A 57671-nucleotide genomic window follows, 5' to 3' on the forward strand; every position below is an offset into this window, starting at 1 on the left:
CATCACCGACGGGGCCGGTCGCCGGGAGCTGTGGGTGACCCAGGACGAGGCGCGCATCCCCGTGCGTCTCGAGATCTTCGACCGCCGCACGGCCGAGCGGCGCGTCACGGACTACGTGAACTGGCAGAGCGAGCTACCGATCCCCGACCGCTTCTTCGAGCCCGACCCGAAGGCGAAGCTCGAAGAGATGGACCACCTCGAGTACCTGCGCCGCAGCGTCGACCGCGGCACGGTGGGCCCCGTGCCGGTGCTCTACACGCCGCTGCTCTTCAAGCGCGAGTAGGAGCAGAACGGGACCGGGTTCGCGGCCGGGGTCGCGCGCCTAGGACACCCAGGTAATGTTCGCGTCGGCGATCGCCGGGGTCGACTCGGAGAGCATTGCGAGCTTGCGCGCGATGTCTCCCGACAGCTCGGTGAACACCTTCGCCGTCGGCGAGTCCGGTGCATCGACCACGATCGGGCGGCCGCGGTCGCCGCCTTCGACCACCCGGGGATCGATCGGCACCTCACCGAGGAAGTCGACCCCGAGCTCGGTCGCGGTGCGATCACCACCCCCCTGACCGAACAGGTAGTACTTGCGGTCGGGCAGGTCCGGCGGCGTGAAGTACGACATGTTCTCGACGATGCCGAGCACGGGTACGTTCACCTTCTCGAACATCTTGAGTCCCTTGCGGGCGTCGATGAGCGACAGGTCGTTCGCGGTCGTGACGATCACGGCGCCGGAGAGCGGCGCCATCTGGGTGAGCGTGAGCGCTGCGTCGCCCGTGCCGGGCGGCATGTCGACCACCAGGTAGTCGAGCTCGCCCCAGACGACGTCGGTCAGGAACTGGCGGATCAGGCCGTGCACCATCGGACCGCGCCAGATCACCGGCGAGTTGTCGTCCACGAAGAACCCCATCGACATCAGCTTCATGCCGTGCGCTTCGTGGGGGAAGATCTGCTTGTTCTCGGCGCGCGGCCGACCGTGCACTCCGGTCAGCAGGGGCAGCGACGGGCCGTAGACATCGGCGTCGAGCACGCCCACCGACGCTCCCGACTTCGCCAAGGACAGCGCCAGATTGATCGCCACCGTGCTCTTGCCGACGCCGCCCTTTCCCGAAGCGACGGCCAGGGTGTTTCGCACGCCGGGGAGCACTTCGCCGGAGGGCTCGGGCGTGCGTCCGCGGGTGTCCGCGGTCATCGTCACCTCGACATCGCTCACCCCGTCGAGAGCCGACACCCGCTCCTTCGCCGCGCGCTGAAACTCTTCCTTCACCGGGCAGGCCGGCGTGGTGAGCTCGATGTCGAAAGCAACGCGCGAGCCGTCGATCGCGAGGTTCTTGATGAACCCGAGTTCGACGATGCTCTTGCCGAAGTCGGGGTCGATGATGGGGCGCAGCGCATCGAGCACCGCGTCCTCACTCGGGGACGTGGAGGCCATGGGGATCCTTGGAGGTGGGGGTCGTCGGGGGTAGCTAGCTCGGATCGGGCGCCGGCGTGTCCGGGCCGCTCTCGGGAAGCGTCGGCATCGCGATCAGCGTCGCATCCGGTTTGCCGGTCAGGGTCTTCAGGAACTCGCGGATGGATCGCACCTGAGCGTCGTCCAGCTCCTTGCCGAGCTGAATCGCCGCCATGATGCGGATCGCTTCGTCGAGAGTGGCCACCGAGCCGTCGTGGAAGTAGGGACCGGTCTCGGCGATGTTGCGCAGCGACGGCACCTTGAAGAAGTGCTTCTCGCTGTCGTTTCCGGTGACGGCCGCGCGACCCGGGTCCTCGGTCTCGTAGGCCCGTACCAGGCCGAGCTTCTGATAGAGATTTCCGCCGATCCCGACACCCGAGTGGCAGGTGGTACAGCCGGTGTCGAGGAAGGTCTCGAGACCCACGAGCTCTTCTTCGCTCAGGGCATCGGTGTTGCCGGCGAGGAAGTCGTCGAAGCGCGACGGCGTCATCAGTCGCCGCTCGAAGGCACCGATCGCGTTGGCCATGTTGTCGTAGGTGAGGGCCGTCTCGTCGTCGGGGAAAGCGGCATCGAACATCGGACCGTAGTCGGGGATCGAGCCGAGCACGGCCACCACGACTTCCTCGGACGGCATGGCCATCTCGATCGGGTTGAGCACCGGACCCTTCGCCTGGGCCTCGACATCCGCAGCACGCCCGTCCCAGAACTGCGCGAGGTGGAGCGCGGCGTTGTAGACCGTCGGCGAGTTGCGGTCGCCGCGCTGGCCCTTGTGCCCGGGCGAGGTGGGCTCTCCATCCACGCCGAACCGATCGAGCTGGTGGCAGCTGTTGCAGGAGATGTCGTGGTTCTTCGAGAGGCGCGCGTCGTAGTAGAGCGCCCGCCCGAGCTCGACCTTCGCGTCGGTGATCGGGTTCTCGGAGTTCGGGACCTCGCCCGGAAGCGTTCCGAAGATGCCCGAGGCGCGCGATTGGAGCGCTGCGGCGTCCGGGCCGGTAGGCGCCGGCGGCGGCTCCTCGGCGGGCGGCGGGGCGGGCTCTGGGGCCTCGCTGGAGCAGGCCGTGGCGATGCCGAGCAACCACGCAAGAGCGAGGGCGAGCCCCAGGCGGCCGCGCCTGGCTCCGCTGCCCTCGATGTCCACCGCTTGCTCCCGGTCCGATCGCACGCCTTTTCCCACGATTCCCTCCTGGCTGCTCGACCGACCCCGAGGCCGGTTAAGTGGCTTTCCCCCGAATCAAGACTCGGCCGCGAGTATAGGGCGATGGCCGGGATCGGCCGGGGGCGGAGCGCGCGAACAGCCCTACCCCACCCCGCACCGGACCCGTCCTATCCCACGCCGAACCAGACCGGGTGGAGGAAGCGGAGGCCGACCGTCGCCGCGATCCCGATGCCCACCTCGAGCGGCTGCTCGCGCACGGCGGCCACGACCGCGGCCGGGGTCGGGAGCGGCAAGAAAGGCGTGGCGGCGTGGAAGCGGCCGAAATCGGCGTCGCCCTCGGCCAGCTTGCGCTGGTCCTGGTGCCAGCAGCCGAGTGCCACGAAGAGCGGGAAGCCGCCGAAGAAGGCCAGCTCCGCCGTGTTGACGGCCACCACGGCCAGGTGCAACAACCCGAACAGCCCGAGGCCCATCAGCAGGGGGTGGCGTGTCACGCGCAGCACGCCGCGTGCCTCGGCCGGGCCAGGCAGGAAGGACGTGGGCGCGGGCGAGCGGAGCCCCCCGACCATCAGAGTGAGCGCCAGGCCCATCCCCACGTACATCACCGGGCGCATGCCGGGCAGTCCCGCCAGGGAGCCCAGGTAGGCCCCGCTGTGCCGGTCTCCCAGATAGATCGAGACGAGGGGGACGAAGATCACCAGAGAGACGAGCGAGTAGAGTCCGCGAAAGGGTCCCTCTCCCAGGGCCGCGACCAGGCGGGGTCGCCAACGCAAGCTCGACATTCCGACGTGGGTGATGGCGAAGAGGAGCCAGAGCAACGCGATGAGGGCGGGTGTCGACACGGGACCCCTCTCGCGGGCGCCCGGCCAGTCTACGCGATCGGCGCCCTGCTGCGTACACTGGCGCCCATGCCCCCCAGCACTGCCGAAGTCCACGCCGCCTCGCTCACCAACCCCCACGCATTCTGGGCCCGTGCGGCCCAGGACGTCGAATGGGTGCGCCGACCCCGGTCGGTGTTGAACGACAGCGACCCGCAGCGTCCGTCCTGGTTCCCCGGCGGCATGCTGAACACCTGCTACAACGCCGTCGACCTCCACGTGGTGGCCGGCCGCGGCGCGCAGCCGGCCCTGATCTACGACAGCCCGGTCACCGACCAGAAGCGCGTGATCACCTACGCCGAGCTACAGGACGAGGTCGCACGCCTGGCGGGCGTCCTGACAGAGCTCGGTGTCGAGAAGGGGGATCGCGTCCTGATCTACATGCCGATGGTGCCCGAGGCCGTCTTCGGCATGCTCGCGACGGCCCGCATCGGGGCGATCCACTCGGTCGTCTTCGGTGGCTTCGCCGCCAACGAACTCGCCCAGCGCATCCAGCATGCCACTCCGAAGGTGGTGCTCACCGCATCGTGCGGCATCGAGCCTGGACGCGTGGTGGCCTACAAGCCGCTCCTCGACGCCGCCATCGACGCCTCGAGCGAGAAACCGGCTCGTTGTCTGGTCCTGCAGCGGCCCGAGGAGCGGGCGTCGCTCGTGGAGGGCCGCGACCTCGACTGGGCGACCGAGGTGAAGGACGCGACTCCCGTCGGTGTCACTGCGGTCCAATCGAAGGACCCGCTCTACGTTCTCTACACCTCGGGGACCACCGGTGCGCCGAAGGGCGTCGTCCGCGACAACGGCGGCCACGCCGTCGCCCTCAAGTGGAGCTTGCGCAACGTCTACGGCATGTCGCCCGGCGATGTCTTCTGGGCGGCATCCGACATCGGCTGGGTCGTCGGCCACTCCTACATCGTCTACGCCCCGCTCTTCCTGGGGTGCACCAGCATCCTCTACGAGGGGAAACCGGTCGGCACCCCCGACGCCGGCGCGTTCTTCCGGGTGATCGAGGAGCACGGCGTCAACGCGCTCTTCACCGCGCCGACGGCGCTGCGCGCCGTGAAGCGGGAGGATCCCGAGGCCAACCTGCCCGGCCGCTACGACCTCGGATCGCTGCGCACCCTCTTCCTCGCAGGAGAACGCGCCGACCCTGACACCGTCGGCTGGTGCGAACGCGCCCTCGATGTTCCCGTGATCGACCACTGGTGGCAGACCGAAACCGGCTGGCCCGTCGCCGCGAACTGCATGGGACTGGAACCGTTGCCGGTAAAGCGCGGTTCTCCGACCCAACCCGTACCGGGCTACGACGTGCGGGTCCTCGACGAGGAAGGCGCCGAAGTGCCTCCGGGTACGACGGGACACATCGTGATTCGTCTGCCGCTGCCGCCGGGCTGCCTGCGCACGCTCTGGGAGAACGACGCGGGCTATCAGGCCGGCTATCTCGAGCGCTTCCCCGGCTACTACCAGACCGCCGACGCCGGGCACATCGACGAGGACGGCTACCTCTGGATCATGTCCCGCACCGACGACGTCATCAACGTCGCCGGACACCGCCTCGCGACCGGCGTGATGGAAGAGGTGATCGCCGGCCATCCCGACGTCGCCGAGTGCGCGGTCACCGGCGTCGCCGACCCGCTCAAGGGCCAGGTGCCACTCGGTTTCGTCGTGCTCAATGCCGGGGTCGAGCGTCCGGCCGCGGAGATCGAAGCCGAGCTGATCGCGCGCGTGCGGGAAGAAGTGGGGCCCGTCGCCGCCTTCAAGCGGGCGCTCGTCGTGCCGCGACTCCCGAAGACCCGCTCGGGGAAGGTGCTGCGAGGCACGATGCGGGCGATTGCCGACTCCCAGAGCTATCGCACCCCGGCGACGATCGACGACCCGAAGATCCTCGACGAGATCCGCGCCGCGCTGCGCGAGGCCGGCTACGCCGGCTGAAGTGCCGCCTCGAAGCGATCGAGGAAACGCTCGAGGGTGAACTCGGCCTCGTAACGCACGCGTCCGGCCCGGCCGAGAGCGTCGCAGCGTTCGGGGTCGCGCCAGAGCTCCAGCAGCACGCGCGCGATGTCCGCCGGGTCGAGCGGGTCGAAACACAATCCGGTGACACCCTCTTCGACGGTCTCGCCGGGACCGCCCAGACGCGACGCGGCGACCGCCCGCGAGCGCGCCATCGCCTCGATCGGAACCAGACCGAAGGGCTCGTCGATGCTCGGGTAGATCAGGAAGCGCCCCGCCGCGATGTGGTCGGCGTAGGCCGCGTCGTCCAGGCGTTCTAGCACCGTCACATGGCCGCCGAGGCCGAGCTGTTCCACGCGTTCGCGCAGTGATGCGTCGAAGCCGACCACCCGCACCTGGAGATCCGGCGCCTCCACCGCGGCAAGACGAATCGCTTCGAGAGTGCCCAGAGGGTTCTTCGCCAGTCTCGGATTCGTGACCCAGGCGACGTACGGGGGATCGGCGGGCGGCGCCGGCGCGGACTCGGCAACGGCGACGCCGCACCACAGGGGCTGCGCCGCACACCCGTAGACCCGCTCGACGGCGTCCGCGATGAAATGGCTGTTGCCATAGATGGCATCGTAGCGGGGCACCGCCGCCTGGTCGAGGCGCCGGTCGAGGACCGTTTCCTTCGGACGCCGCGCGGCGACGTAGTTCCGGCGCTCCACGAAGGCCCCGTCTGCCCAGGGATGGGCCTCGGCACCAGCCGCACCTGCCGCCATCAGCGTCGGCAGGGTCTCGGCCGCGTAGAGACGCTCGGGTGGCTCCTCGCAGTACCAGACGCGCCGGGGGCCCGCTCCCGGCGGCCAGGCCCCGGCCACCCACAGCGTCGCGGGGAAGTTGTGGGCCACCACGACGTCGGCATCCCGCGCCAGGCTCGCCAAGCGTCGCGCGCGGAAACGCGGCCGTACCGCGCGGGGCACCAGGCGATCGCTGCGCTTCTCGATCCGATGGACGGGAAGCCCGTCCCACGCACCGTCCGGCCAGGCCGACGCCGAGAAGCGCGCGGTCGCGATCGAGACGGCGTAGCCGCGGGCGCGCAGCCCGCGCGAGATGTCGAGCACGACGTTCTCCGCGCCCCCTCGGCGGTCGAGGCGCGGGTGAACCATCCACACCTGGCGGACGGGCTGCGTGCGGGCGGGCTCGGGACCGGACTCCACCAAGGGTGGTGTCACGCCTGGCGCCCGGTCGCGCGCAACAGCGTCGCTTCGAGGGCATCGGTGCCGCGCTCCCAGTCGAAACGCGCACAGCGTTCCCGGCCTACCTCACCCATCGCGCGGGCCCGCTCGGGGTCGGCGAGTACGCGGCGCAGTGCGCCCGCGAGCGCCGAGACATCGTGGGGGTCGACGAGGTAACCGGTGTGCTCGTCGACCACGATCTCGGTGCCACCGCCGCTCGCGCTCGCGATCACCGGGAGTCCAGAGCTACCGGCCTCGACGTACGAGATGCCGAAACCCTCGCCGGCCTTCCCTGGCGCCGTGCGACCCGAGGGCATCACGTAGCAGTCCGCGGCGCGGTAGTACTCACGGGTGTCGGGGACGCCGCCCTCGAAACGCACCGCAGACCCCAGACCGAGGGCGGCGGCGCGCGCCTCGAGCGCCGCCTGCTCACCCCCCGTCCCGACGATCAGATAGAGCAGATCCGGGAAGGCGTCGCGCAGCTGAGCCATCGCCTCGATGACGCGGACGTGCCCCTTGTTCGCGGCGATCCGGGAAACGGTCAGCAGCACGGGTCGCTCGCCGAGCCCCAGCTTCTCGCGCGCCGCGGCGCGGGCCGACGGGTCGGGGGTGAAGGCCGCGGTATCGACGCCGGGGTGGACGACCTCGATCGGGGCGTTCGGCCGCAGGGTCGCGACGCGGTCGGCGGTGTTCTGGCTGTTGACGACGATCCGGGTCGCGCCGTGCAGGCCGTAGCGACGCCGCACCCGCCAGCGACCGATCGGTCCGCGACGCGTGTGCTTGCCGCCGAGCTCGTGCACCGAGACCACGACCGGCGCGAACGGGTAGGCCACGGGAACCACGCGCTCGAGGAGCCGCGAGGCGCGCGACACGAACACCACGTCCGGTGCGACCTCGCGCAGCCAGACCTCGAGACCCGACGACGAGAAGCCGGCGCCCACCCGCAAGAGCGGCACCCGCTGGATCGGGAAGTCGAAGGCGGCGTCCGCCGTGCGCTCGGCGGGACGGCCCTCGCTCCAGGTGAACAGGCGCAGGTCGTGCCCACGCGCCGCAAGTTGCCGCGCGTACTCGGCGTTGTAGAGCTCGGTGCCGCCCACATCCGGCGGGAATCCGAGCGCCACGAAGGCGATGCGCAGAGCCGTCACGCCGCGGAAGCTAGCAAGCCCGCGTCGGGTTCCGACCCCGCGAAGGCCACCCGGGCCGACACGGACCGGCTAGGACGACGCCGCGTCTCCGGCGCCGGCTCTCGCGGTACCCGCGGCACTCCAGTGCGCTTCGCGTGCGGTCAGGATCCGCTGGAAGCGCGTCAGCTCGCCGTCCGCGGGCCACGCCTGCTGGTGCAGGAGTCGCCCGTTCGGCGTGACCAGAGCCAGCCACGGAAGGCCTTCGGCTTCGTTCAAGTAGGCCTCGGTGCCGCCCCGGGTGTGCCGCTGCAGGAGCCAGGGCATCGTCCAGCCGAGTTCGAAGAGCACGTCGAAGATCTCCTGGTCGGTGATCTCCCCCTGAAAGAGCATGACGACGCGCACGCGGTCCGTCGCGTCGAGGGCCGAGAGCGGCTCCTGCATCTGCGCCAAGAGCGCCCGGTCCAAGGGCATCCCGACGAGCAGCAGGTCGCGGTGAGCGGCGTCGGTGCGCCGGTAGGCGCGCCAGGGCTCCCAGCGCGGGTCGCCCAGCGCTCTCCCGATCATGCGCGTCGCGTTGTCGATCTTGCCGTCGTTTCCTTCCGCCCGAAGCGCCTTCGTCTGCTCCAGGACATCCGTCATCCCGACCGGGACCGAGTGCATGCCGTAGCGCCCGAAGTCGACGCGCAGATGTTCGGCGTCCTCGACGCGCATCAGGAGGCCACGCTGCTGGGCGATCGGCTGCTCGCCTTCCGGCGCCCAGGGTTCATCGAGATGGACGCGGTAGGGCCAGTAGTCGTCGAGGATGGGCAGCGTCTGCGCCGTGACCGGCGCGCCGGCCGGCGCGGTCGCGACGAGGATGGGGGATTCTGCAGGGCTGCAGGAAGCGAGGAGCGCTCCCAGCCAGCCGAGGAAGAAGATCGTGAGCGGTCGCTTCGTTCGAGAGGTCATGAAGATCCAGCTGTCCTGCCGCGAGGGGGAGAGGGAAGCGAGCGAAGGGCCGCCACCCTCGCGGGTGACGGCCCTCGCTACTCCTCGGACTTGCGTGAGCTACGAGCGGTTCCGCCGGCGCAGCAGGCCCAGCACCAGCAGGGCACCCGCGGCGAGCGAGGGGGCAGCCCCCGGCTCGGGCAGGATCCCGCCGACGCTCATGGCCGACCAGCCGTCGGAGAAGACCCCGCCGGTCCCCACCGCACCGCGGTAGGTCGCGGTGGCGTCCGGGCAGCCCACGAGGGTCGGGTCCACACCGTCGGTAGCGAGGCTGATCGGCGTCGGGTTGAGCGCCGTGGCGAGGGTGCCCATCAGCTTGCCGCGACCGTTCGAGACCGTGCCCTTGGGATCCCAGAAGGGACCCTCGTTCACGAGCTGCTCGGCCGAGGTCTCGATGTTCGGACCGACACCGACGCGGGCATCCCCCGTGGCGAAGGCCTCGAGGCCACAGGAATTCACGGCCGGCGAGTCCGACACGGTGAGGGCCACGATCTCGATGCCCTCGTCGCCACCCACGACACCGCAGGCCGCGCCGCAGACGCGGTCGCCCGGCGTCGGCACGCCCGAGCAGGGCGGGATCGCGCCACCGCCGGTGACGTTCACCGCGTCCGCGCCACCCAGCGAGTTCGTGGTGTTCACGATGATCGAGTTCGCCACCGTGCCCCCGAAGCCGTTGCGCATGGTGAAGCCGCGGTTGCCGGCCTCGTCGACCACGGCGGGGTTCGTACCGCCGTCGACGTCGCCGTTCCCGAAGATCGTCAGGTTGCAGATCGACACGTCCGGGACCGGGCTGGCCACGACGTTCGGGCTGTCGTCGCCGTCGAGCTCACCGCCGCGGTCGCCCGAGGCCGCACCGTAGTCGTCGCTGTCGTCCTCTTCGAAGAAGGGCGAGAGCACGATCGCGTTCTGGATGGCGCCGGTGTAGCCCTGGTCGGTGTCGAGCGAGTCGTCGCCGATGTAGGCGAGCAGCACGTTGGTGCAGTCGTTGGTGCCACCGAACCACTCGATGCCGTCGTCCTGGTTGGCGTAGATCTCGATGTGGTCGCAGGTCGTGCCCGAACCGACGCCCGCGAAGGTGATGCCGTTCAGCTCGTTGCCCGCACCGATCTCGTCACCCGCGTGGCGCAGCGAGATGTAGGCGAGGTCGCCCGAGTCGTCCCCAGGCGTGGAACCGCCGTAGAGCTGACCGGCGGTGCCTTCCACCCGGCCGATGCCCGTGCCGAAGCCCAGGTCGTTGGCGAGGTTGGTCGGAGCGAAGCCGGCAACCGTGATGCCACCCCAGAGGCGCACGTTCGCGTCGCCCGCCGTGTTCAAGGGAGCGAGCGGGTTGGTGGCCGGGGTGTCGTCGAGGAAGTTGCCCTCGCCGTCCGCCAGCACCCACTTCCGCGGCAGGCTCGGCGAGCCGCCGGTCATCTCCGGCACGCCGTCGTCGTCGGTATCGACCGCAGCGGTGGTGAAGATGATCGGGCTGCTCGGCGTTCCCACGGCGGTCAGCGTGCCGCCCCGGAAGATCTGCAGCGATCCCGGGGCGCCCGGGTCCGGCGTGTTGAACGGGATGTCTCGGGGCTGGCCACGGACGATGCAGCCCGCCTCGATGGTGAGGCTGCCGGTCACCACGACCGGGCCCTGAAGCAGCATGGTGTCTTCGTCGTCGCACCAGGTCTCGGAGCCGGCGATCGTCCCGGCCGGGACCTCGGTGAGAACGGCGGAAGCGGCCGTCGAGAAGCCGAGGCTGGCGAGTAACACGCCGAGCATCACGGGCGTCTTCTGTCGCATGATGTCTTTCTCTCTTTGGGTATCGATGGGTTTGCTGTGGTTGCGCTCTGCAACAACGTGTCTGCTTGGGTCGGTGCTGCGTGAGGGAAGGACCGCAGGGCGCACTCGGTCTCAGTCGTCTGCCCCCGCTCAGCGGCTCGGAATATGGGCAAGGCCCGAGGCGAATCCGGCTCGTCGGCATGGCGGCCCGATCGCACTTCCATGACGATTCCGTGAGTACCGGGGGTGCCGCGGCGGTCCTGCTCGGGCAGGAACCCGCGCAGCGCTCGACCCGGCGGCCACTCCAAGAGCGCCGCTACTCGACGCCGCCCAGCTCGATCTCGTAGGAGAGCGCGAAGGAGTAGTCGCGGCCCACCTTGAAGCGACGCTCCTCGATATCGACGACGGTCTGCTCGCGGTCGTAGAGGATGGCGCGTCGCGAGTCGGTGAGGTTCTTGGCGCTGCCCTTCACCGTGAAGATGCCGGGGATGTAGGGCACCGCGAATCCCTGGCTCACGACCAGATCGAGCTGGTAGAAGCTGTCCGTGTAGCGGTCGAGCTGGAAGGAGTCGAGCGCACCCGAGCTGTTGAAGTCGGTCGCGGCCGTCGAATCCAGCACGTCGCTGATCGCGAAGATCGACAGCGTCACCTTCGTCAGCCAGTCCGGGTGGTCGAAGCTGACGTCGGCGTTGGCGATCCACTCGGGCTGGTTCGTGAGGCGCCGCGTGCGCTCGTACTCGAAGAACTGCACCTGACCCGCCTCCTGGGGGCGCGCCTGGAAGAAGGGAACCAGCGCGCGGCGCAGCTCCGGCGGCTGCTCCACTTCGGCGTCGATGTAGGTGTAGTTGCCGCCGACCGAGAGCGCGTCGAGCACGCTGGTCACGACGTCGTTGCCGCGGTGCAGGGGCTCGAGGAGATCCGAGAAGACCCCTAGGGTGAGCCGCCCTTCCAGCTCGACGCCCAGCAGGTCGGCGTCCGAGGGGTTGTTGCGGAAGGTCCGGTACGTGTCGATCCCGATCCCGAACGGGTCGCGGACCGTCACGGTCTCGATCGGGTTCTCGATGTCCTTGATGAAGCCGCTGACCGCGAAGAGGTCGCCGTAGTCGTTCCAGGAGTACTCGAAGCGGAGGTCGTAGCTGGTCACTTCCGAAGGCTGGAGCTGGGGGTTGCCGAGCAGGATCTGGTCTTCGCCCGAGCGCAGCGAGGCGTAGTAGCCGAGTTCGCGGAAGGACGGCCGGGCCACGGTCTCCGAGTACCCCCCGCGCAGGACGAGCCCCTCGAGGAAGCCCGTCCAGCCAGCCGCCTGGCTCAGGGTGTCGAAGCGGTAGGTGAAGCCCAGGCTCGGCAGCGTGTAGAACTCGTCGATCTCGCCGTTCACCACCTCGTTGATGCGAGCGGCGTCGCGGTAGTCGACGAAGCCGGTCGCGGGATCGGGCGTCACGGTGATCCCCACGAGCTCGTCGTTGTTCACCAGCCCCGGAACCCCAGCAAAGGCCATCTCGTCCGTGATGCTCGGGTTGTCCAGTCGGTCGAAGAGCACGTACACGCTCGGGAAGATGATCGGCGCCTCGCCAGGCGCACACTGGTTGTCCGGGGTCGGTCTCAAATCGGTACACAACCCCGTGAACGGGTCGTTGTTCGACTCGATCCGCAGCTGCTCGAGGCGCACGCCGCCGAGCAGGTCCAGATCTTCGAAGAAGGTGAACTTGCCGCCGAAGTGACCGGCGAGGATCTCGCGCTCGCCTTCGCTGGTGCGAACGTCGAGGGGCGAGTCCAGCCCGACACCCCGAAAGACGCGTGAGCCCATCTCCTCGATCGTACGGCCCTGGATCGCGAAGATCGTTCCAGCGCCGAGCACTCCAGGCCTTCCCGGGACCGCCGAGAGGGTGTTGCTGAAGCGCGATTCGACGTCGCGCTCGGCGAACTCGTACCAGACGCCCGCATTCAGATTCACCACGAGGTCGGCGAGAGGCTCGAACGCGTACTCGAGATCGGCGCGCCCGAAGATCTGGTCCTCGTCGATCTCGTTGATGCCGAAGACGATGTCGGGCCGCGTCGAGAACTGGCCGGGCGTGAGCTGGTCGACCCGCAAGGGCAGCGACCCGGGCGGCAGAAACTCGATGAACTCGGCGTCGTCGGGCTCGAAGAAGGAGCGGACGTTGAACTGGGTCTCTTCCTGACGCGTGGTGGCGTAGTTGGCGGCCCAGTCCAGGCTCAGCCCCTCCAGGAACGGAATCTCGCCGAGGTCGTGCTCGCCGTTCAGCTGGTAGAGATCGAGCTCGCGCTCGCGGTCGAAGGTGCGCCCCTCGAAGACCGGCGCGTACCAGAGCTGGCCGCGGCCCACCGGGGTCGACGCATCCTCGCGTGCCTGTCCCACCCACTCCGAGAAGGCCACGCGGCCGATCAGCTCCTGGCTGACTGCCTCGTTAGCCGACCGTCCCCTCAACGGCGCGTAGATATCCGCGGGGAAGCGCCCGTTCTCGCGGCGCTCCACGCTCTCGTCGGCGCTCCGTGTCAGGAAGATCGTCGCGTCGACCTTGTGGAGCCCGTCCGTGTCGAGGTCGAGGCCGCCCGCGAAGAACCAGCTGGTGCGCTCCTGGCGCGTGCTCTGGGTGAGGTCCCAGAGCGCGCCGGGGAGGTTCAACTGGCCGAGCGCCAGATCGCCGCTGCGCGCCAGGCTCGGCGGAAAGTCGCGGAAGCGCGCGGGCTCGAAGTCCTGCTGCTGGCCGACCGTGGTCGAAAAGTCGAGCTCCTCGGAGTAGCTCGCCACGAGCCGGACCTCGCGGCCGAGCAGCTGCTGGCGCCCGCCGAGGAACGCGGACACGTCGTACTCGTTGGTGTCCGCGTCGTCGATCGAGCGTCCGATCGGTGACGGTCCGCCACCGCCGCCGTTCTCCTGGTACTCGAGGAACTCGCGCCGCGCGCGATCGTGGTAGCCACCGCCCCCCGACACCTTCATGGTCCAGGTGTCCGGGTAGCCCGACGTCGCGATGTCGACCGAGCCGCCCGACGAGTTGCTCGGCGACTCGGGCGCGAAGGTCTTCGCGATCTCCAGGCTCGAGACGATGTCCGACGGGAACAGGTCGAGCTGCACCGACTGGCGGTCCGGGTCGGGGCTTGGCACCGGCGCCCCGTTGAAGAGGGTGCTGCTGTAGCGCTCCTCGAGGCCGCGGATGATCGCGAACTGGCCCTCGACGATGTTCACGCCGGCCACGCGCTTGAGGGCGTCGGCGACGTCGCTGGCCGCGAACTTCGAGAGGTCCTCGGCGGAGAGGATGTTCAGCAGCTGGTCCGACTCGAGGCGCAGCTCGAGGGCCGCCATGATCTCGCCGACCGTCGACGCCTCGACGACGAAGGCCTCGAGATCGAGCACCTCCCCGCCCCCGGCGGCGTCGGTCGGAACCGGCGGCATCGGGAAGTCGGCGGTGTTGTCGACGCCCGCGACGACCTCGAACCCCTGCATCTTGGACGCCCGATAGCCCGACTTGATGAAGTCGAGGTCGTAGGTACCGGCGGGCAGCGCTCCGAACTCGTAGAAGCCGCCATCGTCGGACACGACGACGTCCTGACGGCGCTCGCTGCCGTCGCCGGTCGCCGGCCAGAGCACGATGATCGTGACGCCGCCGAGGGGGAGACCACTCGCGCCATCGAAGATCTGGCCCGAGATCGTCCCCTCGCCCGCCCCCGGCTCCGCAGAATCGTCCACGCGATCCTGGCCGATTCCGCCGAGCACGTCCTCGAGGTCGGCGTCCTGCGCGTAGCTGGTCGAGGCGCCTCCGATGGCCATCCCGAATGCCACCGCGAGGGCCAGAACGGCGATGCGCAGCGCGCGGCCGAAGGGCGCAACGGAGGGGAGATGCATCGCGGCGCACGCTACCGAGACGAATCAGCGCAGGATCGACGATTGCGTGAATGGCACGAGGCGATCGAGTGACGAAATGTGGGGGATCCGCCGGTCGATGGCGCCGCCGGGGAGCTCTGGCGGCTGTGATACGCTGCGTCGCCCGATGCGCATCGCGTTGTTCGCAAAGAGCAAACGCCGCACCCAGACCACGGGAGCCATTGCCCGCGGCCTGGTGAGTGAGGGCCACTCCCTTCGTGTCATTCATGAAGGAAAGCGGCGCCGCTGGGTCGGGAAGACGTGGGCGCGCCGCTGGACCCTCGCCTCCGTGAAGCGGTTTCGACCCGACTTCGTCTTCATCCACGCCCAGGACGTCGCCGACGCGACCTTCGAGGAGCTCGCCGCGGCGCACCCGACGGTGATGTTTACCCCGGACTGCTGGAAATCTCCGGTGGAGCCTCGGAATCTCGGGATCGCCGACCGCGTCGACCTGCTCTGCACGGTGGCCCGCGGTCAGGTGCCCGAGTTCGAGAAGGCCGGGGTGCCACGCTGCGCCTATCTGGCCGAGGCCCACGATCCGGACATCCACTTCCCCGTCGACGCCGCGAGCGTTCCCGAGACGTTCCGCTCGGAGGTCGCCTACATCGGAAAGTACTCCGCGGACTCGCCGCTCCACCGAACGCGCGGCGAGCTGCTCGGGCCGGTCGCGAAGCGTTTCCAGACCCACGTCTACGGCGTCGGGTGGGAGGCGCTCGGCCTGGAAGCGACCCGACGCGAAGTGTTCCCCGAGCAGTACCGGCAGATCTGTGCGGGCGCCCAGATCGTGCTGGGCTGCGACTGGCGCCACGACGTCGCCTGGTACTTCTCGAACCGCACCTGGTTCACGCTGGGCTGCCGCGGCTTCCTGATCACGAACTACGCGCCTGGCCTCGAGGATCTCTTCGAGAACCACGGCCAACTCGTCTGGTACCGCTCGGTCGAAGAAGCCCTGGAGCTGATCGAGCACTATCGCGCGCGACCCGAGGAGCGCCGGCGCATCGCGGAGGCCGGTCTCGCCTACGTCCGCGAACACCGCACCTACCAGCACTTCGCGCGCGACCTCGTCGACCTCTTCGAAGGCCGGGATCCCGCCTTTCCGCCGCCGCCACGACCCGTCCACCCCGACGGTTCGCCATACTCCCCCCGTGAAGATTCGTGAACGATTCGCGGCGCTGGCCGAGGCGCCCGACGCCCGCCTCGACCTCGAAGAAGGCGCCATTCTGATCGCCGCCGAGGAGTATCCCGAGCTCGACGAGGCCGGGGTGCGCGCCGAGCTCGACCGGCTCGGCACCGAGGCGGCCACACGAATCGCGTCCCAGAGTGATCCCGACGCGCGTGTCGAGGCACTCCACGCCTACCTCTTCGACGAGGAGGGCTTCGCCGGGGCCGAGGCCTACTACGATCCGCGCAACAGCTATCTGAACGACGTGCTCACGCGCCGCATCGGGATCCCGATCACACTGGCGCTCGTGTACATGAGCGTGGGGCGACGGGCGCGACTCGACCTGCGCGGCATCTCCTTCCCGGGGCACTTCCTGGTCCGAGCCGCCGTCGGCGAAGACCGCTACCTCGACGCCTTTCACGGACGCACCCTGGAGATGGGTGAGATCGAGACACGGCTCGCCGCCACCCTCGGCGCAAACGTCGCCCTGCGGCCCGAGATCCATCTGCGCGACGCCACCTCGCGCGAGATCCTGGTGCGGATGCTCACGAACCTCCAGCAGATCTTCGCCCAGACCGGCGACGTCGATCGCCTGCTCTCCTGCTGCGACCGGATTCTCCTGCTCACGCCGCACAACCCGGTCGCCCTGCGTGATCGGGCGCTCGTGTATCAGAGCCTCGGCTGGTTCGCGGCGGCGGTGTCCGATCTCGAGAGCGCCCTCGAGTGGGCACCCGAGGGAGAACTCTCCCTGAGTCTCAGCACGCGTCGCGATGCCCTGCGCTCGCGCATGGGACCGGTGCACTGACCGGTGGGCGCGCGTCTCCGGCAATGGGCGGCCGTTCTCCTGCTCGGCATTGCGCCCCTCGCGCTCGTCGAGGGGGGGCTGCGGCTCTTCGGCTGGCCGACCGAGCGCGTGCGCACCCTCGGCAAACTGCTCAACTTCGACGCGGACAGCTGGAACGGCGCCATCGGCGTGTTCCGCCCGGGCGCGCGCAGCACCGTGATGTGGCCGCCGGAGCTGGCCTACGAAGTGCACATCAACGGCCTGGGTCTGCGTGGCCCCGAGATCGCGCCCACGCCACCCGCCGGACGCCAACGCATCCTCGCCCTCGGCGACTCGATGACCTTCGGGTACTACCTCGAAGAAGACGAGACCTGGCCGGCCCAGCTCGAGGCGCGCCTGCGCGCGACGGGGCAGGACGTCGAGGTGGTCAACGGCGGCAGCGGCGGTTGGTCGATCGAGTCCCACGCGAAGTTCCTCGAAGAACGCGCCCTCTCCCTCGCCCCCGACCATGTGGTGATCGGCTTCTGCGCCAACGACATCGCCGATCTCTCGCGTGGCGGCGCGGTGTTCGAGGGCCAGAAACGTGCGGTCGGCGGTGGCCGCGGCGCATTGACCGAAGCGGTCTACACGAGCGCCACCTACGAGCTGTATCTGCGCGCGAAGGTCTGGTGGAAGCACTTTCGGGAATCGCGCTCGGGCGAGCTCGACCACGCGCTCACGTCGGTAGACGTTCCCCCGGACCAGAGAGACGCGCTCTGGGAGCGCTACGCCGAATGGCTCGACCGACTCCACGCGACGCTCACCGAGGCCGGGATCCCGCTCACGCTCGTCTACATCCCGGACGCCTACAAGCTCGAGAACGACCTGCCGGCCACCGACGCCGAGCGACTCCGTCAGCTGGCCCGTGACCGGGGCATCGGGTTCGCGTCGCCACTCGCACGCTTCGAGGCCAATCCGGACGCGAAGCTCTTCCACCTGCCCCTCGATCCCCATCTGGCCGTAGACGGGGCCGCACTCGTCGCGTCGGCGGTGGAACAGGCGCTGGCCGACGCCGACGACATGCCCGCGCCGCTTCCGCCCGAGGGAGTCGACGGCGAAGACGCGTCCTAGGGCAGCGCGCCCACGCCGCTCGCCTCGACGGCGTCGAGCACGAGGGCGGCATCGAGCCGGTCGCTCGCCGCGGCGTCCGCGAAGTCACGGGCCACCGCCCGTCGGATCTCGTGGGTCGCCGGGTCGTCGAGGCCCAGCAGCGAGATCTGCGTCAGCACGGTGGCGAGTTCTTCGAGGCTCTGGCGAGCCGGGTAGTAGCGGCCATCACTCGCGAGCGTGGCGTAGAGCGCCGCGCCGTCGGCCGGAGGCGCGGGCTCGAGCCCGAGCGGCGCGAACGCTTTTGCGAGTTCGCGGCGTCCCACCGGGCTCGCGATCAGATCGTGATAGCGCCGGACGATCTCGCGAGCGCGCTCGGTGTCGAGCGCGCTGCCCGAGGAATCGCTCGGCCCGCCGATCGCATCCGCGTCGCAGGGGAACCCTTCGGGTGTCAGGCAGCGCACGTAGTTGAGCACCTGCCGCTGGTCCAACACCGGCGCCGGCACCGGCGCGGTGTCGCTGAAGCGCGCCTGGAGCGTCGGCTGCACGTTGCGCTCGGGACGCGGAACGTCCTGGGACGCGTCGGAGATGACGGGACCGCCCGTACCGACCAGATCGGCGAGGCGCCCGCTCCCGAAGTTCTCGAGATCGATCGCGGCCCCGTCCGCCGTGAAGCGCACGGTCTCGAAGGGCAACGGTCCGCCCGGGAACCGCACGCCGCCGCTGCCGAGCGCGAAGACCGGGGCGGCTCCCGCGCCATCCCAGACCGGTCGACTCGAAGTGACGATGTCGTTCGCCACCCAGTCGACGCCGCGATCGGCCACGCGCGTGCCGCTCGGAAGCGCCACGTTTCCGGGCGCGCGCCCCTGGATCACGATCGTCGGTGCATCGATGTCGATGGAGGTCGCAGAGAGATCTCCGACGCTCACGGTGCCGGCGGCTGCGATTCCCAGCGCGCCCGCCGAGGACAGCTTCTCCTGGGCTCCGACGCTCACGTTGCCGCCGCTGCGAATGACGAAGCCGCCGCCGGTGTCCGCGATCGTCGCGGTCTCGGGCACCGTGGCGACCGGCGTCGCCATGTTGAGGGCCACGTCACCCACCGAGGTGATGCCGCTCGACGCGGCGCCGAAGGTGAGGAAGTCGGCATCCGCGTCGAAGGAGGCCAGCGCCTGACCGGCACCCACGTCACCGTGGAAGCGCAGCTCCGAGTCGGTCCCGAGACCGCGGAGGGTCAGCGCACCGGGCCCGCCGATCGCCCCGCGGAAGTCGGCCTGGGCCACCGTCACGCTGTGGGGGCCGGCACCGAAGGACACCGTGTCGACGCCGAGGGTGTCGATCGTCGCGGTCCCACCCGAGTCGCTGCCGATGTCGCCGGCGAAGCCCACGCCGGCCGCTGCGACATCGAGGGAGCTGGCGCCATCGCTAGCGAAGACGCCCGCGTCGGTATCGACGTCGCCCTCGAAGGTCACACCGCCGCCCGCCTGGAGTCGCACCTCGTTCGCGGTGCGGGTCTCCATCGTGACGTTGCCCATGTCGTCCACGACGCTGATCTCGTAGCTGCGCGGGTTGGCCAGGGTCACGTCACCCGCGAAGCGCTGGTTGCCACCGCTGGTCACGTGGGCATTGGTCACCGCAGGACCCGACACGGCGAACGCGGCGAGGCCGTAGCGCAGGTCGCCGAAGCCCGCGCGCAGCTCGGTGCCCTCCTCGGTGCCCCGAATGACGAAGGCCGGGTTCTCGATGAGCTGGAACGAGGTCTCGTCGGGCTGGATCGCACCGAGCACGATCTCGCGTCCCCCGTTATCGAGGACGACATCGCCGGTCGCTCCCACGCCGGCGTAGGAGACCGTCTCCTGCTCGCCGCGGTTCGCCACGAGCAGATCGATGGGCACCAACTGCAGCACGCCGTTGTCGTTCACCAACTGGAAATCGCCCGATCCACCGCTCCCGGCCACCGCCAACGTGGCGCCTCCGTTCGTGCGCAGGGGGTTCGCCTCGCTGCCGACACCTGCCCCTCCCACGGCCAGGAGGGCGCCCACGTTCGCGACATGGGTGCCCGTGCCCTCGGCAAGGACCGCGCCGATGCCGTCCCGATCCGTGTCGGCGATCAGCGCCAGCTGGTTGCCGCCGGCGTCGATCGCGGAACCGGCGCCATCCTCGAGCTGCACGCTGCCGCGGCTCGCGAACCCGCCGTCGGCGCCCAGCTGTACTGCCCCGTTCGCGATCACCACGGTCGGTTCGTCGGCGGGGCCGCTGCCCGCCGAGTCGTCATCGAGGTGGAAGTAGAAGGCGGTCCCGCTCGTCGTCGTGTTCGCCGCCGTGACCCGGGTCGTCTCGGTGCGGCTCTGACCATCGTCGACCACCGTGCCGTCGATCGTGACGACGTCCCCGCCCCCGAGCCCGATGTTGACGTCGGCACCGGCCACCCGCTGGGTCACGTCGAGGATCGCGGCGTTCGTCACGCTGGCGTCGACGCTGCCCGCCACCCCGAGCTCCACACTGGCTCCGGTACCGTTCACCGAGAGAGGCGTGGCGGTGCTTCCGATGCGGGTTCCGAAGAGCTGGAGATTTCCCGCCGTCGTCACGTGGGGCCCCGCGCCCTGGGCTTCGATGGCGCCGATCAGGCGTTCGCCCTCGGACTCGGTGGCCACCGCGCGTGCGTGGGCCAACGTGCCGCCGTTGTCTCCGAGATTCACCGCGCCGTTCGCCACCACCAGGGTCTGGGTCTCGATGGCATCGATCGGCGTTCCGCCATCTCCGTCGCCGACGTCGGTTCGCAGGCGATAGGTGAGATGGGCGTCGCCGTTCTGGGTCACCATCGACTGGAGCGTGTGCTGGGTCGCGGACGTACCGTCCGCGTCGACCACGACGGTGGTGCCGTCGCTGCGGAACGCGTCGAAGTTGCGATCGGCCCGGTCCTGGATCAGCTCGACCCGGTCGAAGGCATTGGCGTCGTCGAGCAGGACCCGGGCGTTCCCCGCGGCCTCGACGGTCGCCTGGTCGACGAAGTCCGCCGGACCAGTGTTGCCCGTCGACGAGAGCAGGAGGTCGTTCCCGGCGGCGAAGACGTCGCTGCCCGTCACCACGACGGTCCCGGCCTGGATCTGGGCGTTGCTGCCGGCGCTCTCCACGTCCTGGACCGACGTGATCCGGACGAGCCCCCCGACCCCGTGGTTCTCGTTGGGATCGGTCGCCGGTGGATCCTGGGTGGGGATGCCGGTTCCGCCGAGGCTGGTGATCGTGCCGCCCAGGAGCACGTCGCCACCGCCCGTCGCGGAGGACCCGGTGCCCGCGCGCGTCGTGACCTGGACGTTGCCGCCGTTTCCGCCAGCCAGCGGCTCCAGCATCAGGCCCGGCACCACGACGAAGTTCGCGTTGCCGCCGGAGACGTCGACGTCGGCCAGCGTGGCGGCGCCATCCTGGGTGTCGAGAAGCACCTGGCCCCCCGCTCCCGCGGCACCGTAGTTGCCATCGCCACCGCGTGCCGAGAGCGCGCCGAGCACCTCGACCTGCCCGCCGTCACCGTTCGCCTCGAAGACGAGGTTGCCGCCGCCACCGCCCTGGCCCGCGAGGATCAGCGTGTCCGGATCCGGCATCACGAGGCTGGACTCGAAGCGGCCTTCCGCGCCGTTCGCCGTGACCGTGCTGGCGGCGTCCACCCGGACATCGCCGGCGTCGGAGAGCATGCTGACCTCCCCGCCGCCGCCGGCCAGACCACCCGGACCCGACACGCTCGCGAGCTGCGTGTCGAAGCCGGACCGGCCGCCGTTCGCGACGATGTCGGTGTCGGTCAGGACGACATCATCGTGGGCTTCGACGCGGACCGACCCGACCGCGGCGCCGGAGAAGGGCGAGATCCCCCCGCCGGTCGCGTTGCCGCCCGCCGACGTCCCGGCCCCGCCGGACGCGTCGACCACCACGGGCCCGGCGCCGCCGACGGTGACCGTTCCCTCGTCCGCCACCAGGCCGGCGCCCAGGAAGATTTGTCCGCCCGCGCCGCCGGACGCACCGAAGTCGCGGTTGGTCGGAGGTCCGCCATCCGGGTCTGGAACGTCCGCGTTGCGGGTGCCGAGACCGTCGCCGCCGCGCGCGAGCAGGTTTCCGGTGACGGTCACCGAGCGCGCCCCGGCGGCGGCCGGCTCGGCGCTGGTGGGATCCGCGTCGGCGATCAGGCTGATGCCGCCGCCGAACCCACCACTCGCGTTCTCCGACGGTCCGCTCCCCGTATCGAGAAGCTGGGCCACGCCGTCGCCACCCGAGACGTCGATGGTGTCCACCGTCACCGCGCCGAGGAACGACGCGACGCTGACGATGCCACCATCGCCGCCGTCGCCGCCATCCGTGAGCGTCGGATCGCTGCTGGTGAGGTTCGTTGCGTTGCCGCCGACGGCCTCGATGGTCCCGACGGTGACGTCGCCCGCGTCGGTCAGGACGGTCACGTTGCCGGCGTCGATCCGGTTCACGACGACGCCGTCCACCACGTCGGTGGGACTGCCCATGGGATCGCTGCCCGACGTGCGCAGCGTGCCGATCTCGATGTCACCGCTTCCCTGCGCGTCGATCTCGATGGCGTTCGCGGCGCCGTCGCGCACGCCCTGGGTCTCGAGGGTGCCGACGCGAATCACCGACGCGCGCGTTCCGTCGGTCTCGGTCCGCAGCGAGGCCGCGCCGCCATCGCTGAGCTGCCAGGTCAGGTCGCCGGTGTCCGACGTGCGGATGTCGATACCGACGATGTCGCCCGGCAGCACCGGGTCACCGGTATCGACGACGAGCAGGTCGAGATCGCGGCCGGGCTGCAGTCGGACGACGCCCACGCCTTCGCCCGCGCCGCTGTCGTTGTTGAAGGTGCCGGTCGTCGTGATGCTCTGGCCGGCCTGCAGGACCAGGTTGGCCTGCGTGCCCTCGATCTCGCTCTCGTAGATCTCGAAGGGAACGACGACGCCTGGCGTGGTGTTCGTGCCGTTGTCGGTCGAGGCCACGAAGCCCGCCAGTCCGGCGTCCCCCTGCAAGAGATTCGCGTCGACGTTCGGAGCGTCGGTGCCGTCGGCGGTCCCGCCGCGGATCACGATCTGGAGCGGGTCGTAGAGCAGGGTGCCGAACTCGCCGTTGTCGGCCCCGAGATCGACGTCGCCGCGCGACACGAGCGAACGCTTCCCCGAGATCTCGGCGAAGCCGCCGTCGCCGGACTCCGCACCCCCGCGTCCGCTCACGGTTCCGTAGAACGCGGTGGTGTCGTCGGCCCAGACGATGATGCGGCCGCCGTTGCCCTCGGAGAGGGCGTCGGCCCGCAGCACGCTGTCGGCGTCGACGTAGGTACGCTCGGCGGTGGGCGTGTCGCCCTGCCCCTGCTGTTCACCGCCCACCAGGATCTCGCCACCGCCGGCGTCGCCGGATGCATCCAGGGTCGCGTCGACCAGTCCGATCGTGTCACCGAGCACGGCGATGCGGCCGCCCTGTTCGCCCTCACCCTCGCGCGACGCGTCGAGACGCCCCGCGATGCGCACCACGCCACCATCGCCGCCCTCGGCATGGATCTCGCCGGCCCGGGTGATCCCGGTGTGGTTCATCGCGAGGGAATACGCATCGCCGGCGGTCAGGTGCACGCTGCCCGTGCTGCCCGCATCGAGGTGACCCGCCTGCACGACGCCGAAGCGATCGGGGTCGGGTGCCGTCGCCCGGTCGGCGGTGATCGACACGCGGCCGTCCACCCGCGCCAGACGCACGGCATCGCCCGCCACCAGCGCGATCATCCCGCCAGGCGCCTCGATGTGTCCGTAGTTGGCGACGTAGCGACCGGCCAGAAGCACCTGCTCGGCGGCGCGAATCTGCGCTCCCGCGGCGACGCCCACCTCGCCCTGGAGTTCGCTGATGCGATCGACGCCAGCGAGGAAGTCCTCGTGGTCGACGTGGCCGGCCGCGGCAACCAGGCTGCCCACGTCGATGATCGCGCGATCGCCGACGAACACGCCCACCGGGTTCACGATCCAGACCTGACCGTTCGAGACGAGCTGCCCGTCGAGGAAGGTCGGGTCCGTCGAAAGCACGTTGTTCAGAATGCGTGCGTGGGCGCCCGGCTGGTCGATCCGCACCGTCTCGTGCACGCCGATGTCGAACCCCGTGTAGTTCACGATGGTCTCGGGCGTGTGGGTCGTGATGTGCGTGAGGTTGCCCTCGCGATGGAAGTCCGCGCTTCCCGAGACGACCTGCTCCCCCTCCGGGCCGGCGAACGCGATGCCCGGCGGAAACACCTGCAGGCACGCGAGCAGCAGCCAGGCCGTAGACCGACGCCATCGGTCCTTCGGGCGGTGGGGCTGGGCGCTCGGGAGCAGCGGGTTCGTGTTCATCGGAGGCTTCCTGGGCCCAGGGTGCGAGGGTTGGGATCGCTCTGGGCCAATCAATGATCGTCCGGGGTCAATAAAGAATGGTGGCCGCGACGTGGCCTCGGGTTTCACCGTCCTCACCGCCGCGAGACGAGAGGTCGTGGAGCACGTGTCCAGCGTCGGCGCGCAGCGTCAGGTTGCGGAGGATCTGCAGCTCGATCCCAGCGCCGATCGACACGAGGGTCTCCTCGGGTTCGCTGGCGAGCGCGTTACTCGACTCGACGTAGGCCGCGTCGCCGAAGAAGCGCAGGATCAGGTCCCAGTCGGGCACGCCCCAGACGTGGGGGGCGCGCACATGGAACGCCCCGAGCCCAGGCAGCTTCGGCGGGTTCGCCGTGTCCGACGGGGCGAAGAGGCGCGGGATGTGGAGCCGGTACTCCGCCGTCCCGCCGAGGAGGTTGTCGCCCACCACCGCCGACTGGCGGTAGCCACGCACCGTGGCGAACCCACCCGCGACCTGTTGGAACTGGGGCACCAGGCGATTGCCGAGGGCCCACTGACCGCGCGCCAGCAACGCGATCTCGTGGGCGAGGGTCGAACTGCCCGGCGTGCTCGGGTCTTCCCAGGCGGCGCGGTTGAGCAGCGGTTCCAGGTAGAAGGCGAGGCTCGCGTCGAAGTTCGCGAGCACGAAGTCGTCGTCGGCAAGCGGCGTGCCGAGCAGATCGAGCTCGGCGGGGCCGGCCACGAAGCGCCCCGTCGCGGGGTCGATGGTATCCCCGGTCGTGTCGCCAGCGTCGGTGTCGCTCCAACCGCCCATCAAGCCGGCGCGCGCGCGCAGCGTCGACGTCGCCGTCTCGCGTTCGACGCGGAGATCCGCGTGGGGCACCACGTAGTTCACGTCGGCCTCGAAGCCGCGCAGCGCGAGCTGTCGACTCTCGACCGAGAGCAGCTGCCAGCGGGCCCCGATCGCCGCGTCGACGAAGAAATCGCCCGACTGGTAGAGCTGACGGCTGATCTCGCCGCCCAGGCTGGCTTCGGACCCATCGACGTCGGTGTTGGTGAAGCCGGTCTCCTCGGCGTCGAACTGGCTGTACCAGCCCGACAGGCCGAAGCGCCATTCCGGTGCTTCCAAGCTGAACGGCGCGACATAGGATCCGACGACCGCGTGCACCCGGTCGAAGTCGCCGGTCGTGTAGTCGAGTCGCAGGATGTCGTCGCGCCCGGTGAGCTGATGGTGCGCGAACCCGAGCCGCTGGCGGTTGCGGGTCGTCGTCGAGGTGCCGGTGTTCGTGTACTGGGCGTAGGCGTACCAGGGCTTGGTCTCGGCAACGCGCAGGTTGACCGCGGTCGTTCCGGTGCGATCGCCCGGGGTCAACTCGGCCTCCACGCGACGTCCGGGGTGACGCGAGAGCTGGGCCGCATAGTCCTCGAGAGACTCGATGCCGAGCAGGCCTCGCGGGCCACCGGGACGCACCGGCGAGCGGTCGCGGATCCAGGCGTGGGCAGCGTGGTTGGTGCGCTCGTTCACCGACAGGCCGCCGAAACGATCGCCATCCGCGACGCTCGTCACGCGACTCACGCGGCCCGTCCAGACCCGGATACGCAGGACCGTGTCGCCGGGAGCGCGCAGGTCGCGGCCGGTCCCTTCCTCGATGTCGGGGACGGAGACGAGAACGCCGTTGTAACCGGCGCGGTTGAAGGTCGCGACGATGTGCTGGTTGATGTGCAGCAGCGCGGACGCTCCGAAGGAAGCCCGCCGCGGCAGCGACGAGAGCCGAATGCGGACGGTGCGGTCGACGGGCCGGGGCGCGATGTAGCCCGCTTCGTCGGCGTGCAGCCCGACCTCGAGGTCGAGCAGATCCTCGATCGGGATATGGCGCGGGTGGTCGAGGGCGTACTCGATCTCGATGGCGCTCACCGGGTACACGGTCTCGTAGGTGATCGCGCGCGCCGGTGACGCCGCGCCGAGGGCGAAGGCGAGACACACGACGAGGGCCGCGCCAGCGCGACGTGCACGCGTCATGGCGACGAGCGGACGCGCGCGGAGACCACACCGCGGGGCAATACGGGAAGATCGGACGGAGATCGGACGGGTCCTCAGGGGGTGGGTCCGCGGGGGTGCCAGAGAGTAGCTGGCCCGTCGCCGTGTGGGGGAATCCCCGGTCGGGTCGGGCTCGAGGCGCCTCGCGGCATGCGAGGACGGGGTCTAGAGCAGCACACCCGCCACGCAGGCCGTGAGGAGGCTGGCCAGGGTGCCCGCCACGATGCTTCGGAGCCCGAGCGCGGCCACCTCGCCGCGCCGGGACGGCGCCAGGCCGCCGAGCCCGCCTAGAAGGATGGCGAGGGATCCGAAGTTCGCGAAGCCGCAGAGGGCGTAGGAGGCGATCACGGCGGCCCGCGGCGACAGGGAGCCCGCCTGGATCTCACCGGCCAGAGACTGGTAGGCCAGGAACTCGTTCAGGATCGTCTTCACTCCGAGGAGCGAACCCACCCGAGCGGCGTCGCTCCAGGGCACGCCGAGCAACCACGCGACCGGCGCCAGGGCCCAACCCAGGAGGCCCTCCAGCGTCCAGTCGGGCTGCCCGAACCAGGCGCCGACGCCGCCGATCCCCGCGTTCGCCAGCGCGATCAACGCCACGAAGGCGAGGACCAGAGCGCCGACGTAGCCGGCCAGCCGCAGCCCCGCGATCGCGCCCTGGGCCGCCGCATCGACGACGTTCACCGAGTCGCTCGGCGGGAGCCCACCGTCGGAAGCCCAGGTCTTCGGGACCTCGGTCTCGGGCACCATCAGCTTCGCGACGAGCACGCCCGCCGGTGCGGAGATCAGACTCGCGGTGGCGAGATGCCCGGCGTACTCGCCGCCGCCGAGCATGCCGACGTAGGCCAGCATCACCGAGCCCGCGACGGTGGCCATGCCCAGGCTCATCAGCGTGAAGAGCTCGGAGCGGGTCATGCCTTCGAGGTAGGGGCGCACGATCAACGCCGACTCGGTCATCCCCACGAAGAGGTTGGCGACCGCCGCGAGGCTCTCCGCCCCCGACAGGCGCAGGGTGCGCGACAGCCCGGCGGCCAACACCCGCACCACTCGCTGCAGCACGCCGACGTGATAGAGCACGGCGAAGCCGCTGCCCATGAAGACGATGATCGGGAGCACGTGAAGCGCAAAGGAGAAGCCCGTGTCGTAGAGCGGACCGAAGACGAAGCGTGCACCGGCTTCGGTGTAGGCCGTCAGCGCTGCCACAATCGCATTCATCACGGCGAAGAAGCCGGCGCCGACGGGCGTCTTCAAGAGGATCAGCCCCAGCACCCACTGCAACCCGATCGCCCATACCACCGTGCGCCAGGCCACTTCGCGTCGGTGGGACGAGAGCGCCCAGGCCACGCCGACGAAGCAGGCGAAACCGAACAGAGAAACCGCGCGCAGCGAGAGATCCGTCACGCAGGAGACTCCCAGGCCGAGACCAGGGCTCGGGTTGCGGCGCTCGGGTCGGGGGCGCCAGCGACCGCTGAGATCACCGCAAAGCCCGCGGCGCCGGCCGCTCGCACGTCGGGAGCCCGTGCTGCGTCGATGCCGCCGATCGCGACCAGCGGGCGCGGCGCGACGGCCTCCACCGCCCAGGCCAGGGCATCCAGGCCGCGCGCGTCGAAGGCATGCTCCTTCGACGTCGTTCCGAACAGCGGACCGAACGCGACGTAGTCGACGGGCTCGGAGACGGTCGAAAGCAGCTGCTCCCGGGTGTGGGTAGAGCGGCCGATCGCGAGCCCCGCGCGCGCTGGTTCGGGAACCCGGTCCGGGGGCAGATCCCCTTGGCCCAGATGCACGGCGTCGGCCTCGGCGAGGAGCGCGAGGTCGAAGCGGTCGTTCACGACGAAGGTCACCGCGTGCGCGCGGGTGAGGTCGCGGATCTCGCGCGCCCAGGCAAGCTGCTGGGCGTCGGTCGCGTGCTTCGCACGAAGCTGAACGACCCGGGCACCCCCGGCGACGGCCGCGCGCGCCTGCTCGGTCGGCGACCCGGGCCAACGCGGATCGTCGTCGGCCAGGACGTGCAAGCCGGAGAAGTCCCGGGCGTGGGGCGCCGCGGCGCTCACTCGCGCCCGGGCAGCGGGATCGCCAACTCGACGATCTTCTTGCGGAGCGTGTTCCGGTTGATTCCGAGCAGCGCCGCCGCGCGAATCTGGTTGCCGTCGGTGCGCGCCAGCGCCGCTTCGATCAGCGGACGCTCGACCCGCTCGATGGTGCGGTGGTAGATGTCCTCGGTCTCGGCGTCGAGCGCCTGCTCGGTCTCCCGGCGCACGAGCTCGGCGAGGTCCGCCCCCGTGTCCGGCGCCGGCGGTTGCTCGATGAACGCGAAGTCTTCGGGCGTCAGCACCCCGCCGCTGCCGAGAACCAGGGCGCGCTTCACCGCGTTCTCGAGCTCTCGGACGTTCCCGGGCCAGGGGTGACGCGACAGGGCCTCGAGCGTCTCGTCGGCGAGGGTGCAGGACCCGCCGGCGAGCTCCTGGCTGTACCGGGCCGCGAAGTGCTCGGCCAGCGCGCGCACGTCCTCGCGCCGTTCGCGCAGGGGCGGCAGATGCATGGGCACCACGCGCAGCCGGTACAGCAGATCCTCGCGGAAGCTCCCCTCTCGCACGGCGGTGTCGAGGTCGCGGTGAGTCGCCGCAAGAATGCGGACGTCGACCCGGGACGAGGTGTTGCTGCCGACTGGCGTCACCTGCTGGTCCTGCAGCACCCGCAAGAGCTTCGCCTGCAGGTCGCTCGACATGTCCCCGATCTCGTCGAGGAAGAGGGTTCCGCCCGACGCTTCGCGGAAACGCCCCGCGCGCGCGGCGACCGCCCCCGTGAAAGCGCCGCGCTCATGACCGAAGAGCTCGCTTTCCAGCAGTTCACGCGGGATCGCCGCCGTGTTCACGGCGACGAAGGGCTGTTCGGCCCGCGGGCTCGCGGCGTGGATCGCACGCGCGACCAGCTCCTTCCCCGTCCCGCTCTCGCCGGTGACGAGCACCGGGACATCCCGCGGCGCCACGCGCCCGATCGTCTTGAAGACTTCGAGCATCTCGGGCGACTTGCCGACGAGGCCTTCCCCCGGGCGGGTGCGACGCCCGACCTCCCGGCGCAGCTGCTGGACCTCGCGCTCGAGATCGCGGGTGCGCAGCACCTTTGTCGCCAGAGCGCGCACCTCGTCCATCCCGAAGGGCTTGACCAGGTAGTCGACAGCGCCGCGCTTCATGGCTTCGACCGCGTTCTCGTAAGTGTTCTGCGCCGTGATGATCACGACCGCGGTATCGACCCGCTCCTCCTGCAGATGATCGAGGAGCTCGAGTCCGGTGAGGCCCGGCATGCGAATGTCGAGGAACGCGAGGGCGTGGGCGCCCGTCCGCAGCGACGACAGCGCCGCCTCTCCATCGTCGACCTCGGAGACCTCGCAGCCGAGTTCTTCGAGAATCTCTCGGAGGACGAAGCGAATCGACGGTTCGTCGTCGGCGATCAGGACGCGTGCGCGGGGGTTCATGCGGAACTCCGTTGGGGACCCACGACCGGGAGCAGGACGCGCGCGCGCGTGCCCCGGTTCGGTTCACTCTCGAGGTGGAGCGTCCCGTCGTGGCGGGTCGCCCAGTGTCGGCTCATCGCGAGCCCGAGTCCGGTGCCCCCGGAGCGGGTCGTGAAGAAGGGAGTGCTCAGACGTGCGAGCACCTGCGACGTGATGCCAGGGCCGTCGTCGATCAACGTCACCTGGACGGTGGGAACGCTCTTGCCGCTCTCGCGGGTGAGGCGGTTCTCGAAGGCCATCCGCGTCTCGACGCAGAGCGTGCCGTCGCCATCGAGCGCCTGCAGCGCGTTGCGCCCGAGGTTCAAGAAGATCTGGGTCAGGCGGTCCGGGTCGGCGCGCAGGTCCGGGATCGACGGGTCGAAGCTGCGATCGAGCTTGACTCCGCGCGCCAGCGGATCCATCGACAACAGCTCGAGCACTTCATCGAGCAACCGGTGAATGTTCACGTCCTCGAGGCGCAGCGATTCGCCCTGGTTGAAGACCATCAGCTCGTCGACCAACGTGCGGATCCGATCGACCTCGCGCACGATCATGTTCGCCGCGTCTTGCAGCTTCCCGGCTTCCGTGCGCGCGGCGATGATCTCCGCCGCGCCGCGGATGCCCCCGAGCGGATTCTTGACCTCGTGGGCGATGCCGGCTGCGATCGTGCCGTAGAGCGACAGTCGCTCGCGCTCGACCGCACGCTCTTCGAGAGACCGCTGCAGGGTTCGATCGCGCAGGGCGAGCACCACCCCGCTCGGGGTTCGGTCCTCGGCCCAGAGCGGCGAGGCGGCCACGTCGACCACGACGTCTTCCGCGAAGCGCCGGGTCAGGAGCTGCTCGTCCTGGACCGCAGACCGACCACTCTCGAAGACGCCGCGTGCCAGCGCTTCGAGCCGTCGCTCCCGGCTCACCCTCGAGAGGTGGGCACCGCGCGACGCCTCGCCCGAGGTGCCCAGAAGCCGGCAGGCCTCGGCGTTCAGGAATTCCACCCGGCCCTCGTGGTCGACCACGATCACGCCCTCGAAGACCGCATCGAGCACGTCTTTCAGGTCGTGGTTCATGGAACGCTCTCACGCCCCGCCGGCTCCTCGGCAGCGCGCCTGGCGGCGGAAAACCGAGGGGACCCGGAACGGGGGCCGAAGGAAGGAAAAAAGGCAGGCCGGACGGCCCCGGATGCGGGGCCGGGGCGGACCGGCGTGGTTGCCCAATTCTTGGGCAGAGTAGCGGCCGCGCCGCTGGGCGCCATCGTCCCCTGGCGGTCGGAGGCGCCTCCATAAGGTGCTGAGTTCGGTAGCTTCTTGGCGTTGTGCGTACCGGAATCACGCCGGCCGAGGCGCTCGAGACGATTCTCCAGCGCGCCGAGCCCCTCACCCCCGAGACGGTCTCGCTGCCCGAGGCCCAGGGGCGGATCCTCGCCGAATCGGTGACCTCAGAGCGGGTGATCCCACCCGCCGACAACTCGGCGATGGACGGCTACGCGGTGCGGGCCGCCGACTGCGCCCAGGCCTCGGCCGACGCCCCGGTCGCGCTGCCCGTGTCCTTCGAGGTGCCCGCGGGCGCCGCCGCACCTCCCACCCTCGAGGTCGGACAAGCCGCCCGGATCCTGACGGGTGCCCCGCTCCCGCCCGGCGCAGACAGCGTCGTGCGGCAGGAAGACACGGAGCGCAGCGGCGACCGCGTCGCCGTGCGGGTCGTTCCGAAGCTCGGCGAGCACGTGCGGCGGGCCGGAGAAGACGTCGATGCCGGGGACGCGGTGCTGACGGCCGGCGATCGCGTCGGCGCCGCCCAGATCGGCATGCTCGCCTCGCTCGGCCGCAGCTTCGTCGCGGTTCACCGGGCGCCGCGGGTCGCCATTCTGTCTGGCGGCGACGAGTTGGTCGAGCCGGATGGCGACATCAGCGGCGGTCGCATCGTCTCTTCGAACTCCTATTCGATCGCCGCCCAGTGTCGGGAACTCGGTGCCATCCCGAGCTACCTCGGCATCGCGCGCGACACCCCGGAAGACCTGGAGCGGTGCTTTCGCGGTGGTCTGCGCGCCGACCTGCTCGTGAGTTCGGCCGGCGTGTCCGTCGGCGATCGCGACTTCGTGCGCGACGTGCTCGAGAAGCTGGGCTGCACGCTCGCCTTCTGGGGCGTTCAGATGAAACCCGGCTACCCCCTCGCCTTCGGCGAGATCGGCGCCGAGCGAGGCGCGGGTGCGGGTGGCCCGCTCGTGTTCGGCCTGCCGGGCAACCCGGTCTCGGCGATGATGACCTTCGAACAGTTCGTGCGGCCGGCGATCTTGCAGATGCGCGGCGAGCGCGCCCTGTTCCGCCCGCTCCTCGAGGTCCGGCTGGGCGAGCGCCTGCGCAAGAAGCCCGGCCGGCTGCACTTCGTCCGCGTCACCCTCGAGAAGGAAGGCGACGACTGGGTGGCCCGCAGCGCCGGCAACCAGAGCTCGGGCGCGCTGCGCTCCATGCTCCGCGCGCGTGCCATTCTGATCTTCGACGCCGAGCTCGAACGGCTCGACGTGGGTGATCGCGCGCGCGTCCAGGTCGTCGACCCGACGGTGCTCGCCGGCGCCGACGGAGGATTCTGAGATGGGCGAGATGGCCTCGAACGGAGATCGATTGCGCAACGTGGCGGGCGCTGTGCTCACGGGCGGCGCGTCCTCGCGCATGGGTCGAGACAAGGCGCGCCTCGCCGTCGGGGGCGTACCTGCCGCGACGCGCGTTGCCGAATGCCTCGCCCAGCTCTGCACCGACGTCGTGATCGTGGGGGGCGATCCGCCGTCGGACGCGCCCGGCCGCCGCGTTCCGGATCCGCCGGGCCCGCGCTGCGCCCTGCGCGGGCTGGTCGGTGCCCTCGACGCCTGCGAGGCCGAACGCGTCTTCGTGGTCGCGACCGACGTCCCGTTCGTTCGCCCTTCGCTGCTCCTCGCGCTGTTTGCATGGCCCGAGGCCGACGCGGTAGTGCCTCGCTCCTCGCACGGTTTACAGCCCCTGGTCGCGCTCTACCGGCGCGAGCCCGTCCTCGAGGTGGCGCGTGGACACCTCGAGGAAGAGCGCCTGGCCCTGCGCCACGTCCTCGACGCGGTGGAGACCCGCCTCTTCGAGGGGGAAGACCTCGCGCGGGTCGACGACCACGGGTTCGCCCTCACCAACCTGAACACGCCGGAAGACCTGGCCCAGGCCGAGGCCGCCCTGGCGCGCTAGCGCCCGAGGATGATCCGGCAGATGGCTTCGAGGCGCTCGAAGGCGCCGTCGAAGCGTTCGCGCAGGGACGCATCGGCCCACTCGACGGCCCCCAGACGCGAGAGCACCGCGAGGGTCTGTTCCGCGGCGCCAGACAGGTCATCCGAAGCGCGCTCTCCCAGATCGTCGAGTGCCTCGGTCACGCCGGTGTCGGCCGCAGCTCCGGCTTCGCGGAGTGTTCCTACGAGATCCCCCAGCAGGCGTCGATACTCCCCCCGCACAGACATCTAGTGGCGCTCCTTCCCCACCGGACTCATCGGCTGCGCATCGCTTCGACGATGTGGGTCGTACGCACGCCTGGAATCACGCGCAGACGCTCGACGCGCCCACCCCAACTCTCGACGTCCTCGCGTCCGACGATCTCGTCGAGCTTCCAGTCCCCGCCCTTCGCCAGGACGTCGGGGCGCAGCTTGCGAATCGCCCGCAGAGGCGTGTCCTCGCCGAACAGGACGACCCAATCGACGCAGGAAAGCGACGCCACGATCTCGGCGCGCTGGCGCTCGGGGATCACCGGCCGCGTCGGGCCCTTCAGGCGCCGCACCGACGCGTCGCGATTCAGGGCGACGATCAGGCGGTCGCCGAACCCACGTGCCTCTTCCAGACTGCGCACGTGTCCGACGTGGAGCAGGTCGAAGCAGCCGTTGGTGAAGACGACGGTCTCCCCGCGGCGCTGGGCCGCCGCGACTTCGTGCCGGGCCCGATCGCGAGACAGCACGCGCGCGCGCGCCGGCCGCACCTCGCTCACAGCGTGACCTCGGGCGCCGCGGGAGCCGCCTCGGGGTCCGGCGCCGGCGGCTCGGGTTCGGGCTCCGCGCCCTTCGGAGGGGACTCGCCACCCGGCGACGCCAACCCGAGTTCCTCGATGCCGCGCCGCACGACCGACGGAAGCCCGGTCACCATGCGAATCGGTCCGGCGTTGAGCGAGCGCAGCGGTTGGGGCCGCGCGGTCGGCGCGTCCCACGGACCGCTGAGTTTGAAATGGGCCGCCACCAAGTTGTTCGCCCCCCCGAGCAGCAGGTTCCCCAGGATCGGGATGCTACCGAGCGCACGGTCGACGGGCCGGAACAAGAACACCACGAGCTCCGCGTCGACACCGTGGGGCTCGTGACCGATGTCGATCTGACCCGTGCCGAACACGCGCACGTCGGGGCCGTCGAATTCGAGGCCATCGGTCTTCGCCACACCTTCTTCGAGGTCGAAGGCGACTTCACAGCGCGTGTAGCGAATCTGATCCCGCCCGCCGCTGAGATCGAGGCTCTCGGTCGACAGCGTCAGCGCCAGGAGAGCGGGCATCTCGCGTTTGACGGTGCCGTCGTACGCGTCGACGGTGGCGCGGCCCGACAGACTCGCCAGCGGGAAGACACCGTCGCGGTGCCGCGCTTCGAGATCGGCGCGCACGTCGACCCGCCCGGTGACGAGCTCTTCCCCGAGCCCTGCCTGGGCGAACAGCGCGGCCGCATCGAGATCCTGGGCCACGAAGGCGCCGCGGTAGGGCAGGACGTCGGCCGTCGAGAGGTCCACCGAACCGTCGCCGACCAGATGTCCCTGGGGTCGGATCGCCGCCTGGACGCCGTCGAAATAGACGCTCGCGCCCACACCGCGCACGCGCGCCTGGACCTTCTCGTGGGACCAGAGGTCGGTATCCCAGGGACCGATCTCTAGCGTGCCGCGCGCCCACACGTCCCCTCGGATCGGCGCAGGCGTGCGCTGATTGCGGTCCGGCGCCCTGGCGACCAGGCGGGCCGTCAAACGCATCGGGTCGTCGTCCCAGATCAACGTGCCGCGCAGCGGCACCTCGGCCCAGGTGGCGCGACGGATCTCGGCCACCAGGTCTTCGCCGCGCCCGTCGATCCCGACCTCGACCGAACGCAGCGGCCAGAGCACGAGCGGGTGGGCCAGGTGATCGAGACGCACTTCGAAATGGGGCGGTTCGGCTTCCTCGCCGGGCTCGGGCTCGAACACCGAGATCAACAGAGGCAACCCCGCCAGCAAGACTTCGTCCCGCACGGGAACCCGGTTCGCGAGGTCCGAGTCGAGCAGGTGAGAAACCCCATCGAAGTCGAGATCGAGAATGGGGAGGTCGAACCCATCACGCGAGCCGGTGAGACCGCGTACTTCGAGGCGATCCCCCGCCAGGCTCGCCCGCATCGCAACGCGCTCGAGGGCGTCGTCTTCGTCGAGCGCGATTCGCAGCTCTTCGAGACCCGCCTCGAGCCGGAAGCCCTCGGGCAGGTGACCGGACTCGCCGGTGAAGACCTGCTCCCAGCGCGCGAGGGTCTCCTCGCCCTCGGCGCGCATGTCAACGATGCGGCCTTCGCCGAGCGCACCCAGCAGGTCACGGGCGTCTTCGAAGGCGGCGGCGTTTCCGGTCATGGCGACGAGATCCTCGACGGCGATGTCCGCGAGCTTCGCGCGCAGGGCAAGCGCCGCCTTGGGGTCCACCGGCCGCGAAAGGCTGCCACTCACGTCGACGTCGATCGCGCCACTGCGCAGACGCACTTCCTCGAACTCGAAACGGTCCTCGTCGAATCGAATCGTCGCCTGGCTCGCGATCCGCGGTGCGCCCCAGAGCGGCGTGTCGACCCCGTCTTCGACGAGGGCGAAGTCGCGCATCACCCAGTCCACCTGGGCACGGGCCGGGCGATCCGGAGTCGCGCGCAGATCGATCACTCCGTCCAGGCGACCCGCCGGTCCCATCGTCGCCGCCCCGAACCAGCTCGCGGCCCAGCCCAGATCGAGCCCGTTGGCCGTGACCTGCAGGTCGAGGTCGTCCGGCTCGTCGAGCGTCGCCTCCCACTCCAGGGCGCCGCGCTGGGCCCCCTCCCCCACGACCCGCATCCGGGCGACCAGCGCGGTCTCGGCCCGCAGCTGGCGGTAGTCGAGCTCGGCTTCGAGATCCTCTGCCGAGAAGGTGCGGGTCGCGCCGGTCTCGTCGGCCCAGATCACCTCGATCCGCCCGTCCCGCAGGCGCAGGTGGTCCGCGAGGTGCGGCCCGCGGAGGAGTTCCCGGAGCGCAAATTCCGGAGCCACGTGCTCGGCGTGGTCCTCCTCGCCACCGGTGTGCGGCTGCGGGTCGGCGTTCGGGAGGTGGATGCCCGAGGCATCGCCCCGCAGACGCAGCGTGACGCCTTCCAGCTCCAGCCGGGAGAGCCGCACGTTCCCCATCAGGCTGGCGCCCAGGCTGAGCCGCGCGCTCGCCCGCTCGACCTGTAAGTCCCCGTTCAAGAGGGACATTTTCCCCGCCTCGAGCTCGATGGGCAGGCCCGGACGGACGCGCAGGCTGTCGATGTTGCAGCGCGCGCCCGTGGCCTGGGCCACCTGTCGCTCGACCTCGCGGCGCAGCTGCTCGGGCCCCAGGGTGGACGCGGCATAGAGCCCGGCCACCAGAGAGGCGAGCAGTAGGAGGGCCGCCAGACCCCAGCGCCATGCGCGTCGCCGGCTCACGATCCCTGCAGGGATCTCGAGGCCGCCCGACCCCCCCTAAATGAAGGTTCTTCGATGTGCGTCAACGGCTCGATCCTGGGCCCCTGCCTACGGATTGCGGCGCGGGGCGTACCCCCCAGAGCCGCCCCAAGGCCCCATTCTCCCTAAAGAAATTCGTCGTACCCGTCGAAACGGCTTCCAAGTGGAGAGGAACCCAGTCGGCCTTCGTCCGGCCGACCCGAGGGAGTGTGCGTGGGTATGGAGAATAATCGATCGAAGACGATTCGGAAGAATCGCGTGCGCGAGCTGCGAGAGAACCGCCTGATGACCCAGGCGCAGCTGGCTCGCAAGGCCAAGGTTGCTCTCCGTACGATTCATTCCGTCGAGAAGGGCATGAACTGTCGGATGGACACCAAGCGCAAGATCCTGCTCGCGCTCGGTCTCCGCTTCGAAGACAAGGACCAGGTGTTCCCGCCCGCTCACGTGTTCGCCGACGAGCCGTCGTCCGAACCGTCGACGCCGCAGAACACGCCGTCGTACTAGTCGCCTAGCGCGCACTCGGCGGCACACACCGCCGAGCCGTGCGTTCTCGCGGCACACCACGAACGGGGTCCCGTCCACGGGACCCGACGCCACCGATCTCCCTCGCAGCCCAGCGCGAGCGGGTTTCGGTACCATGGCGTTGGGACGCTCTCCGGGCGCCTGATCCGCGATCGGGCGCGTCTTCCTCGGCGAGCGTGCGTCTTCCCGACCGCACCGCGCGGACCCGAGAGGACGTCGACGAGTCGCATCCCACCCACGCTCGGAGGCCCGCCCGATTCCGGACCGGATCACACTGCTGGCAGACGTCGCCGAGATCGTCGCACGCTCGCACGATCTTCACGAGACGCTCGGCAATGTGGTCGATCTGGTCGGCAAGCGCCTCGATGCGGATGCCTGCTCGATCTATCTGGTCGAAGCCGACGTCACGCAGCTCACTCTCTCGGCGACCAATGGGCTGCACCGCGAGTCGATCGGCCGGGTCCGGCTGCCGGTCGGTCAGGGACTGGTAGGGCTCGCCGCGGCGCAACGCTCTCCGGTGGTGAGCGACGACGCGCAGACGCACCCGAGCTACCGCTACTTCCCCGAGACCGGTGAGGAGCGCTTCACGTCGCTGATGGCGGCTCCGCTGCTCGTCAAGAACGTCACCGTCGGCGTCCTCGTGGTGCAGACGATCGAGCAGCGGCGCTTCGAGCCCTTCGAAGTCGACGTGCTCCAGACCTGCGCGCAGCTGATCTCGCCGGTGGTCATGAACGCGCGCTTCCTTTCGCTGGTCGACCAGTCCGAGGAGGCCCTCGAGCGCGACTCGGAGGAGCTCGCGGCCCACGGGATTCCGATCGTGCGCAGCCCCGCCCCGCGCCCCGACCAGAACGTCGAGTTCAAGGGCCTCGGGACTTCGCGAGGCATCGCGATCGGGCGCATCTACCGGATGGAGAATCCGCTCGATCTGGCCCAGCTCGAGTACGAGCCGAGCGCATCCGCGGACGCCGAGGAGCGCGACCTGATCCAGGCGATCTCGAGCGTCCGCCGCGACCTCGACGACAACCGCGAAGAGCTCGGTGACCGCTTCGGCCCCGAGTTCTCCGCCGTCTTCCACACCCACATCCAGATCCTCGAGGACAAGGGCTTCGTCTCGAAGCTGCGCGACGAAGTCGGCCGCAGCGCCAACGCCCGCGTGGCCCTGCAGAGCGTGCTCGGGGCCTACCGGAAGACCTTCAGCCGCATCGAGGACGCCTACTTCCGCGAGCGGATGAGCGACATCGAGGACATCGGCCGGCGCGTGATGGAGCAGCTCCTGGGCGATCGCGCCCAGCGCCCGCGCATGGAAGACGGCGCCATCGTCTTCGCCGACAACATCCTGCCGGGTCACTTCGCGCGCCTCGACCTCGAACGGGTCGGCGCCATCGTGTCCGAGCACGGTGGCTCGACCTCCCACGGTGCGATCTTCGCCCGCACCCTGGAGATCCCCGCGGTGACGGGCGTCTCCGGCCTGGGGGAGAACCTGCGCCCGGGCGAGCTGGCGATCGTCGATGGTGGCGAGGGGACGATCTTCCTCTCCCCCGACGAGCACCTCATCACCGAGTACGAGCGTGCCCGCGAGCGCTTCGAGATCGCGGCAGAACACCTGGACGCGCTGCGCGAGGTTCCGGCCGAGACCCGCGACGGACGGCGCATCGCACTCACGGCGAACTGCGGGCTGGTCAGCGACCTGCGTCTGGTGGAGCAACACGGTGCCGAAGGGGTCGGGCTCTTCCGCACCGAGATGTTGGCATTCGCCCATCGAGGGTTCCCGGAAGAGGAAGAGCAGGAGCAGCTCTACGAACGGGTGGCCGGCTTCCTCGCGCCCCGCCCGGTCACGTTCCGAACCCTCGACCTCGGCGGCGACAAGGAGGTTCCCAACCTCGCCCTGCCCTACGAAGAGAACCCGCAGCTCGGTTGTCGCTCGATCCGCTTGAGCTTCACCCACGAGGAGTCCTTCCGCGCGCAGCTGCGGGCGATCCTCCGGGCGAGCGCGCGCGGCAACGTGCGCTTGCTGCTGCCGATGATCTCGTCGGTCGGGGAGCTGCGTCAGGCGCGCGAGATCGTGAACGACGTGATGGACCAGATGCGCGCCAAGGGCACCGCCTTCGACGCCGACATCCCGGTCGGCGTGATGATCGAAGTTCCCTCCGCCGCCCTGATCTCCGAGTCGCTGGCGCGCGAATGCGACTTCTTCAGCGTAGGGACGAACGACCTCACCCAATACACCCTCGCCGTCGACCGTGGCAACGAGCGCATCGCCCACCTGTTCGATCCGTTGCACCCGGCGGTCATCAGCCTGGTCGATCACAGCGTGCGCGCGGCGCGCAAGACGGGTATCCCGATCTCGATCTGCGGCGAGATGGCGAGCAACCCGCTCGCGGTCCCCATCCTGGTAGGACAGGGCATCGCCGAGCTGTCCGGACCACCGAGCGCCGTCCCGATCGTGAAGGAGATCGTGCACGCCCTGGACCAGGGCGAGGCCGAAGCCGATGCGCGCCGCGCACGCGATGCGAGCTGCGCCTCGGAAGTGCGCGCCATCGGCGCGAGCAGACTCCGAGAAGCCGGACTCCTCGACCATCCGGATCTCGGCCCGTGGCTGCGCCGCCAGGTCGAGACCGCCCTCCGCTGAGTCGCATTCAGCCGAAGCGAGCGATCAGGGCGATGCCGATCACGGTCAGCACGGCGCCCCACACGCGCGCTCGCCCCGGTCGTTCCCCGAGCCAGACGATCCCGAGGCCGACGGCGAAGAGCACGCTCACCTGGCGCACGGCCACGACGTAGCTGGCGAGCGCGCTCTCGTAGGCCCAGAGGATCAGCGCGTACCCCACGAACGAGATCGCCGCGGCCATCGCGGCCGTCCGCAGTTGGGGTCGGATCTCGGCGCGCAGCCTCGACCAGCCCATTCGTCTCACCACCAACACCGTCAGGAAGGACGCGTCGAAGGCGTGGTAGAGCAGCGAGTACACGATCGCCCACGGGAGCGGCCCCGGGTTCTCCGTCTCCCCGAGCGTGTGCATCGCGTGCTTGTCGAGCAGCGAATACACGACGGTCGCACCCAGGGTCAGATAGGCGAAGCGCGCGGCCTGGCTGCGCAGCGCGCTGCCGCGGGTCTCGGGTCCCAGGTGGACGCACCAGATGCCGAGCACCACGACCGCGATGCCCAGAGCTCCACCGAGACGGATCTCCTCCCCGAGCAGCGGCACCGCCAGGAACGGCAAGAAGGCGGGTGTGGAGCGCGCGATCGGATAGACGAGCGAGAGGTCCCCGCCCTCGTACGCGCGCGCCATCCAATACATGTACGCCGAATGGGCGACTCCCGTCGCGCCCATCGTCACCCAGACCTCGGTCGGGACGGAGGCCCAGGGGATCCAGGGGAGCGCGAGCCAGAGGCCGGTGGTCCCGAGCACGACTTGGAGCCAGTTGAAGGCCAGCGGGTGGCCGCTGCGCTTGATGGTCGCGCTCCAGATCGCGTGAAGCGCCGCGGACGCCAAGACCAGAGCGAAAGCGAGGGGCGACAAGCGGCAAGCCTACCGCGTCCGCGCGAGACGCCTCGAAACGGTGGCGCTGGGCTCCGCGACACCGCCCGCGAGCCGCTCGACCACCCTCAGGCCCCGTGCTACCCCTTCGCCGTCCCAAGGGGCCGTCCCGCCCTCTCACCTCCCGCCCGCGTCCTGCCCCTTCCGAGGGCGCCCCTGGACGCCGTCGGAGCCCACCCAACCATGGCAGAAGCTGCCCTTCCGTCCGTCAGCCAGCGGCTGCGCGGCTACTTGGAATTGACCAAGCCGCGGATCCTGGTGCTCGTGATCTTCACGGGGCTGCCCGCGATGATGATGGCGGCACCGGGCTGGCCGCCGGCGGGGTTCGTCGTCGCGACGCTGCTCGGCATTGCCCTGGCGGCTGGCGCGGCCAACACGCTCAACTGCTACCTGGAGCGCGACCGGGACGCGCTGATGGAGCGCACCCGCACCCGTCCGCTGCCCTCCCAGGACATTTCGCCTCAGTCGGCCCTGGCCTTCGGGCTGGCGCTGTCGGCGATCTCGACCGCGCTGCTGTGGACCATCGCCGGGCCGGTCGCCGCCGGGCTCGGGGTCGCGAGCATCCTCTTCTACGTGTTCGTGTACACGGTCTGGCTGAAGCCGCGCTCCTCCTGGAACGCGGTCGTGGGCGGCGCCGCGGGCGCGGCTGCTCCCCTGATCGCGGACGCGGCCGTCAATGGCCACGTCGGAGCCGCCGGCTGGCTGCTCTTCGCGATCATCTTCTTCTGGCAGCCGCCCCACGTGTGGGCCATCGCGCTGTTCCGGAAAGAAGACTACGCCCGGGCGGGCATCCCGATGCTGCCGAACGTCATCGGCGACGAGCCGACGCGCTGGCGGATGCTGCTCTACACGATCGCTCTGGTGCCCTTCACGCTGGCCCCGACGGCGCTCGGGCTGCTGGGAACCCCGTACCTCGTATGCGCCGTGGCCCTGGACGCATGGTTCCTGTGGCACGTGGTGCGGGTCATTCGTGAGCGCAATGACGAGGCGGCGCGCCGCGCCTTCCACGTCTCGCTCGGTTACCTGTTCGCCCTGTTCCTGGCGATGATCGTCGATCGGGTGATCGCCTAGCGCGATCTACCCGGGCTTCGGCCCGGGCCCTGACTCGCGGACTAGGCGTCCTGCGAGCCCTCGGCGCGCTTGCGGCGCTTGAGGGTGGGAGTCTTGCGACCTCGCGGCGGAGCCGTCCGAGGGGCGTTCCGATCCTTGAGGCGGAACGGCGGGTAGACGGGCACCTGCACCATGACGGTGGTGCCGTCGGGCCGGGTGAGTTCGCGCTCGACCATCTTGATGGGTTCGAGCGCCTCGCCCTCGATGATGCCGTTGCCCACCGAAGTACCGACCTCGGCTTTCGCGGACCCGCCCGCGGATGTCTCGGCGGGCTGCTTCGTCTCAGACTTCGTGCCAGACGTCTTTGCGCCGGCCGTCTCGCGCTTGGCCATCGCTGCACCTCCGCTCTCGGCTCGCCCCCTGTCCGGTGGGTCGAGGTTCCGGGCGGATCGGAATCGGGCTCCTGGCCCCCGGGGAGGTCCGGAGCCGACGCACGCCGCCTTCGCCTTCCGAATCGGCGGATCGAGGGGCGCGCAGGACCCCGAATCCCGAAAACCATGGCCGAACACGAATCTAAAGCGAAAGTACTCGGCAAAAAACAACCCGCTCAAGGCGGGTTTTTGATTTCGTGATGATGTGGAGATAGTAGCACGGGTTCCGGTTTTGTCAAGCCGAAATTCGAGGAACCCGGAGGATTCCTCGAAACACACCTCAGGACGGCGAAAAGAGCCCCGAGAGCGCGCGAAAAGCGGCTTTCAAACGAGGTTTTCTAGCCGACCACGTTGACCAGTCGCCCGGGGACGATGATCACCTTCTTGGGCTCGCGTCCGGCCAGGTGCCGCTGGACGGCCTCTTCCCCGAGCGCCGCGGTGCGGATGGCATCCTCGTCTGCGTCCGCAGGCACCTCGATCTCGCCGCGGCGCTTGCCGTTTACCTGGATCGCCAGGCGTAGGGACTCCTTCACGAGCCGGGACGCATCGGCCTCGGGCCAGTCCGCGAGCGCCACGCTCTGGTCGTGCCCGAGGGCTCGCCAGAGCTCCTCGGCGAGGTGTGGCGCGAAGGGCGACAGCAACCGCACGAACGCATCGGCCGCCTCCTCGGGCAGGGCCCCGTCGCGGGTGATGTCCCGCGCGAACACCATCAGCTTCGAGATCGCCGTGTTGAAGCGCATCTGCTCGACGTCTTCGCTCACCCCCGCGATCGTTTCCGCGGTGAGCCGGGCCTGGGCATCGCTTCCGGGCCCGGGAACGCGCGCGGCCTCGTCCTCCTCGCCGGTCACCAGCCGATGGGCGCGCTGCAAGAACCGGTGCAGGCCCGGGATCGCCTCGTCGGACCAGGGCGCGCCCTTCTCGAGCGGGCCCATGAACATCTCGTAGAGCCGCATCGCGTCCGTGCCGAAGCGAGCCACCACCTCGTCCGGGTTCACCACGTTGCCCCGACTCTTCGACATCTTCTCGGTGACCGTCTCGAGCAAGAGGTCCGCTTCCGGGTGGTACGGATCCTCGCCCTGCCAGCGCACATCCCCCGCATTGAGCCAACGCTCTTTCAGCTCGCGGTCGTCGCTCTGGGCGCGCGCGGTCTCGCCGTCGGTGCGAACCTCACTCGACGCGAAGCGCGTCGGGGCGGCGCCCGGGTCGTCGGCCAGGTTGTCGTCGTAGTACCGGTAGCTGTAGCCGAGCACCATGCCCGGGTTGAGCAGCCGCTGGAAGGGCTCCTTCGTGTGCACGAGGTCGAGGTCGTAGAGCACCTTGTGCCAGAACCGTGCGTAGAGCAGGTGCAAGACCGCGTGCTCGGCGCCGCCCACGTAGAGATCGACCGGCATCCAGTAGCGCTCGGCCTCGGGCGAGAACGCCGCCGCGTCGTTGCGCGGATCGCAGAACCGCAGGTAGTACCAGCAGCTGCCCGCCCACTGGGGCATCGTGTTGGCGTCGCGCACCACCGGGGCGCCGGTCTCCGGGTCGACGGTCTCGAGCCATTCCTTCGAGCGCGCGAGCGGCGGCTCGAATTCGCCGGACGGCTTGAAGTCCTCGAGTTCGGGTAGCAGTACCGGCAGGTCGGACTCGGGCACCAGCGTGGTCGACCCGTCCTCGCGGTGCAGCACGGGGAACGGCTCGCCCCAGTAGCGCTGCCGGCTGAAGAGCCAGTCGCGCAGCTTGTAGCTGACGGCCTTCTCGCCGCGTCCCTCGGCCTCGAGCCACTCGCACATGCGCGTCTTCGCCGCGTGCGTGTCGAGCCCGTCGAGGAAACCCGAGTTCACGGCCTGGCCTTCCCCCACGAAGGCCTCCTCCTCCGCGTTCCCGCCGTCCACGACCTCGACGATCGGCAGCTCGAAGGTCCGCGCGAACTCCCAGTCGCGCGTGTCGTGGCCGGGAACGGCCATGATCGCGCCCGTGCCGTAGCTCGCGAGCACGTAGTCGGCGATCCAGATCGGAATCGGCTCGCCGCTGACCGGATGTACCGCGTGCGAGCCGGTGGCGACCCCGGTCTTCTCGTGGGCATCGGCCATGCGCGCGCGCTCGCTGCGACGCGCGGCCTGCTCGACGTAGTCCTCGACCGCGCTGCGTTGCGCATCGGTCGTGATCTCGGAAACGAGCGGGTGCTCCGGGGCCAACACCATGTAGGTGGCGCCGAAGAGCGTGTCGGGACGCGTGGTGAAGACGTCGATCTTCGCGTCCGAGCCCTCGATCGCGAACGCGATGCGCGCTCCGACGGACCGCCCGACCCAATCGCGCTGCATCTTCTTGATCGGCTCGGGCCAGTCGAGATCGTCGAGGTCCTCGATCAGTCGGTCGGCATAGGCCGTGATCTTGAGCATCCACTGGCGCATCGGGATGCGCACCACCGGGTGGCCGCCCCGCTCGCTCTTGCCATCGATGACCTCTTCGTTCGCCAGCACCGTGCCCAGGGCCGCACACCAGTTGACCGGGACCTCGGCGAGGTAGGCGAGGTCTCGCTCGTAGAGGCGCCGGAAGATCCACTGGGTCCACTTCACGTAGCCCGGGTCGGTGGTGTCGATTTCCCGCGACCAGTCGTAGTCCAGGCCGAGGCTGCGCAGCTGACGCTTGAAGGTCTGGATGTTGCGCTGGGTGGTCTCGCGGGGATGGGTGCCGGTCTCGATCGCGTACTGCTCGGCCGGCAGGCCGAACGCGTCCCAGCCCATGGGATGCAGCACGTTGAAGCCACGCATCCGCTTGTACCGGGAGATGACGTCCGTGGCGATGTAGCCCTTGGGGTGCCCGACGTGCAGTCCCGCGCCCGAGGGATAGGGGAACATGTCGAGCACGTAGTACTTTGGCTTCGACGCATCGAGTTCCGTGCGGAAGGTCTGGTTCTCCTCCCACCAGGCCTGCCATTTCGCCTCGATCGCCGCGTGGTCGTAGGGCATGGTCGCGGGAATCTAGTGGATTGGGCTTTGGCCCGGGAGTCGTCTCGGGAGCCTGCCGGGTGGCCTCGCGGGACTTCTGGCAAGCTTGGGTGGTGAGCGAGTCGTCCCTCCCGGCACCGATCTTCATCGTCTCCGATGGCACCGGCGATACCGGCGCCGCCGTCGCCCAGGCCGCCCTCGCCCAGTTCCAGTCGAAGGGGAAGCTGCGACGCTTCGGCGGAATCCGACAGGCCTCGCTCGCCCGACGCGTCGTGGAGGAGGCCGAACGATCGGGCGCCCTCGTGATCTTCACCCTGGTCGATCGGCGCGTGGCCCAGGGCTTGATCGAAGAGGCGACGGCGCGCGGCGTCCCGACCCTGGACGTCCTGGGCGGAATGATCGCGAAGATCGCGGAGCATCTCGGCGCCGAACCGCGCTCCCAACCCGGACTGCTCCACGGCTTCTCCGACGACTACTTCCGCCGCATCGAGGCGGTGGAGTTCGCCGTTCGGCACGACGACGGAGCCAACCTCCACACGCTGTTTCGGGCCGATCTGGTCCTCACCGGGATCTCCCGCACCTCGAAGACCCCGCTGTCGATGTATCTGGCCCAGCGCGGCTACAAGACCGGCAACGTGCCGATCGTGCCCGGAATCGAGCCGCCTCGGGAGCTCCTCGAGCTCGACCCGCGCAAGGTGTTTGCCCTGAGCGTCGACCCCTCACTGTTGCTCACGATCCGACAGGCCCGCGTGCGCAGCCTCGGTGCCGCCCCGTACAGCACCTACGCCGACCCGGAGAATCTGATCGAAGAGGTCCGGCGCGCCCGGCGCCTCTACCGGGAGCAGGGCTGGCAGGTCGTCGACATCAGCGGCCGCGCCGCCGAGGAGAACGCGTCGCGCATCCTGCGCCTGTTCGAAGCGGACGGCTGAGGTCGCGTCAGCGCAAGGCCGACGCGGAACGCGGGCGCAGGATCGAGTAGAGCGCCGGCACCACCGTCAGCGCGCCGAGCATGTGGAGCCCCATCAATAGCGCGAGCAGAGCGGCCATCTCCGCCTGGAAGCGCAGACTCGCGAACGCCCACACCCCTACGCCGGCCACGATCGTCATCGCGGTCAACCCGATCGCGACTCCGGTGGTCGAGAGCGCGCGGCGGATCGCGGCGTCTTCGTCGAGGCCGGCCGCGACTTCGAGGCGGACCCGATCGACGATGTAGATCGCGTAGTCGACACCGAGCCCCACCCCGATCGCCTGCACCGGGAGGGTATGGAGGTTGAGTCCGACACCGCGTACGGCCATGAACGCCAGGGACGCGAGCGTCACGGTGGCGAGCTGGAAGGCGAGGATCCCGCCGCTCCAGGCGGAGCGATAGGTCAGCGCATGCAGCACGAAGATCACGACGAGGATCAACGAGAGGTTCGCCAGGTGGCTGCGCTCGACTTCCGCGTTGATCGCCGCGAGAGTGCCGAGGCTGCCTCCCGCTAGCACGAACTGGACGCCCCGCGTCCAGGCCTGGGTCGGGCGGAACGCCGGAGCGGGATCGACCGCGCGCGCGTCGGCGACGATCAGCTGGTCGGTGTCGACCACGACCGCCCGGACCCCGAAAGCGGGGTCCGACCACCAGCCGTCCACGTCTTCCGCCCCCCAGTCGCGCAGAGCGACGGGCCAGCGCTCGGGCGCCAGGTTGGCCGCATCGAGTGCCGCCACCCGAAACTCCTCCAACCATTCCGGTTGGGCGTCTCCGGAAGCGGTGGTGCCCACCGTGTCGCTTGCGTCGCTTCCGCGCACCGACACGCGGAGGTCGTGGGCGCGGGTCGGCAGCAGCGGACCGATCGCGTAGTAGAGCCCGTCGAGCAGCCGTTCGCGGTCGAAGAAGCCCGCGTCGGTCGCGCCGCTGCGACGCTCCAAGCGCAGCTGCAACTCACCGGGCGCGCTGGCGGCGATCGCCGCCTCGGCGGCGATGATCGCGCGGTGGATCGTCGCGCCGCGGTGGTCGCGGTAGCGGAAGACGGCCCGGGCGTCGCGGCCATCGTCGGAGAGCACCGAACGCATCGAGCCCGGCGGCGCATTCTGGCGTAGCTGGAAGATCAGGCTGCGCGTCGTGCCCGGATCGTCGGGCACGAACCGCCACTTCGGGTCGCCGTGGTGCTGTCGCTGCCAGAGCTCGGCGATCGCCGGTGCGATCGAGACGCTCCCCGACAGCGCCGAGTCGCGGGCGAGTGCTTCTTCGAGCGCTTCGATCGCGTGCAGCGCGGCCGGGTCCACACTCGCGTGAGGCCGATCGCCGTCGAGGTAGACCTCCAGGCTGTCGACCCCGCCGAACCGTTCGGCCAGAGCGGCCGTCGCCCGGTTGAAATCGTGATCGGGCCACAACAGCGGCGTTCCCGGCGCAGCCTCGCCGATCTGCGAGCCCGTCGCGACGACCCACGCAGAGACCACGCAGACGACGAGGCTGGTACCCGCCACGGCGAAGCGGCCCAGCGGATGCGTCGCGATGCGACCGAAGCGTGCGAGCCCGTAGCCGAGCCATACGGGTGACGTGTACTCGGCGCGTCGCGGCGGCGGCAGGAAGCAGAGCAGGACGGGATGCAGGATCTCGACGGTCACGACGATCGCCGCCACCCAGAAACCGCCCAGCCAGGCCAGGTCCTGCAGCTGGCGGATCGTCGTCAGGCCGATCACGGCGAGTCCGGCGACGTCGGTGAGGACGCCGAGGGTCCCGGGCACCAGGAGATCGGCGAGTGCACGCGTGGCCGCGCGATCGCGCGCCAGACGCGTGTCCTCGGTGCGCGGCCGCTCTTCGGCGTAGACCTCGAAGAAGCGCTCGGCCATCTGCACCGTGTGAGAGACCGCGCGGGCGGTGATCACCATCGGCACCACGAGCCACAGCGGATCGAGGTGGATGCCGCTCCACGCCGCGAAGCCCAACCCCCAGACCGCCGTCGTGCCCGCCGCGACGGCCGGGACGACGACACCGTGCCAGCGTCGGAACGTGAGCCACAGCAAACCGAAGATCACGAGCAGGCTCGCGGCGATCAGCCCCAGGATCTCTTCGACGTGCAACAGCACCCAACCGCGCGCGATCGGCGCACCCGACACGTCGATCTCGAGATCGGGAACCTGCGCTTCCCAGCGCGCCTCGATTCCGCGGACGTGCTCGAAGACAGCGCGCACCGCGGCCTGGTGGTCCATCCGCTCGCTCACGAACCCCGCGGCGACGAGCGCCGCCGATTCGTCCCGCGAGACCCAGCGCCCGACGAGCTGCGCGGCATGGCGCCGCACCCGCTCGCGCAGCGCGGCCAGCTCGGCCTCGGTCCGGGGGGACCCGCGCACCACGGGGTCCACGGCGAGTGTCCCGTCCGCAGCGATCTCGAACACCCGGGTGTTGGGGTGGGTGAGAGAACCGACGCGCTCGTGGTGCACCGGATACGGAGCGTAGGCGCGGTCGAGCTCGCGCCGAATGGTGGTCGGGTCTTCGACCCCTTGCTGGCGGAGCGTCGCCCGTTGCCGCTCGCGCGCCTCGCTCTGGAGATCGAACCCCTCGCCGTCGAGCTCCCGGGTGATCGCAGCCAGCGCGTCGATCACGTCGGGGCGATAGATCGTCCCGTCCGGGACGCGCACCACGAGCGCCACGGTCTCCACACGACCGAAGACCGGTTCGAAGCTCTCCTGAGCGCGCAAATACGGGTGGTCGGGGAAGCGGTCCTGGGCGCGCGAGTCCACCTCGAGCCGCGGACCGGGCCACGCGACACCGAAGAGCGACGCGAGGGTGCCCGCCAGCGGGAACGCGAAGAAGAGCGTGGACACCGCGAGCACGCAGGCGATGGGGCGCCGGTGCCGGGTGATCGCCTCCGCGAAGCGCTGGGTCCTCGAGCGCACACGGAGCGCGGCTGCGCTCGTCCCTTCCCCCATGGGCGACCGCAAGATAGCGCCGGGAAGCGCCGTCAGGCCGCATGGAACCCGTCGCTCCCGGTCAGCTCATGGCAGGGCAGCGCGCCAGGAAGGCCGCCGGCGCCACGACCGCGGCGCCACGGCGCTTCGCCCGCTCGGCGAGGCGGCGATCCGCCGTCACCACGGCCACCTCACCCGCCGGTCGCCCCGAGAGCCGCCGCAACAACCAGTCGTCGGCACTGGGTGCGAATACCGAGCGGACGCGGCGCGGCGCCTCGGCATCGTCGGCCGCCGGGTGTGCGCCGTCGAACACCACCCAGAGCTCCGCCCCGGCCGCCTCGAAGCGGGCGACGCGACCGAGCAGCTCCTCGCGAAAATGCGAACGCCACCAGCCCTCACGCGAGCGCCCGGCGAGGAGCCCCACGTTGAGGACGTTGTAGCCGTCGATCAACCAGACCCGGGGCTCCTCGGCGCCGAGTTCGGGTGCATCGGCCCCTCGGATCGTGTCCATCCCGGGAACGTAGTACGGGCGTTCGCGCGTCTCCGGGGGGGCGGCGGACAAGTGCCCCGCCCACAGGAGCCCGCCCGCCACGAACAGGAGCACCAGGCCGAGCGCCTCGGCGACCTCCTGGAGGAACCGCCGCCCGCGGGCCAAGCGCCTTGCGGGAGGCTGCGGGGCGCCGATAGCGGCGGCCTGAGGGCGGGGAGACGCTTCGCGCCTCGCGCGGAGGGGAGCGGCGGTCGGCAGGGGGGCACGGGTGCGGGACGGGCGAGGGGCCGGGGGCGGTGTCATGCGGTTCTCCGGGTGCGGCTGTTTCGGGGGGGGAACCTCAGCGTGGGGTGCGGCCGTGACGGATCCGGTCACCCGAGGACCGCGGGCGGGGTTGCTGCCTTCAGAGCCGTGGCCTACGCACCCCGGTATGGCGGTACGCGTCGCGCTCGTGCAGATGCAGGTCGACCCCGATCCGCGCGTGAATCTCGATCGCGCCCTGGCCGAACTCGAGCGGGCAGCGCGCGAGGGCGCCCAGCTCGTCTGCCTCCCCGAGCTGTTTCGCTCTCTCTACTTCTGTCAGGAGGAGAACCCGGCCCACTTCGACCTGGCCGAGTCGATCCCGGGCGAGAGCACCGAGGCGCTCGGCAAGGCCGCCGCGGAACACGGCGTGGTCGTGGTCGCACCGCTCTTCGAACGCCGGGCCGCGGGCCTCTACCACAACTCGGCGGTGGTGATCGATGCGGACGGCCGTCCGCTCGGGACCTACCGCAAGATGCACATCCCCGACGACCCGCTCTACTACGAGAAGTTCTACTTCACGCCGGGGGACCTGGGCTTCCAGTCCCACGCGACGCGCCACGGGCAGGTCGGGCCACTCATCTGCTGGGACCAGTGGTTTCCCGAAGCCGCGCGCATGACCGCCCTCGCGGGTGCCGAGTTCCTGGTGTACCCGACCGCGATCGGCTGGCAGTTCGACGAAGGCGACGCGACGGATGCGGCGCAGCGCGACGCGTGGGAAACGATCCAACGCAGTCACGCGATCGCCAACGGCGTCTTCGTGATCGCCGTGAACCGGGTCGGCACCGAGGGCCCGATCCGCTTCTGGGGAAGCTCCTTCGTCGCGGATCCGTTCGGCCGGGTGCTGGCGCGCGCCGGATCCGACGGTCCGGAGACGCTGGTGGTCGATTGCGACCTCGGGGACATCGAGCGGGTGCGACGCGACTGGCCTTTCCTGCGCGACCGGCGCATCGACGCCTACGCGGATCTCGACCGCCGCCTCCGGGACTGACGCGCCATGACCGCGCCGGACGCCGCGCGCCCGCGCTGGCCCGCCGAATGGGAGCCGCACCGGGCCACCTGGCTCGGTTGGCCCCACAACCCGGACACCTGGCCCGGCCACCTGGAAGACGCCCGCGACGAGTACGTCGAGATCCTGCGGGCGCTGCAGGGCCGCGAGGCGATCGAACTCGTCGTGCCCGACGAAGCAACCGCCGATGACGTCCGCCACCGACTGCGCCGGGCGGGCGCGGATCCGGAAAAAGGCATCCGCTTTCACCCGATCCCGACCAATGACGTCTGGTTCCGGGACACGGCGCCCGTGTTCGTCGACCGCGGCGGCGTGCTCCACGCCGTCGACTTCGACTTCAACGCCTGGGGAGGGAAGTACCCACCCTGGGAGCTCGATGCGGCGCTTGCCACGAAAGTCGCGGCGATCACCGGGGCAGCCTCCGAGTCGCCGGGCTTCGTCCTCGAGGGAGGCTCGCTCGAGGGCGACGGCGCCGGCACCCTGCTCACCACGGAGCAGTGCCTGCTCCACCCGAACCGAGAAGCCGGGCGAGATCGCGCGATGATGGAGGCGCGGCTCGGCGAGTGGCTGGGGGCCGAGCGGGTGGTCTGGCTGCCCGGCGGAATCGCCGGCGACGATACCGACGGCCACATCGACGACGTCTGTCGCTTCGTCGCCCCCGGCGTCGTGGTGGCGGCAAGCGCCCAGGCGGGGGCCGACCAGTCGGTGCTCGAACACAATCGCCGCCGCCTCGCGGAAGCGGGGCTCGAGATCCACGATCTGCCGATGCCGCCGTCCCACCGGGTCGACGGTGAAGGCTGCCCCGCCAGCTACGCCAACTTCTACCTGGCGAACGGCGTCGTGCTGGTGCCGACCTTCGGGGCGTCCAGCGACGCGCGTGCGCTGGCCGTCCTGAGCGACTTGTTGCCCGACCGCGAGGTCCTGGGGATCCCGTGCCGCTGGCTGATCCAGGGGCTCGGCGCCATCCATTGTCTGACCCAGCAGGAGCCGGCCCTCTAGCGGGGTCCTGCCCCCCCAGAACGGGCCTCGTCCCGCGCCGAAGGGCGCGAAAGTGCCGATCCGCTTTCCACTTTCCGGGAGATTCGTTACAACGGATCTGGGCCCGCCAGGCTGGAAGATCCCGTCCCCCGTGATCCTCCACCGCGCTGGAAACCATCGGCGGAGCCCCTCGAGATCCAGCGCGAACGCTTCGGCGCAGCCGGCCTTCCCAGCCAGCGCGCCCCACGAACGGAACCCCAGCCGCGCGCCTTCGTCCCGGCGAGGTTCCTCCCAGTCGAGAGGTCCCATCTTGGTGGAAGTCATTCGTCACGACGTCGTCATCGTGGGTGGAGGCGCCGCTGGCCTCCGCGCCGCAGTCTCCGCCGTGGAGGCGAATCCCGACGTCTCGGTCGCGATGGTCTCCAAAGTCTATCCGATGCGGAGTCACACGGTCTCGGCCGAGGGCGGCGCCGCCGCCGTCGCGCGAGACGACGACAGCCTCGAGATGCACGGCTACGACACGGTCAAGGGCTCCGATTTCCTCGGTGACCAGCACGCGATCCAGTACTTCGTCGAGGAAGCGCCGAAGGAGCTCACCCGACTCGAGCACTGGGGCTGCCCCTGGAGCCGCAACGAAGACGGCACCGTAGCGACGCGGGCCTTCGGTGGCATGACGACGAAGCGCACCTGGTTCGCGACCGACAAGGTCGGCTTCCACATGCTGCACTCGCTGTTCCAGCACTCGATGCGGTTCGACCGGATCGTCCGCTACGACGAGCAGTTCGTGACCAAGCTGATCATCGAAGGCGGCGTCGTGCGGGGCGTCGCGTCTCTCGACATCCGCGACGGTACGGTGCGCGCCATCCTCGGGCGCGCCGTCATCCTCGCCACGGGCGGGGCCGGCAAGATCTTCCCGTTCACCACGAACGGCAACATCAAGACCGGCGACGGGATGGCCCTGGCCTACCGCGAAGGCGTCCCGCTCAAGGACATGGAGTTCGTCCAGTACCACCCGACCGGACTCCCGGGCACCGGCATCCTGATCACCGAAGCCACCCGCGGCGAAGGCGGCCACGTCAAGAACTCGGAAGGCGAGCGTTTCCTCGTGACGCGCGACTACGGCGTCGGCACGAAGGCCGAACTCGGGCCCCGCGACATGATCTCGCGCGCGATCGTGCAGGAGATCGAAGCGGGCCGCGGCCTCAAGGGGCCCTACGGCGAGTACGCGCACCTCGACCTCACCCACCTGGGCGAGGAGAAGATCAGCAAGCGCCTCCCGATGGTGCGCGAACTGGCGAAGATCTACGCCGGGGTCGATCCCGTCCACGAGCCGATCCCGATCCGACCGGTCGTGCACTACATGATGGGCGGCGTCGATACGGACATCGACGGCGCGACGCCGCTGCCCGGCCTCTACGCGGCCGGCGAGGTGGCCTGTGTCTCGATCAACGGTGCGAACCGGCTCGGCTCGAACTCGCTGACCGAGTGCCTCGTGTTTGGCGCGCGGTCGGGTCGGGTCGCGGTCGACTATGCGAACGGCACCAACGAGGGTGACGAGGCGGCCTGCGTCCGCATCGTCGAGGAAGAGGCCGCGCGCATCGAGTCCGCGCGCAACATGCAGGGCGGCTCCGAGAAGATCTCGGACATCCGCACCGAACTGAAAGCCACGATGGAGACCGGCTGCGGTGTGTACCGCGAGCAGGCCTCGATGGACGCCACCGTCCGTGACGTCGCCGCGCTCAAGGAGCGCATGGCGAACGTGAAGATCGAGGACAACTCGAAGGTCTTCAACACGGAGCTGATCGCGGCACTCGAGCTCGACAACATGCTCGAGGTGGCCGAGTCGCTCGCCGTGTCCGCCGCGCATCGCAAGGAGTCGCGCGGCGCTCACACCCGGCGCGACGCACCTACCCGCGACGACCAGAACTACCTCTATCACACGCTCTGCTACTACGGAGAGCAGGGACCGCGCCTCGACAAGAAGGACGTGACCCTCGGCACCTGGGTCCCGGAAGAGCGGAAGTACTAACGGCCCACCTCGTCCCGCCGACCCGTAAGCGACTGGAGGTCGCGCGCAACGAGCCGGGGGCAAGCGGGAACTGGAAGGAACATGAGCGAAGAAAAGAAGACGTTCGTCATCACCCGCTTCGATCCGGACCAGGACGAGGCTCCGCGCCAGCAGACCTACGAGGTCCCGGTGCAGCCCGACTGGAAGGTCCTCGACGCCCTCAACTACATCAAGGACGAGATCGACGGCACGCTGTCGCACCGCTGGTCGTGCCGCATGGCCGTCTGCGGAAGCTGCGGGATGATGGTGAACGGCAAGCCGTCGCTCACCTGCAAGGACGCGCTCAGCAAATACGGTGACCGCGTCGAGGTGACGCCCCTCTCGAACTTCCCCATCGTCCGAGACCTCGTGGTCGAGATGGACGGCTTCATGGAGAAGTTCAAGAAGGTCAAGCCGTGGATCATCACGGCGAAGGAGAAGGCGGTCGAGGAAGGCACGAACCGCCAGTCACCCGAGGAGCTCGAACACTTCAAGCAGTTCAGCATGTGCATCAACTGCATGCTCTGCTACTCGGCCTGCCCGGTCGTCGGCAACGAGCCCGAGTTCCTCGGGCCCGCCGCGATCGCCCTCGGACACCGCTACAACATGGACTCGCGTGACGAGGGCGCCGGCGAGCGCAACGAGATCTTCCGCGGCGAGGGCACGGTCTTCTCGTGCTCATACGCCAACGAGTGCAGCGAGGTCTGCCCGAAGAACGTCGATCCGGCCGCCGCCGTGAACCAGTCGAAGATCAACGCTGTGATCGACTGGGCCACCGGCTTCGTCGTGCCGCGAGGAGGAGACAAGTAGGATGGCACGAGCTGCCCACCCGCATGCGATGACGCCGTCGCGGCCGGGCTCGACGCGCACGGCACCGCCGATGATGCCGCCGAAGTTCCCGACGCAGGGCCGCTACTTCAGCTACACGCTCTTCGGAGCCACCGGCATCATCTATCTGGTGGCTGGCTTCGTGGCGCTGCGCGCCATCTGGGCCCTCGGCGAGGGTCCCGGCTCGTGGCAGGGCATGCTGGAGCAGCTGGGACACCCGCTCTACGTGGCCTTCCACGTGCTCGCGCTCGTCGCAGTCCTCTTCGTCGGCGTGCGCTTCTTCAGCCTGTTCCCGAAGGCCCAGCCGGCGAAGATCGGCCCGGCGAAGCCGCCGCCGGAGCCGGTCCTCTTGGCTGGGCTCTACGCCGCATGGATCGCGGTCGCGGGCGGACTGGCTCTGGTTCTCGCCGGGGGGATCTTCTGATGAAGACGTTGCTCTTGAAGCTCGAGCCCATCATCTGGCTGCTCTTCGGCCAGGGCATCATGATCGGAACCATGCTGCTCACCGCGTGGATCGCGGTGGTCGGCGTGGCCATCCCCCTCGGCATCATCTCTCCCGAAGCGCTGGCCTACGACCGCGCGATCGGCCTGGGCGGCAGCCTGATCGGCAAGATCGTCCTGTTCGGCCTGATCGCCCTCCCCCTCTGGAAGGGAGCCCACCACATGCGGCACCTTTCCCTCGACATGGGGGGACACGATCGCGACACCCTGGTCGCGCCGCTGCTCTACGGAGCGGCCGTGGTCGGGAGCGTGCTCGCGGTCGTCGCGGTGATTCGCCTGTAGCGAAATACGAGGCGTTCCCGACTCCCCGAAAGAGGAGAATCCGGATGCGCCCTCGCTCGCTGTTGGTCTGTGCGATCGCCCTGGTCTGGCTGCTACCGGCGGCCGCCGGCGCAGTCGAGGCCCTCGAGAAGCCGGGGATCGCCCGCAAGGCGGCCCGCGGCTTCGGCAACCTGGCCACCTGCTACCTCGAGTGGCCCGGAACCATCTACGAGATGTCGAAGGAGCGTGGGCCGGTCTGGGGCGCCAGCCTCGGTTTCGTCGAAGGCCTCGGCAAGACGATTCCGCGGGCCTTCGTCGGTCTCTACGAGTTCCTCTCATCGCCGGTCGAATACCCGGCAAAGTGGAGGCCGATCCTCGAGCCCGAATTCACCTGGCAGTACTTCGAGGACGTCTACGAGCCCTGGTTCGCGACGACGGAGGGCACCGAGCCCCAACCGATCGCGCGGACCACGACACACGCGCGCTCCTAGTCCGACGCCTCCTCGAGGGCGAACGCGAGCCGGTACAGCGTCGCCTCGTCCCAGTGGCGGCCCACGAGCATGGCGCCGATCGGCAGCCCGTCGTCGTCGCCGCAGGGCACGCTGATGGCCGGGTGATGCGTCGCATCGAAGGGCTGGGTATTCGGACTCGTCTCGGCGGCGCGCGCGAAGGTCTCGAGGATGTTCGCGCCGGGAGCCGGGAGCGGTGAAGCGACCCCAGGACAGGTCGGTAGCAGGAGCGCGTCGAAGCCCTCGAGGCCCGCGTCGTACTCGGCGCGGAGCCGTCGCGCCTGATTCGCCGCAGCCGCGTAGTAGCGGGTCCCGGCTTCGGCTTCGATGTGCGCCCCGGCCAGGGTGAGCAGCTTCGCGAGTGGAGACATCGCGTCGGCGTGGTCACGCCACTGGGACATGCGCCTGCCGAACTCGGGCGGGTAGATGTCGGGCCGACCCGTTCCCATCCCCTCGCCGGCGAGCACGGTTCGGAACATGCCCTGGGCGAGCAACGGCAGTGTCAGGGTGCCGGCTTCCGCGTGGGCGGGAATCGAGCGCTCCTCGACCCGCGCGCCGAGCTGCTCGAGCCGATCGGCTGCGCGTCGCACCGCTTCGACGACCACGGGCTGAGCCCCCGGCGCCTCGAAGCCCTCGCGCAGCAGGGCAATGCGCCGCCCCCGCACCCCCTCCTCGAGCCCGGCGAGATAGTCGGCCGCGGGCGCGCCTGACTGGCGCATGTCGATGCCATCGGGACCCGCCATCACCGCGAGCATCCGCGCGTTGTCCCGGACGTTCGCGGTGATCGGACCCGTGTGGTCGAGTGAGGGTTCGATCGGCGCGATCCCCGTATAGGGAACCAACCCCCAGGTGGGCTTCATCCCCACCACACCGCACAGCGCCGCGGGAATCCGAATCGAGCCCCCCTGGTCGCCACCGATCGCCAGCTCGACATCGCCTGCCGCCACCAGCGCAGCCGAACCCGAGGAGGAGCCTCCCGCCGAGTAGCCGCGCCGGCGCGGGTTGTGCACCGGCCCGGCGAAGTTGGTGAAGCTACCGCCGGAGAGACACAGGTCTTCACAGTGCGCCTTCCCGAGCAAGGTCGCGCCCGCCTCCAGCAGTCGCGCCACGATCGTCGCGTCGATCTCGGCGACATAGCCCTCGAGGATCGCGCTGCCGTTGAGCAGCGGCAGCCCGGCCACCATCACGTTGTCCTTCGCTGCGAAGCGCAGGCCCGCCAACGGTCCGTCCTGGTGGGTCCGGATCTCACAGCGGGCGTACCAGGCTCCGTGCGAATTCTCGGCTTCGCTCGGCTCCCACCAGGAGCGCCCCTCGGGCACCGCAGGGAGCGCACTCGGCGCGTTGTCGATCTCCGCGAAGCTCCCGATCGAGCCGAGCATCAAGGAGCGATACGCCTCGACCTCCTCGTCCGAAAGCGACATGCCCAGGCGCTCGCCCAACGCGCGCAACGCATCCGGGCTCGGGAGTTCCAGGGTTCCGGTCTCGCTCATGTGGTCGCTCCGTCGTCGATCGGTCGCGGCACGTCGACCGTGAGCGATCCGCGATCGCCCTTCCCTTCCCATTCGCCTACGAGCCGCGCCGCACCCTCGCGACGCAACACGGCTCGCCGCGGACGACTCCTCGCCACGAGTTCGTAGCGGCCGTCGTCCTGGCGTTCCCCGGCAAAGACAACGGCTCCGCCGTCGTCCCAATAGGTGAGCAGCAGGGTGCCGCCCTGCAACTCGAGATCCGCGTCGTCGTCGATGTCCGGGGCGCGGCCGTCGTCGAAGCCGGCGACGACGCGACATCCCTCGACACGCATTCGCTCGGGTCCGCTCATCGTCGGGAACGTACGCGGCGTCCAGGGCGGGTGCTACGTTGCCGCGCGTGCCGGGCCGAGTCCTCGAAGGGTTGCGAATTCTCGATCTCACCCGCGTCGTCGCGGGCCCGTTCGCCACCGCGGTCCTCGCCGACCTCGGCGCCGACGTCGTCAAGATCGAGCGGCCGAAGACCGGGGACGACTACCGCTACGGCCCGTCTCCAAAGGGCGAAACATCCCTGTCGTTCCAGAACACGAACCGGGGGAAGCGCGGCATCACCCTCGACCTGCGACGCGAAGAGGGTCGCGCGCTCTTCCTCCGCCTCGTCGAGAGCGCCGATGCCGTAGTCGAGAACTTTCGCGCGGGCTGGCTGTCCCGACAGGGCCTGGGCCCCGACATAATCCAGGCCCGCAATCCCCGCTGCGTCGTGGCATCGCTCTCGGGCTTCGGCCAGACGGGCCCGGCCGCGGGCCGCGCTTCGTACGACATCGTCGCCCAGGCGAGCGGGGGCCTGATGGCGATGACCGGGTTCCCCGACGGTCCTCCGACGCGGGGCGGAGGCGCCCTGGCCGACTACGTCGGTGGGCTCTTCCTCGGGCTCGGGTTGGTCGCGGCCCTGCTGGAGCGCAACCAGA

Annotated in this window: 42 protein-coding genes and 1 pseudogene (1 of these 43 running past the window's edge); 19 read left to right on the plus strand and 24 right to left on the minus strand. The window is 69.9% G+C overall.

The annotated features are described in order from the left end of the window. Positions 1 to 283, plus strand: a 283-nt coding sequence (locus AAF430_20145) for a hypothetical protein (protein MEM7412553.1), incomplete at its 5' end; no start/stop codon positions are given. Positions 284 to 322: 39 nt separating this feature from the next. Here the strand turns inward: AAF430_20145 and AAF430_20150 are convergent. The 3 genes from AAF430_20150 to AAF430_20160 all read right to left on the minus strand — a co-directional run bounded on the left by AAF430_20150 (position 323) and on the right by AAF430_20160 (position 3433). Continuing rightward, positions 323 to 1420, minus strand: a complete 1098-nt coding sequence (locus tag AAF430_20150) for an Mrp/NBP35 family ATP-binding protein (GenBank protein ID MEM7412554.1) — start codon at positions 1418 to 1420, stop codon at positions 323 to 325. 34 nt (positions 1421 to 1454) lie between these two features. Next, on the minus strand, positions 1455 to 2612 hold the full coding sequence (locus AAF430_20155; protein MEM7412555.1) for a cytochrome-c peroxidase: 1158 nt from the start codon (positions 2610 to 2612) through the stop codon (positions 1455 to 1457). Positions 2613 to 2761: 149 nt separating this feature from the next. Beyond that, complete coding sequence (locus AAF430_20160) at positions 2762 to 3433, minus strand: NnrU family protein (protein ID MEM7412556.1); 672 nt, start codon at positions 3431 to 3433, stop codon at positions 2762 to 2764. 66 nt (positions 3434 to 3499) lie between these two features. Here AAF430_20160 and AAF430_20165 point away from each other — a divergent pair, with 66 nt between their 5' ends. Next, positions 3500 to 5395 (plus strand): propionyl-CoA synthetase, encoded by a 1896-nt coding sequence (locus AAF430_20165; GenBank protein ID MEM7412557.1) that lies wholly within the window; start codon positions 3500 to 3502, stop codon positions 5393 to 5395. Here AAF430_20165 and AAF430_20170 read toward each other — a convergent pair. From AAF430_20170 to AAF430_20190, 5 genes are all read right to left on the minus strand, one after another. Continuing rightward, entirely contained in the window at positions 5383 to 6561 is a 1179-nt protein-coding gene (locus AAF430_20170; protein MEM7412558.1) for a glycosyltransferase family 4 protein, read from the minus strand. The genes AAF430_20165 and AAF430_20170 overlap by 13 nt on opposite strands. A 62-nt stretch (positions 6562 to 6623) precedes the next feature. Next, positions 6624 to 7775: a glycosyltransferase family 4 protein gene (locus AAF430_20175; protein MEM7412559.1), complete on the minus strand. Its 1152-nt coding sequence runs from the start codon at positions 7773 to 7775 to the stop codon at positions 6624 to 6626. A 69-nt stretch (positions 7776 to 7844) separates the two neighbouring features. Beyond that, entirely contained in the window at positions 7845 to 8702 is an 858-nt protein-coding gene (locus AAF430_20180) for a hypothetical protein (protein ID MEM7412560.1), read from the minus strand. A 99-nt stretch (positions 8703 to 8801) separates the two neighbouring features. Further along, positions 8802 to 10517: a hypothetical protein gene (locus AAF430_20185; GenBank protein ID MEM7412561.1), complete on the minus strand. Its 1716-nt coding sequence runs from the start codon at positions 10515 to 10517 to the stop codon at positions 8802 to 8804. Positions 10518 to 10812: 295 nt separating this feature from the next. Next, positions 10813 to 14358, minus strand: coding sequence for a TonB-dependent receptor (locus AAF430_20190; protein ID MEM7412562.1), 3546 nt, complete (start codon positions 14356 to 14358; stop codon positions 10813 to 10815). Between the two features lie 307 nt (positions 14359 to 14665). On the opposite strand from AAF430_20190, the gene AAF430_20195 reads away from it, so the two are divergent. Genes AAF430_20195 through AAF430_20205 form a run of 3 tightly spaced genes read left to right on the plus strand, consistent with a single transcriptional unit; the run spans position 14666 to position 17432 of the window. Further along, on the plus strand, positions 14666 to 15535 hold the full coding sequence (locus AAF430_20195; GenBank protein MEM7412563.1) for a glycosyltransferase: 870 nt from the start codon (positions 14666 to 14668) through the stop codon (positions 15533 to 15535). After that, positions 15522 to 16343: a tetratricopeptide repeat protein gene (locus AAF430_20200; protein ID MEM7412564.1), complete on the plus strand. Its 822-nt coding sequence runs from the start codon at positions 15522 to 15524 to the stop codon at positions 16341 to 16343. Before AAF430_20195 ends, AAF430_20200 begins: the two co-directional genes overlap by 14 nt. A 3-nt stretch (positions 16344 to 16346) precedes the next feature. Continuing rightward, entirely contained in the window at positions 16347 to 17432 is a 1086-nt protein-coding gene (locus AAF430_20205; GenBank protein ID MEM7412565.1) for a GDSL-type esterase/lipase family protein, read from the plus strand. Here the strand turns inward: AAF430_20205 and AAF430_20210 are convergent. From AAF430_20210 to AAF430_20235, 6 genes are all read right to left on the minus strand, one after another. Continuing rightward, positions 17429 to 23752 (minus strand): filamentous hemagglutinin N-terminal domain-containing protein, encoded by a 6324-nt coding sequence (locus tag AAF430_20210; GenBank protein MEM7412566.1) that lies wholly within the window; start codon positions 23750 to 23752, stop codon positions 17429 to 17431. The genes AAF430_20205 and AAF430_20210 overlap by 4 nt on opposite strands. Positions 23753 to 23819: 67 nt before the next feature. Continuing rightward, positions 23820 to 25751, minus strand: a complete 1932-nt coding sequence (locus tag AAF430_20215; GenBank protein MEM7412567.1) for a ShlB/FhaC/HecB family hemolysin secretion/activation protein — start codon at positions 25749 to 25751, stop codon at positions 23820 to 23822. A gap of 183 nt (positions 25752 to 25934) precedes the next feature. After that, complete coding sequence (locus tag AAF430_20220; GenBank protein MEM7412568.1) at positions 25935 to 27167, minus strand: nucleoside transporter C-terminal domain-containing protein; 1233 nt, start codon at positions 27165 to 27167, stop codon at positions 25935 to 25937. After that, positions 27164 to 27817 (minus strand): thiamine phosphate synthase, encoded by a 654-nt coding sequence (gene thiE, locus AAF430_20225; protein MEM7412569.1) that lies wholly within the window; start codon positions 27815 to 27817, stop codon positions 27164 to 27166. Before thiE ends, AAF430_20220 begins: the two co-directional genes overlap by 4 nt. Then, positions 27814 to 29238 carry a sigma-54 dependent transcriptional regulator gene (locus AAF430_20230; GenBank protein MEM7412570.1) on the minus strand — a complete coding sequence of 475 codons (1425 nt, stop codon included), beginning with the start codon at positions 29236 to 29238 and terminating at the stop codon, positions 27814 to 27816. Before AAF430_20230 ends, thiE begins: the two co-directional genes overlap by 4 nt. Next, positions 29235 to 30320 (minus strand): ATP-binding protein, encoded by a 1086-nt coding sequence (locus AAF430_20235; protein MEM7412571.1) that lies wholly within the window; start codon positions 30318 to 30320, stop codon positions 29235 to 29237. The genes AAF430_20230 and AAF430_20235 overlap by 4 nt, the downstream gene beginning before the upstream one ends. Positions 30321 to 30565: 245 nt before the next feature. Between AAF430_20235 and glp the strand changes: the two genes are divergently transcribed. Further along, positions 30566 to 31837: a gephyrin-like molybdotransferase Glp gene (glp, locus tag AAF430_20240; GenBank protein ID MEM7412572.1), complete on the plus strand. Its 1272-nt coding sequence runs from the start codon at positions 30566 to 30568 to the stop codon at positions 31835 to 31837. A gap of 1 nt (position 31838) precedes the next feature. Then, positions 31839 to 32453 carry a molybdenum cofactor guanylyltransferase gene (locus tag AAF430_20245; protein MEM7412573.1) on the plus strand — a complete coding sequence of 205 codons (615 nt, stop codon included), beginning with the start codon at positions 31839 to 31841 and terminating at the stop codon, positions 32451 to 32453. Here the strand turns inward: AAF430_20245 and AAF430_20250 are convergent. From AAF430_20250 to AAF430_20260, 3 genes and pseudogenes are all read right to left on the minus strand, one after another. After that, a complete protein-coding gene (locus AAF430_20250; GenBank protein MEM7412574.1) occupies positions 32450 to 32719 on the minus strand; it encodes a hypothetical protein in 270 nt (89 codons plus the stop codon). The two genes, AAF430_20245 and AAF430_20250, sit on opposite strands and share 4 nt — an antisense overlap. A gap of 26 nt (positions 32720 to 32745) precedes the next feature. After that, a pseudogene (rfaE2, locus tag AAF430_20255) lies at positions 32746 to 33165 on the minus strand (D-glycero-beta-D-manno-heptose 1-phosphate adenylyltransferase). A 68-nt stretch (positions 33166 to 33233) separates the two neighbouring features. Beyond that, positions 33234 to 35936 (minus strand): AsmA-like C-terminal domain-containing protein, encoded by a 2703-nt coding sequence (locus tag AAF430_20260; GenBank protein ID MEM7412575.1) that lies wholly within the window; start codon positions 35934 to 35936, stop codon positions 33234 to 33236. Positions 35937 to 36212: 276 nt separating this feature from the next. On the opposite strand from AAF430_20260, the gene AAF430_20265 reads away from it, so the two are divergent. Together AAF430_20265 and ptsP are read left to right on the plus strand one after the other, a co-directional pair. Then, a complete protein-coding gene (locus tag AAF430_20265) occupies positions 36213 to 36458 on the plus strand; it encodes a helix-turn-helix transcriptional regulator (protein MEM7412576.1) in 246 nt (81 codons plus the stop codon). A 313-nt stretch (positions 36459 to 36771) separates the two neighbouring features. Next, on the plus strand, positions 36772 to 39105 hold the full coding sequence (ptsP, locus tag AAF430_20270) for a phosphoenolpyruvate--protein phosphotransferase (GenBank protein ID MEM7412577.1): 2334 nt from the start codon (positions 36772 to 36774) through the stop codon (positions 39103 to 39105). Positions 39106 to 39112: 7 nt separating this feature from the next. On the opposite strand, the gene AAF430_20275 is transcribed toward ptsP, so the two are convergent. Next, positions 39113 to 39994 (minus strand): DMT family transporter, encoded by an 882-nt coding sequence (locus AAF430_20275; protein ID MEM7412578.1) that lies wholly within the window; start codon positions 39992 to 39994, stop codon positions 39113 to 39115. A gap of 201 nt (positions 39995 to 40195) precedes the next feature. On the opposite strand from AAF430_20275, the gene AAF430_20280 reads away from it, so the two are divergent. Then, positions 40196 to 41083 (plus strand): heme o synthase, encoded by an 888-nt coding sequence (locus tag AAF430_20280; GenBank protein MEM7412579.1) that lies wholly within the window; start codon positions 40196 to 40198, stop codon positions 41081 to 41083. Positions 41084 to 41124: 41 nt separating this feature from the next. Here the strand turns inward: AAF430_20280 and AAF430_20285 are convergent, their stop codons facing one another. After that, positions 41125 to 41454, minus strand: a complete 330-nt coding sequence (locus tag AAF430_20285; GenBank protein MEM7412580.1) for a hypothetical protein — start codon at positions 41452 to 41454, stop codon at positions 41125 to 41127. 377 nt (positions 41455 to 41831) lie between these two features. After that, positions 41832 to 44447 (minus strand): leucine--tRNA ligase, encoded by a 2616-nt coding sequence (leuS, locus tag AAF430_20290; protein ID MEM7412581.1) that lies wholly within the window; start codon positions 44445 to 44447, stop codon positions 41832 to 41834. A 92-nt stretch (positions 44448 to 44539) separates the two neighbouring features. Between leuS and AAF430_20295 the strand changes: the two genes are divergently transcribed. Further along, positions 44540 to 45355, plus strand: coding sequence for a pyruvate, water dikinase regulatory protein (locus AAF430_20295; protein ID MEM7412582.1), 816 nt, complete (start codon positions 44540 to 44542; stop codon positions 45353 to 45355). 7 nt (positions 45356 to 45362) lie between these two features. Here the strand turns inward: AAF430_20295 and AAF430_20300 are convergent, their stop codons facing one another. Both AAF430_20300 and AAF430_20305 read right to left on the minus strand, forming a co-directional pair. Next, entirely contained in the window at positions 45363 to 48335 is a 2973-nt protein-coding gene (locus AAF430_20300) for an MMPL family transporter (protein ID MEM7412583.1), read from the minus strand. A gap of 61 nt (positions 48336 to 48396) precedes the next feature. Next, entirely contained in the window at positions 48397 to 48969 is a 573-nt protein-coding gene (locus tag AAF430_20305; protein MEM7412584.1) for an NYN domain-containing protein, read from the minus strand. 265 nt (positions 48970 to 49234) lie between these two features. Between AAF430_20305 and AAF430_20310 the strand changes: the two genes are divergently transcribed. From AAF430_20310 to AAF430_20340, 7 genes are all read left to right on the plus strand, one after another. Continuing rightward, entirely contained in the window at positions 49235 to 50095 is an 861-nt protein-coding gene (locus AAF430_20310; protein ID MEM7412585.1) for a carbon-nitrogen hydrolase, read from the plus strand. Positions 50096 to 50101: 6 nt separating this feature from the next. Continuing rightward, positions 50102 to 51112 carry an agmatine deiminase family protein gene (locus tag AAF430_20315; GenBank protein ID MEM7412586.1) on the plus strand — a complete coding sequence of 337 codons (1011 nt, stop codon included), beginning with the start codon at positions 50102 to 50104 and terminating at the stop codon, positions 51110 to 51112. 292 nt (positions 51113 to 51404) lie between these two features. Continuing rightward, positions 51405 to 53120 (plus strand): FAD-binding protein, encoded by a 1716-nt coding sequence (locus AAF430_20320; protein MEM7412587.1) that lies wholly within the window; start codon positions 51405 to 51407, stop codon positions 53118 to 53120. Positions 53121 to 53201: 81 nt separating this feature from the next. Next, positions 53202 to 53948: a succinate dehydrogenase iron-sulfur subunit gene (gene sdhB / locus AAF430_20325; protein MEM7412588.1), complete on the plus strand. Its 747-nt coding sequence runs from the start codon at positions 53202 to 53204 to the stop codon at positions 53946 to 53948. A 1-nt stretch (position 53949) separates the two neighbouring features. Continuing rightward, positions 53950 to 54390: a hypothetical protein gene (locus tag AAF430_20330; GenBank protein ID MEM7412589.1), complete on the plus strand. Its 441-nt coding sequence runs from the start codon at positions 53950 to 53952 to the stop codon at positions 54388 to 54390. Beyond that, entirely contained in the window at positions 54390 to 54749 is a 360-nt protein-coding gene (gene frdD / locus AAF430_20335) for a fumarate reductase subunit FrdD (GenBank protein ID MEM7412590.1), read from the plus strand. Before AAF430_20330 ends, frdD begins: the two co-directional genes overlap by 1 nt. Positions 54750 to 54793: 44 nt before the next feature. After that, positions 54794 to 55219, plus strand: coding sequence for an exosortase system-associated protein, TIGR04073 family (locus AAF430_20340; GenBank protein ID MEM7412591.1), 426 nt, complete (start codon positions 54794 to 54796; stop codon positions 55217 to 55219). On the opposite strand, the gene AAF430_20345 is transcribed toward AAF430_20340, so the two are convergent. Further along, the gene (locus tag AAF430_20345; protein MEM7412592.1) at positions 55216 to 56727 is read right to left on the minus strand and encodes an amidase; all 1512 of its coding nucleotides are present in this window, start codon (positions 56725 to 56727) and stop codon (positions 55216 to 55218) included. The two genes, AAF430_20340 and AAF430_20345, sit on opposite strands and share 4 nt — an antisense overlap. Then, positions 56724 to 57056 (minus strand): hypothetical protein, encoded by a 333-nt coding sequence (locus tag AAF430_20350; GenBank protein ID MEM7412593.1) that lies wholly within the window; start codon positions 57054 to 57056, stop codon positions 56724 to 56726. The genes AAF430_20345 and AAF430_20350 overlap by 4 nt, the downstream gene beginning before the upstream one ends. Before the next feature lie 47 nt (positions 57057 to 57103). On the opposite strand from AAF430_20350, the gene AAF430_20355 reads away from it, so the two are divergent. Then, a protein-coding gene (locus AAF430_20355) for a CoA transferase (protein MEM7412594.1) crosses the window boundary here: on the plus strand, positions 57104 to 57671 show its 5' end (the start). The gene runs 626 nt beyond the window's last position; only the first 568 of its 1194 coding nucleotides appear in the window; it begins with the start codon at positions 57104 to 57106; its stop codon lies beyond the right edge, outside the window.

The organism is Myxococcota bacterium (assembly GCA_039030075.1).
Taxonomy (GTDB): domain Bacteria; phylum Myxococcota_A; class UBA9160; order UBA9160; family SMWR01; genus JAHEJV01.

Excerpts from the sequence above, each read along its gene's own strand:
- AAF430_20150 (MEM7412554.1), bottom strand. The coding sequence starts at position 1,420 with ATGGCCTCCACGTCCCCGAGTGAGGACGCGGTGCTCGATGCGCTGCGC.
- AAF430_20165 (MEM7412557.1), top strand. The coding sequence starts at position 3,500 with ATGCCCCCCAGCACTGCCGAAGTCCACGCCGCCTCGCTCACCAACCCC.
- AAF430_20170 (MEM7412558.1), bottom strand. The coding sequence starts at position 6,561 with ATGGTTCACCCGCGCCTCGACCGCCGAGGGGGCGCGGAGAACGTCGTG.
- AAF430_20180 (MEM7412560.1), bottom strand. The coding sequence starts at position 8,702 with ATGACCTCTCGAACGAAGCGACCGCTCACGATCTTCTTCCTCGGCTGG.
- AAF430_20185 (MEM7412561.1), bottom strand. The coding sequence starts at position 10,517 with ATGCGACAGAAGACGCCCGTGATGCTCGGCGTGTTACTCGCCAGCCTC.
- AAF430_20190 (MEM7412562.1), bottom strand. The coding sequence starts at position 14,358 with ATGCATCTCCCCTCCGTTGCGCCCTTCGGCCGCGCGCTGCGCATCGCC.
- AAF430_20210 (MEM7412566.1), bottom strand. The coding sequence starts at position 23,752 with ATGAACACGAACCCGCTGCTCCCGAGCGCCCAGCCCCACCGCCCGAAG.
- AAF430_20215 (MEM7412567.1), bottom strand. The coding sequence starts at position 25,751 with ATGACGCGTGCACGTCGCGCTGGCGCGGCCCTCGTCGTGTGTCTCGCC.
- AAF430_20230 (MEM7412570.1), bottom strand. The coding sequence starts at position 29,238 with ATGAACCCCCGCGCACGCGTCCTGATCGCCGACGACGAACCGTCGATT.
- AAF430_20235 (MEM7412571.1), bottom strand. The coding sequence starts at position 30,320 with ATGAACCACGACCTGAAAGACGTGCTCGATGCGGTCTTCGAGGGCGTG.
- AAF430_20245 (MEM7412573.1), top strand. The coding sequence starts at position 31,839 with ATGGGCGAGATGGCCTCGAACGGAGATCGATTGCGCAACGTGGCGGGC.
- AAF430_20250 (MEM7412574.1), bottom strand. The coding sequence starts at position 32,719 with ATGTCTGTGCGGGGGGAGTATCGACGCCTGCTGGGGGATCTCGTAGGA.
- AAF430_20280 (MEM7412579.1), top strand. The coding sequence starts at position 40,196 with ATGGCAGAAGCTGCCCTTCCGTCCGTCAGCCAGCGGCTGCGCGGCTAC.
- AAF430_20285 (MEM7412580.1), bottom strand. The coding sequence starts at position 41,454 with ATGGCCAAGCGCGAGACGGCCGGCGCAAAGACGTCTGGCACGAAGTCT.
- leuS (MEM7412581.1), bottom strand. The coding sequence starts at position 44,447 with ATGCCCTACGACCACGCGGCGATCGAGGCGAAATGGCAGGCCTGGTGG.
- AAF430_20300 (MEM7412583.1), bottom strand. The coding sequence starts at position 48,335 with ATGGGGGAAGGGACGAGCGCAGCCGCGCTCCGTGTGCGCTCGAGGACC.
- AAF430_20310 (MEM7412585.1), top strand. The coding sequence starts at position 49,235 with ATGGCGGTACGCGTCGCGCTCGTGCAGATGCAGGTCGACCCCGATCCG.
- AAF430_20315 (MEM7412586.1), top strand. The coding sequence starts at position 50,102 with ATGACCGCGCCGGACGCCGCGCGCCCGCGCTGGCCCGCCGAATGGGAG.
- sdhB (MEM7412588.1), top strand. The coding sequence starts at position 53,202 with ATGAGCGAAGAAAAGAAGACGTTCGTCATCACCCGCTTCGATCCGGAC.
- AAF430_20330 (MEM7412589.1), top strand. The coding sequence starts at position 53,950 with ATGGCACGAGCTGCCCACCCGCATGCGATGACGCCGTCGCGGCCGGGC.
- frdD (MEM7412590.1), top strand. The coding sequence starts at position 54,390 with ATGAAGACGTTGCTCTTGAAGCTCGAGCCCATCATCTGGCTGCTCTTC.
- AAF430_20340 (MEM7412591.1), top strand. The coding sequence starts at position 54,794 with ATGCGCCCTCGCTCGCTGTTGGTCTGTGCGATCGCCCTGGTCTGGCTG.
- AAF430_20345 (MEM7412592.1), bottom strand. The coding sequence starts at position 56,727 with ATGAGCGAGACCGGAACCCTGGAACTCCCGAGCCCGGATGCGTTGCGC.
- AAF430_20350 (MEM7412593.1), bottom strand. The coding sequence starts at position 57,056 with ATGAGCGGACCCGAGCGAATGCGTGTCGAGGGATGTCGCGTCGTCGCC.